The sequence below is a fragment of the Streptomyces sp. UG1 genome (assembly GCF_049974585.1).
Lineage (GTDB): Bacteria > Actinomycetota > Actinomycetes > Streptomycetales > Streptomycetaceae > Streptomyces.
This window is the reverse complement of sequence record NZ_JBNGGG010000034.1, coordinates 53409-108992: the sequence shown is the minus strand read 5'-3', so window position 1 is coordinate 108992 and position 55584 is coordinate 53409. Positions and strand designations below refer to the sequence as shown.

The following is a 55584-nucleotide window of genomic DNA, read 5'->3' as shown; positions in this document are numbered from 1 at the left end:
GAAGGGCGCGACGGTCGGGTCCGTCATCGCGATGCGGGGGGCCGTGTGTCCGGCGGCGGTGGGGGTGGACATCGGGTGCGGGATGTCGGCGGTGAAGACGTCGCTGACGGCGAATGATCTGCCGGGGGATCTGTCGCGGCTGCGGTCGAGGATCGAGCAGGCGATTCCGGTGGGGCGGGGGATGCATGACAGTCCTGTGGATCCGGGGCGGTTGCATGGGTTGGCCACTGGGGGGTGGGATGACTTTTGGGGGCGGTTTGATCGAGTCGCTGAGGCTGTGCGGTTCCGCAAGGAGCGGGCGGCTACACAGATGGGAACCCTTGGCCAAGGGAATCACTTTTGTGAACTTTGTATAGATATGTCTGGTTCGGTGTGGCTCATGCTCCACTCCGGCTCCCGGAATATCGGCAAGGAACTGGCTGAGCATCACATCGGCGTCGCCCAGAAGCTCCCGCACAACCAGGGATTGGTGGACCGCGATCTCGCCGTGTTCGTGGCGGACACTCCACAGATGGCTGCGTACCGGAACGACCTTTTCTGGGCGCAGGAGTACGCCAAGTACAACCGCACGATCATGATGGCGCTCCTCAAGGACGTCATCCGCAAGGAGTTCAAGAAGGCGAAGCCGACCTTCGAGCCGGAGATTTCCTGTCACCACAACTACGTGGCGCAGGAGCGGTACGACGGTATGGACCTGCTCGTCACACGTAAGGGGGCGATCCGCGCGGGCTCCGGTGAGTACGGGATCATCCCTGGCTCGATGGGCACAGGTTCGTACATCGTGAAGGGGCTCGGCAACGAGAAGGCGTTCAACTCAGCCTCGCACGGAGCCGGTCGGCGCATGAGCCGTAAGGCCGCGAAGCGTCGCTTCACGACGAAGGACCTGGAAGAGCAGACGCGGGGCGTGGAGTGCCGTAAGGACTCCGGCGTCGTGGATGAGATTCCGGGTGCCTACAAGCCGATCGAGCAGGTCATCGATCAGCAGCGGGACCTTGTGCAAGTCGTGGCGAAGCTGAAGCAGGTCGTGTGTGTCAAGGGCTAACGCGTGAGGCCCCCGGTCGATACCGGGGGCCTCACGCGCCTAGTCACTGGTCACTGGGCAAGGCCGCTTGGCCCGTGCGCAAGCGCCAGAGGCGGAGATTGCAGCTCTGAACGGTCCTGCCGAGTTCCTCGGAGGCTGCCGTTGGGCTGTTGAGCTCCAGCAGGACGCGGTCTTCCGCTTCGGTCCAGCGGCGCCGTGTATACGTGGCTCGCATGTCGGCAGGGCGTACCCAGTCGGCGATGGAGTCGGCGGTGGTGCGCTTGCGCGCCAGGGACAGGCAACCTGGGTAGTACAGGTTGCCTGCCAAGCGCTGGGCCGCGTCCATTGTGTAGAAGAGGTTGTAGATGCCGTCCCGGGCGTTGCGCTTGATGATGCGCTCGGCTCCCGCCACATCCCGTGCGTAGTCGCGCAGATGACACGCGATGGCAGTGCTGGCTGTGGTGAGGGAGACGAATGGGATCCCCTTGCTCGTGAAACCGACTGAGCCGTCTGCGTCGACAAGCCCCCGCAGATAGTCGCCGGTCGAGACCTCGACGCGTGGTGGCGCGATCGTTTGCGACTTGCGGCCGTAGGGCAGGCCGAGTTCGTTGAGTCTGGTCCTGGCCTCCAGGGAAAACAGGGACCAGACCACCGAGGTGTGAATCTTTGCGAAGTTCGTGGACCGGGTGCGCTCGGTGATGCTGCTGTAGTACGGCGTGAGCTTCTGAAACATGCGCAGGAGTTCGATGTCGCGGGCGCTGATCTCGACGGACAACCTGCCCTTTTGCCCGACCCCCTTTTGCAGGTGCCCGTCCGCCTGCAAGAAGCCGAACATGTACGCGTACTCGGGGACCGTGAGGTCCATGAACTGGTGGACGCTAGGCTCGCAGTCAGCCATGAGGAAGCGTAGTCCTTCCTTGCTGGTCAGGCCCTCGGTTCGGGACCGGCATCCCGGCCGGGGGCCGTCGATTTGATGTTGTGGCTGCGAGCCTAGATCGACAGTTCAGCGTCCGTTTGGGTGATCGATGGGGTTCACCCCTGTGGGTTACCTGCTACTTCGGCGCGTGCGTCACCGCGTAGATCATCACGAACGCCACGATGTGGATGCCGAAGAGGAAGTAGCCGAGCCACCACCACATCTGGCGTTCGTTGTGCGGGTCCTTGCCGTCCTTTGTCACTGCTCCCTGTGGACCTTCGTGTTGGACGCCTGGGCGCGCGGGCGGACGACCAGGAGGTCGATGTTGACGTGGCTGGGGCGGGTGACCGCCCAGGTGATGGTGTCGGCCACGTCGTCGGCCGTCAGGGGGTCGGCCACGCCCTCGTAGACCTTCGCCGCCTTGTCGGTGTCGCCGCCGAAGCGGGTCAGCGCGAACTCGTCCGTGCGGACCATGCCGGGCGCGACCTCGATGACGCGGACCGGGCGGCCGACGATCTCCAGGCGGAGGGTCTCGGCGAGGACGTGGGCGCCGTGCTTGGCGGCGACGTAGCCAGCGCCGCCCTCGTACGTGGCGTGGCCGGCCGTCGAGGAGACCACGACCACCGTGCCGTCGCCGCTCGCCTCCAGCTTGGGCAGCAGGGCCTGGGTGAGGTTCAGGGTGCCGATGACGTTCGTCTCGTACATCGTGCGCCAGTCGGCCGGGTCGCCGGTCGCGACCGGGTCGGCGCCCAGCGCGCCGCCCGCGTTGTTGACCAGGACGCCGATCGTCCTGAAGGCCGTCGCGAACTCGTCGACCGCGGCGCGGTCGGTGACGTCGAGCTGGTACGCCGTCGCCGATCCACCGGCCGTGGTGATCTCCTCCGCCAGCGCCTCGATGCGGTCCTTGCGGCGGGCGGTCAGGACGACCCGGTAGCAGGCCGCGGCGAGCTGACGTGCCGTGGCGGCGCCGATGCCGCTGCTCGCACCCGTGACGACGGCGATGCGGGAGGCGGCGGACGGTGCGGCGGTGGGCATGGCTGCTCCTCGTGCGGTCGGGTCCGGAAGGTCCGGCCAGGACAGGATAGGCGCGCGATGCGATGGGCCGATGAGATGGGCTCGGCCGCCGTCAGTCTCCGCGCGGCGCGTACATGATCACCGCCATGCCCGCGAGGCAGATCAGCGCTCCCGTGACGTCCCAGCGGTCCGGGCGGTAGCCGTCGGCGACCATGCCCCAGGCCAGCGAACCGGCGACGAAGACACCGCCGTACGCGGCGAGGATCCGGCCGAAGTGGGGGTCGGGCTGGAGCGTGGCGACGAAGCCGTAGGCGCCGAGGGCCATGACGCCCGCGCCGATCCACAGCCAGCCGCGGTGTTCGCGCACGCCCTGCCAGACCAGCCAGGCGCCGCCGATCTCGAACAGGGCGGCGACGACGAACAGGGCGGCGGAGCGCAGGATCAGCATGGCGTCAGCCTCGCACGCCCGCGTGAGGGCCCCGTACGCCCTCGTGTCACCTGTTGGACGGCGCCTGCCGGCCGCCGCGCGTGGGATACATCGCTCTACGACCACGTGGAGTGAGGAGTTGCGGTATGCGGCGGATGCGGGTTGCTGCGGTGTGCGGGGCGGCCGTGGTGACGGTGGTCGCTGGGATGGCTCCGGCCGCCGGTGCGATGGGCGCTCCCGATGCGGATCTCGCCTATCACGGCACCGCCGACATGGTCGCCGGCCGCGTCGACGTACGGTTCACGCCGCACAATCACGGGCCCGGCGCTGCGCCCGAGTCGGCGGTGCGGATCCGCTGGTCGCAGCCGCTGGCGGACCGGCAGACGCTGCCGGCGGGGTGTGCCCGGGCGGCGGAGCGGGTGGTGCTGTGCCGGGTCGGGGCGCTGGAGGCGGACGGGGTGGGCGAGCGGGTCGGGCTCCGGGTACGGCTGCGGGGCGCGCCCACGGAGGTGCTGCTGGAGTTCGACACGGTGTGGAGCGACGGGGCGGTGGACGAGAACCAGGTGGACAAGAACCAGGTGGACGAGAACCGGGTGGACGCGAACCGGGGGAACGCTCAGGGGCGGGTGCTGGTGCTGGACACGGGGGACACGTATCACTTCTGACCCCGGGCTGCTTCTGACGCCGGCGCCGCTGCCTGGTGCTACTCGTCCGGGGTCTCGGCGTCGTAGCGCTCGCGTGCCCGGTGCACCTCGTCGAAGTGGGTCTCCGCCCAGTTCTTCACCGCGGTCAGCAACTGGGCCAGATTCCGGCCCAGCGCGGTCAGCTCGTAGTCGACGCGGAGGGGGACGGACGGGGTGACGGTGCGGGTGAGGAGGCCGTCCCGCTCGAGGGAGCGCAGGGTCTGGGTCAGCATCTTGGGGCTGACGCCGGCGATCTTGCGGCCGAGGTCGCTGTAGCGCATGGGCCCCGGGGCCAGGGCGGCGACGACGAGGCTGACCCACTTGTCGCTGATGCGGTCCAGGAGCTGGTTGGTGGGGCAGCTCTTGAGGAAGGCGTCGTACTCGATGCGGGCCTGCTCGCGTCGCTGGGCCGCCGTCATGGTCGCCATTGCTCACCTCTGGGGAACGTACGCACTCTGAGGTAACTACTTACTACTGGATAGTAACTCTTCCTAGGGTTGTTCGCAGTGGACGGGAGATACGTCCCGCACTCTGACGAACCAGGGAGAACGCTGTGCGTGCTGTTGTTGTGGACTCGTTCGGTGGGCCGGAGGTCGTGGAGGTCGTGGAGACCGACGTACCGGAGCCCGGCGCGCGAGAGATACGGATCAAGGTCTCGGCGGCCGCGCTGAACCCCGTGGACGCGGGGGTGCGGGCCGGGGTCTTCGGAGGCGCCGGGAAGCGGATCGGGCTCGGCTGGGATGTCGCCGGGACCGTGGACGCGGTGGGTGTGGCCAGTTCCTGGAGTGTGGGCGACACGGTGGTGGCGCTCGACCACGGCGTGGCCAAGCCGCTGGGCACACACGCCGAGTACGTCGTCGTGGACACGGACGCGGCGGCCCTGGCGCCCGCCACGGTGGACGCCGTGTACGCCGCGACATTGCCGCTCAACGCGCTGACCGCCGTACAGGCCCTGGACCGGCTGGAGTTGACGCCGGGGCAGGTGCTGCTGGTGACGGGTGCCGCGGGCGCGGTCGGCGGATACGCCGTGCAGCTCGCCGCGCACCGGGGAATCGAGGTGACCGCGCTGGCCCGGGAGACGGACGAGGAGTTCGTACGGTCGCTGGGGGCCACCGGTTTCACGGCGGGCGCCGTCGAGCCCGGGCGCTTCGACGCCGTGCTGGACGCCGCGGTCCTCGGGGCGCCGGCCCTGGAGTGGGTGCGCGACGGGGGCGCCTACATCGGCCTCATTCCGCACGCGGAGCCCGGGTCGGTGCGCGGGGTGCGGACCGGGGCGGTGGAGGTGAGCGCCGATGGGGCGCGGCTCGCCGAGCTGGTCCGGCTGGTGGACGAGGGTGTGCTGACGCTCCGGGTGGCTGAGACGTTCCGCCTGGACGAGGTCGCCAAGGCGCATGCGCGGTTGGACGAGGGCGGGGCGCGGGGGCGGTTGGTACTGGTTCCCTGAGGCCCCGGCTGCTACTGGCCCTCTGAGGCCCCGGCTCCGGCCTCCGCTACGTCCCGGCTCCGGCCTCCGCCGTGTACGCCGTCGGCGGCACCCCCACCGTCGCCGTGAAGTCCCGTACCAGATGGGCCTGGTCGGCGTAGCCGAGTTCGGTGGCGAGGGTGGCCCAGTCGACGTCGGTGCGGGTGCCGGCGGTTTCCAGGGCCTCGTGGATGCGGTAGCGCAGGACGCACCATTTGGGGCTGACGCCGACGTAGGCCGAGAAGAGGCGTTGCAGCGCCCGTACCGACAGGCCGTGCGCCGAGGCGAAGTCGCCGACGCGGCGGACCGTGCGGTCGGCGCGGATGTGCCGGACGAGGGTCATGGCGAGGTCGGCCTGGGGGTCGGGGGTGTGGGGGAGGGCCAGGAGGAAGGTGTCCAGGGCGGCCACCCGGGCGTGGTCGTCGGCGGGGGTGACGATCGCGCGGGCGGCGTCGCCGGTGGCCGCCGGGAACACCTCCTCGGCGGGCAGCGCGCGGCCCGTCCACCGGGAGACCGGCGCCTCGGGGGCGTACGGCCGGAACCCGCCGGGCCGGAACTTCACCCCGCAGACCCGGCCGGGGCCGGTCAGCTTCCTGGCGAAGAGGCCCTGTGCCACGCCGGTGACCTCGGCATACGGGGGTCCCTCGGCCTCGTCCCACTGGAAGGTGAGGTTGACGGACGGATGCGGGACGACATGGGAGACGTAGGGCTCGGGCAGGTCCCAGTCGATCAGCCAGTACCACTCGACGTACCGGCGCAGCGGCTCGGCGGGCTCGTGGCGGCGGAACCGGACGCGGCTCAGCAGCCCGGACGGGTTGACGATCCCGCGGGTGTCGGGGCGCGGTGCCGGTGCCTCCATGGCGGGATCGTATGTCGCGTTTCTTCAAGAGGGGCGGCCGGTGCGGTCCCTACGGTCGGGGTATGGACGCAAACGCGGTGAAGACGTACGGCATCGGTGAGCTGCTGGGCCTGGCGCGGGAGCGGGCGCTGCCGGTGGTGCGGGGTATCCGGGACGAGGCCCTCGCCGGTCCCACGCCCTGTGCCGAGTACGACGTGAAGGCCCTGGTCAACCATGTCTTCCAGGTGATCGTGCAGTTCCAGCGGCTGGCGGTGAAGGAGTCGTCGGACTTCGGCGGGACGCCCGACGAGGTCGGTGCGGGGCCGGGCTGGCGGGAGCGGTTCGCCGAGGAGACGGACCGGCTCGTGGCGGTCTGGTCCGCGCCCGGTGCCGAGGAGGGCACGACGGGCGGGATGGGCATGCCGGCGCGGCTGGTCGGCTCGATGGCGCTGCTCGATCTGACCGTGCATGTGTGGGACCTGGCGCGGGCCACGGGGCAGGACTACCCCGGCGCCGAGGAGGCGGTCGTGACGGAGCTGACCGGCGCGGTGGCGGAGCTGGCGCCGACGGCCCGGAAGATGGGGGTGTTCGGGGAGCCGGTGCCGGAGCCGGAGGGCGCGTCGCGGTTCGAGCGGCTGCTCGCGCGGACCGGCAGGGATCCTCACTGGCGGCGGTCGTAGCCCCGGCGGCGGTCGTAGCTCCAGCGGACGTCGTAGCCCGGCGGACTGGGAATAGCCGCCGGCGTCCTCACCTTCCAGGTATAGTTTAACCGTCAACAATCTGGAAGGTGAGCGACCATGCAGTTCGGGATCTTCAGCGTCGGCGACGTCACGCCGGATCCGACGACCGGCCGTACGCCGACCGAGCGCGAGCGCATCAAGGCCATGGTCGCCATCGCGCTGAAGGCCGAGGAGGTCGGCCTGGACGTCTTCGCGACCGGCGAGCACCACAACCCGCCCTTCGTGCCGTCGTCCCCCACGACCATGCTCGGCTACATCGCGGCGCGCACGGAGAAGCTCGTCCTCTCCACGGCCACCACCCTCATCACCACCAACGACCCGGTGAAGATCGCCGAGGACTTCGCGATGCTGCAACACCTGGCCGACGGCCGGGTCGACCTGATGATGGGCCGCGGCAACACCGGCCCGGTGTATCCGTGGTTCGGGCAGGACATCCGGCAGGGCATCAACCTCGCCGTCGAGAACTACGCCCTTCTCCACCGGCTGTGGCGCGAGGACGTCGTGAACTGGGAGGGCAAGTTCCGTACGCCGCTGCAGGGCTTCACCGCCACGCCGCGCCCGCTGGACGGCGTACCGCCCTTCGTCTGGCACGGCTCCATCCGCTCGCCGGAGATCGCCGAGCAGGCCGCGTACTACGGCGACGGCTTCTTCCACAACAACATCTTCTGGCCGGCCGACCACACCAAGCGGATGGTCGAGCTGTACCGGTCCAGGTACGCCCACTACGGCCACGGCACGCCCGAGCAGGCGATCGTGGGGCTCGGCGGTCAGGTCTTCATGCGGCGCAACTCCCAGGACGCCATCCGCGAGTTCCGGCCCTACTTCGACGTCGCGCCGGTGTACGGGCACGGGCCGTCGCTGGAGGACTTCATGGACCAGACCCCGCTGACCGTGGGCTCCCCGCAGCAGGTCATCGAGAAGACCCTGTCCTTCCGCGAGTACGCCGGTGACTACCAGCGCCAGCTCTTCCTGATGGACCACGCCGGACTGCCGCTGAAGACCGTCCTGGAGCAGATCGACATGCTCGGCGAGGAGGTCGTGCCGGTGCTGCGCAAGGAGTTCGCGAACGGCCGTCCGGCCGATGTCCCCCAGGCGCCCACGCACGCTTCCCTGCTCGCCGGGAAGGAGGCGACCGTCGCCTGAGGCGAGGCCGACTCGGAGGGCGAGGCCGGGAGCCGCAGCATCCGGGGCGGGCCGCCCTGTGACGGTGAGAGCCCAGTAAGAAGGGTGATCGCAGGCTCGCTCGCCCGGCCGAAGCGCCGGAGGCCTTGGCAGACTGAACCCGTGCCCCAGACTGTGCTCCTCGCCGAAGACGACCGCGCCATCCGCCACGCCCTGGAGCGCGCGCTGACCCTGGAGGGCTACCGGGTCACCGCGGTCGCCGACGGGGTCGAGGCGCTCGCGCAGGCCCACCGCACGCCGCCGGACGTGCTCGTGCTGGACGTGATGATGCCCGGCATCGACGGGCTCCAGGTCTGCCGGGTGCTGCGCGCCGAGGGCGACCGCACCCCGATCCTGATGCTCACGGCGCTGGTGGAGACCCAGGACCGCATCGCCGGCCTGGACGCGGGCGCCGACGACTACGTCGTGAAGCCCTTCGACGTGGAGGAGGTCTTCGCCCGGCTGCGCGCCCTGCTGCGCCGCACCAGTGACACGAACGGCGCCCCCGTCGACGTACCGAAGCAGCCCGCCCCCGAGCCCACCGCCCGGCTGATCGAGGCGGCCGGGCTGCGGATGGACCCGCAGGCGCGCCGGGCGTGGCGGGGCGCGCGGGAGCTGGAGCTGACGCGGACCGAGTTCGAGCTGCTGGAACTGCTGGTGCGCAACGCCGGCATCGTCCTCGACCACTCCACCATCTACGACCGCATCTGGGGCTACGACTTCGGCCCCGGCTCCAAGAACCTCGCCGTCTACGTCGGCTATCTGCGCCGCAAGCTCGACGAGCCGGACGCCCCGCAGCTCATCCACACGGTGCGCGGCGTGGGATACGTGCTGCGGGAGGACTGAGTGGGCGGCCCGGCCCGGGGCCGGCTCGCCCGGTTGTTCACCGGACGGCGGCGGACCGGACTCGCCTCTCTGCGCGGCACCTTCGCGGTCTCCTTCGCGGCCGTGACCGCCGTGGTCACCGTCCTGGTCGGGCTGCTGTCGTACACCGCCGCCGCCCGGCTGGTGCGGGTCGACCAGGAGTCCGTGTTCGACGAGGTCGTGCAGGATCTGCGCGGCGAGGTGCGGCGGCGGCCGATGACGACCGAGGACTTCTCGTCCTCCGCGCCCGGCCACGATCTCGTACGGCCCGCCCGTACCGATGTGCAGGTGCTCGGCCCGGATGGTGCGGTCGTCGACCCGGGCCGTCCAGGACTGCCGGTCACGGCGGCTGACCGGCGGATCGCGGCCGACCGGACGGCCGGGCGGATGGTCCAGCACAAGGACGTCGACGTCGGCAGCGACGTCTACCGCGTCGCGACCGTCGCGCTCGGCAACGGGCGGGGTGCGGTGCAGGTGGCCCAGGAGTTCAGCAACACGGAGGACCTGCTGCGGGCGCTGCAGCAGCGGACCCTGCTGCTGATGGCGGCCGTGGTGACGCTCGCGGGGCTCTTCGGCTGGTGGCTGGCCCGGCGTATCACGCGCCGGCTTGTCGTCCTCACCGACGCGGCCGAGAACGTCGCCCGCACCCGCCGGCTGGGCATCCAGGTGCCGGTCACGGGCTACGACGAGGTGGGCCGCCTGGGCCGGGCCTTCGACCGCATGCTGGGCCGGCTGGCGCAGTCGGAGGAGGACCAGCGGCGCCTGGTGCAGGACGCGGGCCACGAACTGCGCACCCCGCTGACCTCGCTGCGCACGAACATCTCCCTGCTGCGCCGCATCGACGAGCTGCCGCCCGACACCCGGGAGGAGCTGGTGGCCGACCTGGGCCAGGAGGCGCGCGAACTGACCGATCTGGTCAACGAGTTGGTGGACCTCGCGGCCGGGCAGTCCGACACCGAGCCGGCCCGGCGGGTGGACCTCGCCGAGATCGCCGAGGACGTCGCGGTCATCGCCCGGCGGCGTACCGGGCGGCGGATCCTGGTCCGCGCGAGCGGCGACACGACGATGGACGGGCGGCCGGGGATGCTCCAGCGGGCGGTGACCAACCTCGTGGAGAACGCGGCGAAGTTCGACCGCGACGGCGCCGCGCCGATCGAGATCAACGTCGCCGGGCCCGCGCGCCCCGGGGCGGTGCGCGTCGAGGTGCTCGACCGGGGGCCGGGCATCGCCGAGGACGACCTCATGCGGGTCTTCGACCGCTTCTACCGCGCCGCCGACGCACGCTCCCTGCCCGGGTCCGGACTCGGGCTGTCCATCGTGCGGGAGGTCGCGCTGGCACACGGCGGGGCACCGTTCGCGTTCCGGAGGGAGGGGGGCGGGACGGCGATCGGGTTTACGGCGGGTGACTCGGGGTGAGAACCCGGGGCGGCTGCCCGAGGTTCCCGGCGTCCCGAGGCGCTCTCTCGGATCTGCCCGGCGTAGGCCACTATCGGTTCGGGCGGGGCGTGCGTCGTGTCCGGTGGGCGAGGGGAGGGGCGTCAGGATGCTGAACGACGTGGAGAGCGCCGTACTGGCCGAGATCGACGAGGCCGGGATCGGGCGGACGCTGCTGGAGCTGATCGCCGTGCCGAGCGTGACCGGCAGCGCGGCCGAGTCGGAACTGCAGCATCTGCTGGCGGGGCGGCTGGAGCGGCTGGGGCTGGACGTCGACCTGTGGTCCATGGACCTGGACGCGCTGCGCGCCGACCCCGCCTTCCCGGGGACGGAGGCCGAGCGCGAGGAGGCCTGGGGGCTGGTCGGCGTGACGGAGGACGGCGGGGACGGGCCGACCTTCGTCCTGCAGGGCCATGTGGACGTCGTACCGCCGGGCGACCCGGACGCGTGGGCCGGCGATCCGTTCGTGCCGCGGGTGGCCGGGGACGTCGTCCACGGGCGCGGCGCCTGCGACATGAAGGCCGGCCTGGTGGCCCACCTCGCCGCGCTCACCGCGATACGGGCCGCCGGGGTGAAGCTGCGCGGGCGGGTCGGCGTGCACTTCGTGGTGGGCGAGGAGGACGGCGGACTCGGCGCCTTCGGCACGCTGCGGCGCGGCCACCGCGGGGACCTCTGCGTCATCACCGAGCCGACCGGCGGCGCCCTCGTCACCGCCAACGCCGGCGCGCTGACCTTCCGCCTCACCGTGCCAGGCAAGGCGGCGCACGGCAGCGCGCGGGACCAGGGCGTCAGCGCGATCGACGCGTATGTGCCGCTGCACCGGGCGCTGGCCCGACTGGAGACCGAGCGCAACCGGGACCCGCACCCCCTGATGGCCGGGCACCCCATCCCGTACGCCCTGTCGGTGGGCACCGTGCGCGCCGGGGACTGGGCGAGCAGCGTGCCCGATCTGCTGGTCGCCGAAGGACGGCTGGGGGTACGGCTCGGGGAGGACCCGGCCGAGGCGCGGGCCGCCCTCGAGCGCGTCGTCGCCGAGGCCTGCGCCGGCGACCCCTGGCTGCGGGCGCATCCGGCGACGGTGACCTGGCCGGGCGGGCAGTTCGCCAGCGGGCGGCTGCCGGAGGGGCATCCGCTGCCGGGGGTGATCCGGGGTGCCCGGGCCGACGCCGGGGGCGCCGCGGACCTGGGGGAGTGCGGGGCGCCGTACGGGAGCGATCTGCGGCTGTACGCCGGGGCGGGGATCCCGACCCTGCAGTACGGGCCGGGGGACATCCGGGTGGCGCACAGCGCTCGTGAGCGGGTGGCGGTCGGCGAGGTGGTGGAGGTGGCGCGGACGCTGGCGGTGACGGTGCTGCGGACGGTCGGCACGAAGTGAGCCGGCCCGGCTGCGAGGGTCCTGTGCTCGTCCGTATGGAGTCCGGTGAACGCGGTCACTGCCCCAGCAGTGCTGCGTACAGTCCGTGACCGTGTTGACGCTGAGGGCCGGGCAGGAGATCGCCGGCCGCTACCTCCCGAAGGACCCCGTCGGCCGGGGCGGGATGGGTGTCGTGTGGCAGGCCTGGGACGAGACGCTGAAGCGGATCGTCGCGGTCAAGTGCGCGCGACCCGACGACGGGCAGGCCGCCAGGAGACTCAAGAAGGAGGCGCAGTACGCCGCGCGGCTGCACCATCCGGACATCGTGCCGCTCCTCGACTTCGTCGAGGAGCGGGACGACCACGCCGGCGGCGAGCCGACCTGCTGGATCCTGGTCACCGAGGACGGCGTCGCCCGGCTGACCGACTTCGGCATCGCACGGGCCCTGCGCAGCGGCGTCACCCTGACGCACACGGTCACGGCGGGCATGGTGCGGGGCAAGCCCGAGTACCTCGCGCCCGAGCTGGCCGAGGGGCTGCCCGTCAGTTCTCATGGGGGCGCGGGGGTCCGTGAGACGGGAGCCGAGGGCCGGTACTCCCGATCCGGGTCAGGACTCCGCCGGCCGCTGCCCGACCCCGAGGACGTCGAGCATCGCCCGGGTCGCCGGGCTGGGGTTGAACCGGCTCCACACCAGGTACTCCATGCGATGCGGACCGTCGAGCACGCGGACCAGCGCCAGTTCGGGGTCGTCGGCGGCCAGCGGACGGACGTACGCCGACGGCAGCAGCGCGATGCCGAGACCGCGCGCGACCAGCCGGGAGATCAGCTCGACGACCCCCGCCTCGTAGGCGACGTCCCGGACCAGGCCCGCGGCGGCGAAGGCCCGGTCGGACTGGGCACGGGCGGGTGTCCCGGCCGCGAAGTCCACGAAGGTCTCCTCGGCGATCTCCCGCAGCGTCACCCGGGAGGCGCCCGCGAGCCGATGCCCGGCCGGCACGACCAGGGCGTGCTCGTCGTGATCGAGGACGAGGGCCTCCACGCCGGACGGCCGCTCACCCTCCGGCAACCCCAGGAAGGCGATGTCCAGCTCACCGTCCCGGACCGCCCGGGTCAGTTCGTCGCTGCGCCCGGAACGCAGCACGACCTGCACGTCCGGGTACCGGGCGCGATACCGCTGCAGCAGCTCCGGTACGTCCACGGCGGCCGTGGTCACGATCACGCCCACGGCGAGCCGGCCCCGTACCACCCCGGTCGCGGCGGCGGCGTCGGCGACCGCGCGGTCGGCCGCGGCCAGGCACTCGCGCGCGGCGGCCACGAACGCCACTCCGGCGCTGGTCGGTTCGACGCGGCGGCTGGAGCGGGCGAACAGCTTGACGCCGAGCTCCCGTTCCAGCGCGGCGATCCGGTGACTGAGGGACGACTGCACCACGAAGCAGCGCTCCGCCGCGCGCGTGAAGTTACGGGTTTCGGCCACGGCGACGACGTATCGCATCTGCTGGAGATCCACATAGGCATGGTCCTGATTCATGGCTGCTATGCCAACCATGCGTTGGAATCATCTGCCCTGGCTGCGGAGACTGCTGCACATGCCTTCCTCGACCGGACGGTCACCAGTCCTGACCGTCGCGCTGACCGCGTTCGCCCCCGCCGCGTGGGGCACCACATACGCCGTGACCACGGAACTCCTCCCACCTGGGCATCCGTTGTTCGCCGCGCTGATGCGCGCCCTGCCCGCCGGGCTGCTGGCGCTGGCGATCAGCCGTGTGCTGCCGCGCGGCGCGTGGTGGTGGAAGGCCGGAGTCCTCGGCGCGCTCAACATCGGCACGCTGTTCCCGCTGCTGTTCGTGGCGGCCGAACGCCTCCCCGGCGGCGTCGCCGCCACCCTCGGCGCGACCCAGCCACTGCTGGTCGCCGGGCTGGCCGTCGCGGTGCTCCACGTCAGGCCGACGGTCTGGCGGTTGACCTGGGGCGTGCTGGGCGTGGCCGGCGTCGGACTCGTCGTGCTCGGGCCCGAGGCCCGACTGGACGCGGTCGGGGTGCTCGCCGGTCTCGGCGGTACGACCGCCATGGCCTGCGGCACCGTCCTCACCAAGCGCTGGGGCCGGCCCGCGGGGGTCGGCCCCCTGACCCTGGCCGGCTGGCAACTGGCCGCCGGTGGAGTGCTGTTGCTCCCCCTCGCCCTCGCCGTCGAGGGACTGCCTCCGAGGATCGACGCCGGGGCGGCCGCCGGATACCTGTGGCTCGGCAGCGTGGGCGGGCTGATCGCGTACACGCTGTGGCTGCGCGGCATCGGAAAGCTGTCGGTGGGCGCGGCCGCACCGCTGGTGCTGCTGTCGCCACTGGTCGCGGCGGTCATCGGCCTGGCGTTGGGGGAGTCCCTGAGCCTGCCGCAGTCGTTCGGGTTCGTCCTCGCGCTGGCGGCGTTGCTGGCGGCGCAGTTCGCATCGCCGAGGTGGTCGTCTCGGGTGCTGGCGCGCGGGGGGCCGCCGGGTGGGGATGGCGGAGTCCGAGAGGGGCGGGCTGGAGAAGGACGGGTTCGAGAGGGGCAGGCTCGGTGACGGGGGTTTCGAGGAAGGCTGTGTCGACGGCGACGGCGACGGCGACGGCGACGGCGACGGCGGTGTCCGCGCCCTCGGTTGCGGCCAGGCCGCGCATGACGGTCGCCGTGCTGGGCGCCACCGGCATGGTCGGCAGCCGGGTCGTCGCCGAGGCGGCCGCGCGGGGACACCGGGTGCTCGCCCTGTCCCGGAAGCCGGGGGAAGGGGACCCGAACGTGACGCCGGTCGTGGCCGACGCGAGTGACCCCGAAGCCGTACGCCAGGCCCTCGCGGGCCCCGCCCCGACCGGCGCCGCGGACGCCGTCGTCCTGTCCGTGCGGACCTTCCCGGCCGATCGGGAGTTCCTGGTCCGCGCCACCCGCACGGTGCTGGACGCCGCCGCCCGGCTCGGCACGCGGGTGCTCGTGGTCGGCGGCGCCGGCGCCCTGCGCAGCCCGGACGACCCCGACCTGCCGGTGGCCGACAACCCCGCGTATGTGCCCGCCGAGTACCGGCCCGTGGCGCTCGCCGGAACCGCGCAGTTGCGGGCCTGCCGGGCGCACGCCGACGCCGACTGGGTCTATCTGAGCCCGCCGGCGCTGCTCGAACCGGGTGAGCGGACCGGCGGCTACCGGCGCGGCACCGACACCCTGCTCACGGCCATGGACGGCCGGTCGTGGATCAGCGCCGAGGACCTGGCGGTCGCGGTGGTCGACGAGGTCGAGATACCGGGCGCCGAGCGCCACATCACGGTCGTTCATCGGTCGTCGACGACGTGACCGTCGATATGACGATCGTTGTAGAGCGGCGGCAGTCTGGGGCTCGTCGTGCTCTATGACGACTTTCATGGGGGCTTGCCCTGGCGATCACCACCGTGCACACCCCGAGGGGCCGCCTGAGCCTCGAGCAGCGCCGCGAGCCGGCCGAGGCGCTCACGGACGCCGTGCTGGTGTCCGAGTGGGCCGGTTCGCGCCGGACGCCCGGGTCGGATTCCAGGTGCACTTCGTCCAGCGCGAGCCCGACATGATGGCCATCGGCGGGCGGCTCCGTCATCCGCCAGGCGCCCGACCCGAAGCTCCAGTCCGACCGCGAGGCGATCGTCGCTCCGGTGGCAGCGACCCCTGCGACGTCGACTCCTCGACCCTGGCCGGTCATGCCACGCGGCGGCAGCCGCATATCGAAGGGCCACACCAGGCGGTACGGCTGATGCCCCGCCTCAGGGCTCTCCGCGAAGAATGCGTTGACCTGCGAAAGCACCTCTCCGCAGTTCTCACGGTCAACGTCGCCTCCCAGGCCCATGTGCCCTGGACGTGCCCTCGAAAAGGGACCAGAGCCTGTCCGAGCGGCGGGGCGTACCTGCCGGACAGGCCCTGGTGGACTGGGACGATCAACGATGACCGGTCGTCAGACCGCCAGCCAGGCAGCCTGGTCCGGTGCCAGCAAGCCGCCCTCCACAGGTCCGCTGGTCAGCAGGACGGCCCTGTGGTCGGGCAGCGGATACGGCTCGGTCGAGAGGTTGACCACGCACACGAAGCCGGGCTCGAGGCCGAAGGCGAGCACCCCGTCGGGGGCGTCCAGCCAGGTCAGGGCGGAGTCGCCGAGGGCCGGGGTTTCGCGGCGCAGGCGCAGGGCCGTGCGGTAGAGCTCCAGCATCGAGGTCGTGTCGCCGGTCTGGGCGGCCACGCTGCGCTCGGCCCAGTGGGGCGGCTGGGGCAGCCAGGGTGCGGCGGTCGCGTCGTCGGGGCTGAAGCCGTACGGCGCGCTCTGCCCGGACCACGGGATCGGGACCCGGCAGCCGTCACGGCCGCGCTCGGTGTGGCCCGAGCGTTCCCAGACGGGGTCCTGGAGGACGGACTCCGGCAGGTCCTCGACCTCGGGCAGACCGAGCTCCTCGCCCTGGTAGACGTAGGCGCCGCCCGGCAGGGCGAGCATGAGCAGGGCTGCGGCACGGGCGCGGCGGGTGCCCAGGCCGAAGTCCAGGGGGCCTTCGGCGCGGTAGGTCTCGTTGACCACCCAGCGCCGGGTGGGGCTCGGGCGGCCGTAGCGGCTGGGATGGCGTACGACGTCGTGGTTGGACAGGACCCAGGTGGCCAGCGCGCCGACTGCGCCGAGCATGGTGAGCGAGTCGTCGATGACCGTGCGCAGCTCCTTCGGGTCCCAAGTGGACATCAGGAAGTCGAAGTTGAACGCGGTGTGCAGGCCGTCCCGGCGGACGTAGGCGGCGAGCCGCTCGGGCGTGTCCGCCCACGCCTCTGCGACGAAGCACCGGTCGCCGGGGAACTCGTCGGCCACCTTGCGCCAGGAGCGGTAGATGTCGTGGACCTCGTCGCGGTCCCAGTGCGGGTGGTCGACGTGCTGCCAGGGCTGCCCGTCGTCCGGGTCGCGTCGGGGCGGCAGGTCCGGCAGCTCCGGGTGCTTGATCAGCCCGTGCGCGACGTCGATACGGAAGCCGTCCACGCCCCGGCTGAACCAGAACCGCAGGATCGACTCGAACTCCGCGCGCACCTCCGGGTGTTGCCAGTTGAGGTCGGGCTGCTCGGGGGCGAACAGGTGCAGGTACCACTCGCCGTCGGGCAGTCGGGTCCAGGCGGGCCCGCCGAAGCTGGAGACCCAGTCGTTGGGGGGCTCGGAGCCGTCAGGGCCCCGACCGGGCCGGAAGATGTAGCGGTCGCGCTCCGGGCTGCCGGGGCCGGCGGCCAGCGCCGCCCGGAACCAGGCGTGCTGGTCGGAGGTGTGGTTGGGCACGATGTCGGGGATGACGCGGATCCCGTGCTCGTGCGCCTCGGCGATGAGCTGCTCCGCCTCGGCCACGGTGCCGAAGAGCGGGTCGATGTCGCGGAAGTCGGCCACGTCGTAACCGTGGTCGGCCATCGGCGACTTGTACCACGGATTGATCCAGATGGCGTCCACGCCGAGGGACTTGAGATACGGCAGCCGGGATCGCAGACCGGCGATGTCGCCGACGCCGTCGCCGTTGCCGTCGGCGAAACTGCGGATGTAGACCTGGTAGATGACGGCGCTGCGCCACCACGGTGCGGTGGGGGACACGGGTGCGTTGCTCCTTGGGAGTCGAGAGGGTGGGGGTGTCTACTTCGCCGCGCCGGCCGTGAGCCCGGCGACGATGCGGCGCTGGAAGATGAGCACCATGACCACCAGCGGGACCGTGACGAGGACGCCCGCTGCCATCTGGCTGCCGAACGGGGTCTCGTACGTCGTCGCGCCGGTGAACTTCGAGATGGCGACCGGTGCGGTCTGCATGCCGGGCTTGTTGGTCATCGACAGGGCGATGAGGAACTCGTTCCACGCCGCGATGAACGTGATGATCGCGGTGGTGAAGATGCCCGGCGCCGCGAGCGGGACGATGACCTTGCGGAACGCCTGGCCGCGCGTACAGCCGTCGACCATGGCGGCGTGCTCCAGCTCGTCCGGCATCTGCCGGAAGAACGTGGTCAGGTTCCACACCGCCAGCGGCAGCGCGAAGGACATGCTCGGCACGATCATGGCCTGGTACGTGTTGATCCAGCCGATGTCCGTGAAGAGCTTCAGCAGCGGGACCACGATCGACACCACCGGGAACATCGAGGTGGCGATGATCAGGGTCAGGATCAGCCGCTTGAAACGGAACTCCAGCCGGGCCATCGCATACGCCGTGAAGGTCGCGAGCAGCAGTGCCAGGACGGTCGTGATCCCCGCCACGACCAGGCTGTTGAGCAGCGCGCGGCCGAAGCCCTGCGCGGGGTCGAACACCGCACGGTAGTTCTCGAACGACACCACGGAGGGGAAGAGCGAGGTGTCGAAGATGTCCGGGGTGCGGCGCAGGCTGGAGACCAGCATCCAGTAGAACGGGGCCAGGCAGTAGGCCACGACCGCGATGACCCCCGCGTACAGCAGGCCGCTGCGCCACTTCGCCGTGAGGGTCGTCATGTCGCCACCTCCGTACGGCGGCGCAGTGCCGGGATCCGCATGCGGCTGCCCTTCCGCTTACGGCCGCCTGCGCCGGCGTCTCCGATCAGATCGGCGCCGAGCAGCCGTACGAAGGCCAGCGCGACGAGGAAGACGTAGAGGAAGAGGAGCACCGAGTACGCGGACGCAGGTCCGAAGCGGACGTTGGACGCCTCGTTCTGCGCGAGCATCGACAGGGTCTCCACCGAGTGCTTCTGGGCGCCGATCAGGATGTACGGCAGGTCGAACATCCGCAGGGCGTCCATACAGCGGAACAGCATCGCCACCAGCAGCGCGGGCTTCACCAACGGCAGGGTGATGTGCCAGAACTGGCGCGGCGGACTCGCCCCGTCGATGCGGGCGGCCTCGTACACCTCCTTGCCGATGACCTGGAGCCCGGCCAGGACCAGCAGCCCGATGAAGGGCGCCGTCTTCCACACCTCGGCGACGATGACCGCGACCTTGGCGTGGAAGCCCTCGGTGGTCCACAGGACCTGATGGCCGATCAGCGTGTTGGCGATGCCGTCGCTGTTGAAGATCCACCGCCACAGCAGGCCGGAGATGGCCGTGGGAACCGCCCAGGGGATGAGGATGCCCGCCCGGACCAGCCCGCGGCCCCGGAACGCCTTGTGCATGATCAGGGCCATCGCCACTCCGATCACCGTCTCCAGGGCGACCGTCACGACGGTGAAGAAGGTCGTGTTCCAGAAGGCGTTCCAGAACCGCTCCCCGGCCTCGCCGAAGATGTCGGCGTAGTTCCGCAGCCCGACGAACGGCTCGGTGGCGCTGATGAACCCGGTCTCCGGGTCCAGGCCCTTCGCCCCGTACAGCGACTCGTTCAGCGCCATGAGCGTCGGGTAGAGCACGACGATCGTCAGCACCAGCAGCGTCGGGGAGACCAGCAGCGCGGCCATCCGTGCCGAGCCGGCGGTCGCGCGCGACTGCTTGCGCGTGCGTTTCACCGTCCCGGAGGGGAGGGAGACCGCGCGGTCGACGGCGGTCTCGGGCGGGACTTCGGGCGGGATCTTGGTGTCGGCCATGGCCCGCTCCTCACTGCCCCGTGGACTTCTGCAGCGCTTCCTGCAGGTCCTTCAGCGCCTGCGCGCTGCTCTTGCTCCCGGTCAGGGCGGCGTACGCCTCCTGCTGGATCGCCGAGGTGACGTCGCCGTACTGCACGACGCGCGGGCGCGGAACGGCGCGCAGGATGGACTCCTTGAGCACCGGCAGGTACGGGTACTGCTCGACCAGCGCCTCGTCGTCGTACAGGGAGGCATACGGCGGGGCGAGGGAGGCCTCCTTGAGGAAGGTGGCCGTGTTCTCCTCGCTGCTGAAGAACCTCATGAAGTCCAACGCCGTGGCCTTGTTCTTGGCGAAGGACGACAGGGCCAGGTTGTGGCCGCCCAAGCTGGAGGAGCCGGGGCCGTTCAGGCCGGGCAGCGGCGCGACGGCGTACTTGCCCTTGATGTCGCTCTTGCCGGCCAGGGAGTACACGTACGGCCAGTTGCGCAGGAAGATCAGCTTGCCGGACTGGAACGCCTGGCGGCCGTCCTCCTCCAGGTAAGTGATGCCCTCCTTGGGGATCGTCCCGTCCTTGACGGAGTCGACCAGGAAGTCCAGGCCCTTCCTCGCCTGAGCCGTGTCGACGTCGGGCTTGCCGTTCGCGTCGGTGACGACGCCGCCCGCGGAGTTCACGGCCTCGGAGAAGTTGACGGTCAGGCCCTCGTACTTCTGGAACTGCCCGGCGTAGCACGACATGCCCTTGGCCTCGGGCAGCTTCTTCACCTTGGCGCAGGCGTCCTTCAACTCGGCCCAGGTGGCCGGGGGTCGGGTGATGCCGGCCTTCTTCAGCAGGTCGGTGCGGTAGTACAGCATGCCGCCGTCGGAGCTTTCCGGGACCGCGTACAGGCCGTCGCGGTACTTGGCCGTCTCCACGACCGGCTTCAGCATCTTGTCCAGCGGGAACTGCTTCTCGGGCAGCCGGTCGATCCACTGGTGGGCGGCGAACTCCGACGTCCACACGACGTCGAGGGAGAGCACCGTATAGGCGTCGGACTTCGTCTCCGCGTTCTGGATCATCTGCTGGCGCTGCGCGTCCGCGTCCGTCGGCAGCTGGATGAAGGTGACCTTCTCCTTCGGGTGCAGCTTGTTCCAGCGGTCGAGCATCGGCTGGATCGAGCCGGTGGTGTCCTTGCCCGCCACGTACGTGATGGGGCCGCGGCCCTCGAACGTCGTAGTCCCGGCTGCCTGCCCGGAGCCGCCGCCGTCGGACGAGCCGCAGGCGGTGAGGAGGAGGGCGCCGGCGGCGAGTATGCCCACGGACTGAAACGCTCTGGTGGTTGTGGTCTTCACGGTGTCTCCTGGTCGTACGTGGTCGTACGTAGTCGTCTGTCCTTGTTGCGAGACCGCGTTGTCACGCCCCTTTGTGGATCAAAGTCGCAGGTCAGATCACTTTCAACGGCTCAGCGGTGCGGACGTGTGACTCTGTCGTGACAACGCTTGCAAGCTAGGGGTCATATTTGCCGGAAGTCAATGCGTTACTGTGCGGTAATGCCCCGTGCTGGATGATTTACGATGCATGAAAGCGCTGTCACGAATTGCCCCGCGGGCCGTGCCGCCTGTGCTACCGTCCGCTCATGCCACCAGCTCAGCGGCACCCCACGATGGCTGACGTAGCCGAACGGGCCGGGGTCTCCACATCCACCGTCTCGCGCACTCTGCGCGGCATGTCCACCGTCTCTCCGGAGGTCCGCACGCGCGTCGAGCAGGCCGCGCGGGAGCTGAACTTCGCCGTGTCGCGGCAGGCCGCAAGCCTTGTCACGGGCAAGACCGGGAACGTGGCCGTGATGGTGCCCACGCTCACCTCATGGTTCATGGGCTCGGCTCTGACCAGCCTGGGCCCGCTGCTGCGAGCGGCCGGCATGGAGATGAACATCTACGTGATCCCCGACATGGCCGAGCGCACGGCGTTCTTCGAGCGCCTCCCGGCCCGGCGGAACGCAGACGCGCTGCTGGTCTTCTGCTTCGACCTCACCGAGACGGAAACCGCGCGGCTGGACGACCTCGGCATGCCGGTCATCTATGTCAGTCAGCACGTCGACGGCCGCCCCAGCGTCTACGTCGACGACGTGGCAGGCGCCCAAAAGGCCACCCACCACCTGCTGAACCTCGGCCACCGCCGGATCGCCTTCGCCCACACGGTGGGGGCCAAAGGCTTCAGCTTCAGCTCGCAGGAACGGCTCCTCGGCTACCGCCAGGCGCTCACCGAAGCAGGCATCCCCCTGGACGACGACCTGGTGGTCGGCGCGCCACCCCATGACAGGCGCGGCGCGATGGAGGCGGTGGGACAACTCCTCGGCCTGCATGAGCCCCCCACGGCCATCTTCGCCGAACAGGACGAACTGGCCGCCTCCCTCATCGGCGTCCTGCGCCGGACAGGGATCGACGTGCCCGAGCGGATGTCCGTCCTCGGCTTCGACGACCAGCCACTGGCCGAGTGGTTCGACCTGTCCACCGTGGCCCAGTCACCCTCGGACATCGGCCGCGAGGCCGGCGAACTCGCCCTCACGCTCATCAACGACTCCGAGGCGGACCCCGTCCGGCACGTCGTCCTGCCCACACACCTGATCCCCCGGGAGACCACGGCCCCACCGCCGTCCGCCCTGCAGGGCGATGATGTGCGCGATGTCTGAGATGCGCCGGATGTTCGACGCCGGCCCGTAGGAGCGAGGGCTACACCTGTTGTGCGACATCGCTCGGGTGGCCGGGCTGGGGTTGAAGCGGCTCCACGCCGGATACCCCGTGCGGCGCGGTCCGTTCGCGACCGGGATCAGCGCCAGTTCGGGGCCGTCGGCGGCCGGATGCACGCCGACGGCAGGAGCGCTGTGCCGAGGCCGCGCGACGAGGCGGGAGATCAGCTCGACGACGCCAGCCTCGTACGCGACTCAGGGCCAAACAAGGCAATAAGGCTGATGCCCCGCCTCATGAAGCCGATGGCTGAAGTCCTGCCACTCATGCAGCAGTTGGTACACATTGAACGCGTCCCGAGGCCCGCCCCGGTCCGGCACCGTCGACCAGATGAACGCGGCCGCGCCGACCGCTTCCTCTCCTATGCCCCGCAGCGGGTCCACGACCGTCATCGGCAGCTTGACCACGGCGTAGTCGGGGTGCAGGACCACCAGTTCCAGCGGCGGCACCTTGTGCAGCGGGACGCCCTCGATGCCGGTCAGGACCATCGCGGCCATCGTCTCCGGCTTGATCTTGGTGAACATGCCGTTCATGCCGAGTTCGTCGCCGCCGAGTTCCTCGGGGCGCATCGAGATCGGGACGCGGGCCGCGGTCGCGCCGTCGGGCGCGCCGAAGTACTTGTACGTCACCCCCACCCGACCACCATTCCTGCTTGCCCTAAGCCGATCACGATCGATACGTCGGTCGGCCCGCTCTGACTCGTTAGGTGTACCCGGCATACCCGGTACTACGTGTCCCTGGCGTGCTTCGTTCGAATCCTCCGCGTCGCGCCGGTGCCTTCCCCGCCGGGCACGTCGAGGACCCAGGTCATCAGTCCCCTCGCCCAGTCCGCCACCGCGATGCATATCTCCACCCGACTGCTTTTCTAGGACGCGTGGCCCCCGCCGCGCAACCCGATCATCGTGTCAGTGACCTCCCCCACGGCCGCCCGCCGAAACGTGCGTCGAAACACCTGTCCGCAGGATCTTTTCAGTCCCTGACCATCACACCCCGCATGAGCTGTGTGTATCACGACCAGTCTCGCAGATCGCGGGGGAGCGGAGACCGGCTACCGGGTCGGAACCGGCCCCGCTGCCGTCACCTCCCGCTGGCCTACCCTGAGGAGGTCACTGGCAATCGGAGTCCGAGAAGTCGAAGAAGGTCGGAGAAGTCGCAGGCATGAGCGAATCGCCCTATCCGTACGAAGCACCGGCCTCGCAGGCCCTGTTCGACCGTGCCGCCGCCGTCACACCCGGCGGCGTGAACTCCCCGGTGCGCGCCTTCCGTGCCGTCGGCGGTACGCCCCGGTTCATGGTGTCCGGCACCGGTCCGTACCTGACCGACGCCGACGGGCGTGAGTACGTCGACCTCGTCTGCTCCTGGGGGCCCATGATCCTCGGGCACTCGCACCCGGAGGTCATCGCCGCCGTCCAGGACGCCGTCTCCCGCGGCACCTCCTTCGGCACGCCCGGGGAGGGCGAGGTCGCGCTCGCCGAGGAGATGGTCGGCCGGATCGAGCCGCTCGAGCAGGTGCGGCTGGTCTCCAGTGGCACCGAGGCCACCATGTCCGCGATCCGGCTCGCCCGCGGATTCACCGGGCGCACCAAGGTGATCAAGTTCGCCGGCTGCTACCACGGGCACGTCGACGCCCTCCTCGCCGCGGCCGGGTCGGGTGTCGCCACGTTCGCCCTGCCCGACACCCCGGGCGTCACCGGCGCCCAGGCCGGCGACACCCTCGTGCTCGCCTACAACGACCTCGAGTCCGTGCATGAGGCCTTCCACCGTTACCCCGGCGAGATCGCCTGTGTGATCACCGAGGCCTCGCCCGGCAACATGGGCGTCGTCCCGCCGCGGCCCGGCTTCAACGAGGGGCTGAAGGACGCCTGCCGCAAGAACGGCGCCCTCTACATCTCCGACGAGGTCATGACCGGGTTCCGGACCAGCCGTGCCGGGTGGTACGGCATCGACGGGGTCGAGCCCGACCTCATGACCTTCGGCAAGGTGATGGGGGGCGGCTTCCCCGCCGCCGCCTTCGGTGGCCGTGCCGACGTGATGGCGCACCTCGCTCCCGCCGGCCCCGTCTACCAGGCCGGCACCCTCTCCGGGAACCCCGTCGCCACCGCGGCCGGCCTCGCCCAGCTGCGGCTCCTCGACGAGGCCGCGTACGACAAGGTCAACGCCGTGTCGGAGACCGTCCAGTCCCTCGTCACCGAGGCCCTCACCAAGGAGGGCGTCGTGCACCGGCTGCAGAACGCCTCCAACATGTTCTCCGTGTTCTTCACGGACCGTGAGGTGCGCAACTACGAGGACGCCAAGCGGCAGGAGTCCTTCCGCTTCACCGCCTTCTTCCACTCGATGCTGGAGCAGGGTGTCTATCTGCCGCCCTCGTCCTTCGAGTCCTGGTTCGTCTCCACGGCCCACGACGAGCAGGCGGTCCAGCGCATCGCCGACGCCCTCCCGGCGGCGGCCCGAGCGGCGGCGGAGGCCACGGCGGCATGAGCGACAACCCCATCACCGACAACCCCATGACCAGCAACAGCGACATCACCGTCGTCCATCTCATGCGGCACGGCGAGGTCGCCAATCCGGACGGGATCCTCTACGGCCGTCTCGCCGGCTACCACCTCTCCGAGCTCGGCCGGCGGATGGCCGACCGGGTCGCCGAGCATCTCGCCTCCCGAGACGTCACGTACGTCTGCGCCTCCCCGCTGGAGCGGGCGCAGGAGACCGCGACGCCGATCGCCAAGGCGCACGGCCTCGACCTCGCCACCGACGAGCGGCTCATCGAGGCCGACAACGTCTTCCAGGGCAAGACCTTCGGGGTGGGCGACGGGGCGCTGAAGAAGCCGGAGAACTGGAAGCATCTCGTCAACCCGTTCAAGCCGTCCTGGGGCGAGCCGTACGTCGACCAGGTCATCCGCATGATGGGCGCGCTGAACGCGGCCAAGGACGCGGCGCGTGGGCACGAGGCCGTGCTGGTCAGCCATCAGTTGCCGATCTGGATCGTGCGCTCCTACGTCGAGAAGCGCCGGCTGTGGCACGACCCGCGCAAGCGGCAGTGCACGCTCGCGTCCCTGACGACCTTCACCTACCAGGGCGACAAGATCGTGTCCGTCGGCTACACCGAGCCCGCCATCGATCTCGTGCCCGCCCATCTCCGTGCCGGTGCCAAGCCGGTGCAGGGGAAGGACAAGGCCTTCGGCGCCTAGGGTCTCCCTAAGACACCTTTGTGACATTTGTTGCGAATCCTCCGAGATCAGGAGGAACCTCCTCGTTCGTCGTGCCCTCTGACTGGGTGACCACTTCAGAAGCACGACGGACGGGGCAGCAATGCGCAACTTCAGCCGAAGGGGAGCCATCGGACTCGGTGCCGGGGCGGCTGCCGCGCTGGGACTCGCGGGGTGCGGCACCTTCACGTCGTCAGACGGGCCGAAGCCCTCCGGAGGTTCCAGTGACGGCGCGGACAACAAGCCCGGCGCCCAGGCCGACCGCGCCCGCCCCATAGGCGACGGCTCCACCTCGTACACCGGCAAGCAGCCGAACCAGCCGGGCAAGCCCGAGCCGCTGGAGCCCAGCCAGGAGCCGCCGCAGTTCGTCGTCTTCTCCTGGGACGGCGCCGGCGAGGTCGGCAACGGCCTCTTCCCGCGCTTCCTCGAACTCGCCAAGGAGCACCAGGCGCACATGACCTTCTTCCTCTCGGGGCTGTATCTGCTGCCCGAGAGCAAGAAGCGGCTCTACGAACCGCCGAACAACCCGCGCGGCGCCTCCGACATCGGCTACCTCACCGACGAGCACATCAAGGACACGCTGAAGAACGTCCGCCAGGCCTGGCTCGACGGCCACGAGATAGGCACCCACTTCAACGGCCACTTCTGCGCCGGCACCGGCACCGTCGGCAACTGGACCCCGCAGCAGTGGCGCAGCGAGATCGAGCAGGCGAAGTCCTTCGTGAAGGAGTGGCGGACCAACTCCGGGTGGACCGATCTGCCGTCCCTGCCCTTCGACTACGACAAGGAACTCGTCGGCGGCCGCACACCCTGCCTCCTCGGCCAGGACAACCTGCTGCCCACCGCCCGCGAACTGAGGTGGCGCTATGACGCGTCGTCGCCGGGCGGGCGCCAGGTGTGGCCGACGAAGAAGGGGGGACTGTGGGATCTGCCGTTGCAGCAGATACCTTTCCCCGGCCGTTCGTTCGAGGTCCTCTCCATGGACTACAACATGCTCGCCAACCAGTCGGTCAACTCGACGAACGCACCCAGCCACAACTACCCGGGCTGGCGCGAGCAGTCGGCACAGGCGTACATCCAGGGCTTCAAGCGGGCATACGAGACAAATCGGGCCCCCTTCTTCGTCGGCAACCACTTCGAGCAGTGGAACGGCGGCATATACATGGACGCCGTCGAGGAGGCCCTCAAGCACATCGCCCGGGAGAAGGAGAAGGGCGCCGACATCCGGCTCGTCTCCTTCCGCCAGTTCGTGGACTGGATGGATGTGCAGAAGCCGGATGTTCTGGACAAGTTGCGCACTCTGGATGTCGGGCAGCGGCCGGTCGGCGGCTGGAAGGCGCTCCAAAAGGCCGCCTGAAATGCGGGTTTACGTCCGACAGGGGGGTGCGCAAGATCCCCGGAACGGGCATGCGAAACTTTTCACATGAGTGCCGCCAGCCGTGCCCCCCTGCGCCCGACCTCCTGGACCAGCTCGCGTCGCACCGCCCTGACAGCCGCCGGTGCCGCCGTCACCGCGCTGCTCGTCTCCGCATGCAGTTCGGGAGGCGTGTCCGGCGGGGGCGGTGACACCAACTTCATCATGGGCAAGGACGGCATCTCCACCGTCGCGAAGGGCGAGCGCCATCCGGCCCCGGACCTGTCCGGCAAGACCATCGAGGACAAGCAGCTCGCGGTCTCCTCCTTCAAGGGCAAGGTCGTCGTCCTGAACGTATGGGGATCCTGGTGTGCGCCCTGCCGCGCCGAGGCCCCCAACTTTCAGAAGGTCTACACGGACCTCAAGCCGAAGGGCGTGCAGTTCGTCGGCATCAACGTCGCAGACCCCCAGGTCAAGAGCGCTCTCGCCTTCGAGAAGGAGTACGGCGTCACCTATCCCAGCCTGTACGACCCGAGCAGCAAGCTGATGCTCCGCTTCGAGAAGGGCACGCTCAACCCGCAGGCGATCCCCTCCACGCTCGTCCTCGACCGGGAGGGGAAGATCGCGGCCCGCTCCCTTGCCGCGCTCAGCGAGGAGAAGCTGCGCTCCATGATCGCCCCGGTCCTCGCGGAGAAGTGACGTGAGCGCAGTCACGACCCTCGCCGCACTCACCGGCCAGAACCAGACGGTGCTCAACGGCGCCCTGTTGGTCGCCCTGCCCATCGCCCTGCTCGGCGGCCTCGTCTCCTTCTTCTCCCCGTGCGTCCTGCCGCTGGTCCCCGGCTACCTGTCCTACGTCACCGGCGTCACCGGCACCGACCTGGCCGAGGCCCGGCGCGGCCGGATGGTCGCGGGCGCCTCCCTGTTCGTGGCCGGCTTCACCGCCGTGTTCGTCTCCAGCGGGGCCCTGTTCGGCTACTTCGGGTCGACGCTCCAGGAGCAGCAGGGCGTCCTGTCCAAGGTGCTGGGGGTGCTCATGATCGTCATGGGCGTGTTCTTCATGGGGCTGATGCCCTGGATGACCCAGCGCGAGTTCCGCTTCCACACCAAGCCCACGGCCGGACTGGTCGGCGCCCCGGTGCTCGGCGCGCTCTTCGGCATCGGCTGGACACCCTGCATCGGCCCGACCCTCGCCTCCGTGCTCGCCCTGTCCTCGCAGCAGTCGAGCGCGGGCCGCGGTGCCATACTGACCGTCGCCTACTGCCTCGGCCTCGGTGTGCCGTTCGTGCTCGCCGCGGTCGCCTTCCGCAAAGCGCTCGGCGCCTTCGGCTGGATCAAGCGCCACTACGTCTGGGTGATGCGGATCGGCGGGACGATGATGATCGTCACCGGTCTGCTGCTGCTGACCGGCATCTGGGCCAGCCTCGTCCAGGACATGCAGTCCTGGTCCGCCGGATTCACCGTGGGGATCTGATCAATGAGCAAGAGCACAGTCGGCACGGGACTGGGTGAGCCCCCGGCCGCCGCTCCCGACGACCAGGACCTCGGTGCCGCGGGCTCCCAGCTCTCCACGGCGCCCGTGGACGCTCCGCCCACCCTGCCCACGCTGGGCGTCATCGGCTGGGCCCGTTGGTTCTGGCGGCAACTGACCTCCATGCGTGTGGCCCTGCTGCTCCTGCTGCTCCTGGCGCTCGGCGCCATCCCCGGCTCCCTGATCCCGCAGTCGGGCCAGGACGTCACCAAGGTCGCCGACTTCCACAAGAGCCACCCCACCCTCGCGCCGATCTACGACAAGCTGGGCCTCTTCAACGTCTACGGCTCGGTGTGGTTCGCCGCGATCTACATCCTGCTGTTCATCTCTCTCATCGGCTGCATCGTGCCCCGCACCTGGCAGTTCGTGGGCCAGTTGCGCGGGCGTCCGCCGGGCGCGCCCAAGCGACTGACCCGGCTGCCCGCGTACACGACGTGGCGCACCGAGGCCGAGCCGGAGCAGGTGCGCGAGGCGGCGCTGGCCCTGCTGAAGAAGCGCCGCTTCCGCGCCCACCTCGCCGGTGACGCCGTCGCGGCCGAGAAGGGCTATCTGCGCGAGGTCGGCAATCTGGCCTTCCACATCGCCCTCATCGTGATGCTGGTCGCCTTCGCCTGGGGGCAGCTCTTCAAGTCCGAGGGCAACAAGCTCCTCGTCGAGGGCAACGGTTTCTCCAACACGCTGATCGCCTACGACGACTTCAAGTCCGGCAATCTCTTCACCGCCGACGACCTGACGCCGTACAGCTTCCGTCTGAACGACTTCACCGGCACCTACGAGGCCTCCGGCCCCAACAAGGGCACGCCGCGCACCTACCAGGCCGCCCTCACCTACGCCGAGGGTGCCTACGGCAAGGACAAGAAGACACTCGTCAAGGTCAACCACCCACTGGAGATCGGCGACTCGAAGGTCTACCTGACGGCCCACGGTTACGCCCCTCTCATCACCGTCCGGGACGGCAAGGGCAACGTCGTGTTCCGTGACGCCGTGCCGCTGCTGCCGCTCGACGCCAACGTCACGTCAACCGGTGTCGTCAAGGTCCTGGACGGCTACAAGAACGCCAAGGGTGTCAGCGAGCAACTCGGCATCTCGGCCTTCCTGCTGCCGACCTACACTCCGGGCAGCGAGACGGTCTCGACCTTCCCGGCGTTGCTGAACCCCGTGCTGAACCTGGCGCCGTACTACGGCGACCTCGGCGTCAATTCGGGCATTCCGCAGAGCGTGTACCAGCTCGACAAGTCGCACATGAAGGGGTTCAAGGACTCCAAGGGCCAACAGCTCCGGGAGAACCTGAAGCCCGGCGAGACCATGAAGCTTCCGGGCGGTGCCGGCTCGATCACCTACGAGGGCACCAAGGAGTGGGCGAACTTCCAGATCACGCAGCAGCCCGGCAGCGGATGGGCGCTCGCCGGCTCCCTTGTCGCGATCTTCGGCCTCGCCGCCTCCCTGTTCATCCAGCGTCGCCGCGTGTGGGTGCGGGCCACCACCGGCGCCGACGGCGTCACGGTCGTCGAGATGGCCGGCCTCGGCCGCAGCGAGTCCGCGAAGGTGCCCGAGGAGCTCGGCGACCTCGCCGGGGTCCTGTACGACCAGGCGCCGGGCGCGCCCGACCCGGACTCCCCGGACTCCCCGGACGACGACTCCACCGACGACACCCCCACCCCCGACCCCCAAGCCGCACCCGCCGAAGGGGCTGAGACCAAGTGACTCTCGCCGCCGCGACCGAGCTGGCCGCCGCCACCAACGAAGACCTCGCCAACATCAGCAACACGCTGATCTACTCGTCGATGGCCGTCTACACCCTGGCCTTCTTCGCATACATCGCCGAATGGCTCCTCGGCAGCCGCAGCAAGGTCGGCCGCACGGCCGCCGCGCTCACCCCGGCGAAGGCCACGAACGCCACGAAGGCCGCCGCGCCCGCCGTCACCGTGAGGAAGGGCGGCTCCACCGCCGTACTGGAGCGGCCGAAGGTCGTCGTGCGGGCCACGGCCGGGCAGCGGGACGTGCCGGACGGGCCCGGTGCGCACGGTGGTGACGAGCAGGGCGACCTCTACGGGCGTATCGCCATCTCCCTCACCGTCCTCGCCTTCTTCATCGAGTTCGGTGGTGTGCTCACTCGGGCCCTGTCGGTGCAGCGGGCGCCGTGGGGCAACATGTACGAGTTCAACATCACCTTCTCCACGGTCGCCGTCGGTGTGTACCTCACGCTGCTCGCCCTGAAGAAGAACGTGCGCTGGCTGGGGCTGTTCCTGACCACCACGGTCCTCCTCGATCTCGGCCTCGCCGTCACTGTCTTGTACACCGCCAGCGACCAGTTGGTTCCCGCCCTCCACTCGTACTGGCTGTACATCCACGTCTCCACCGCGATCTTCTGCGGCGCGGTCTTCTACGTCGGCGCCGTCTCCACGCTGCTGTACCTCTTCAAGGACAGCTACGAGAACAAGCTGGCGAACGGCGGCACCCCGGGCCGCTTCGCGAACTCCGTCCTGGACCGGCTGCCCGCCGCGGCGTCCCTCGACAAGTTCTCCTACCGCGTCAACGCCGCCGTCTTCCCGCTGTGGACGTTCACGATCATCGCGGGCGCCATCTGGGCGGGCGACGCCTGGGGCCGCTACTGGGGCTGGGACCCCAAGGAGACCTGGTCCTTCATCACCTGGGTCGCCTACGCCTGCTACCTGCACGCCCGCGCCACGGCCGGCTGGAAGGGCCGCAAGGCCGCCTACCTGGCCCTGATCGCCTTCGGCTGCTGGCTGTTCAACTACTACGGCGTCAACATCTTCGTCTCCGGCAAGCACTCGTACGCCGGCGTGTAAGACCGAACACACAGGTCAGCGGCCGTAAGGGGTGCAATTCGCCCCTCGCGGGGTCAGGCTGGTGTCATGACCGGTTCCATAGAACAGGGCATCAGCCAGACCCACGGTGACACGCACACCCTGCACTTCAGGGTGCGGCTCCCGGCACCCATGGAGGCGGTCTGGCCCGCGTTCTCCAGCGCCCACGGGCTCGGGGCCTGGTGGATCCCCGTCGACGTCCTCGAACCGCGGCTGGGCGGCCTGGTCGCCCTGCGCGGTGTGGGCAGCGGGAGGGTCACCGCCTGGGATGTGGACCGGGTCGCCGAGTACACCGTGGAGGGCGTGGGCCGCATCCGCTTCCATTTGGAGCGGGACGGGGAGACGGGTGCCGTTCTGCGGTTCACCCATGAATTCCAGGGCCGCGGGGAGTCGGAATCGCGCTGGCGGTCTCGGTTCGAGAGCCTTGTCGAGATGCTGGAAAAGTGAAATGGGCATGGCGGATCTCCCGGTGGCGCATGGGGCGCTTACGGAACGGTCGAGGCGATGACGTCCCGCAGTCGCTCCACGTACAGCCGCATGTTCTTCTGCGCGACGTCGGTGTCCGGGTAGCGGCCGGCGAACCACAGGCCCTCGTGCAGCCGGGTGACCCAGGCGCACACCTGGTCGCCGTACGACACCCTGATCAGGCCGTACGCCTTCTGCGCGGCCCAGCGTCCGGATCCGGCGACGCCACGGGTGTCGACGTAGGAGACGATCGAGTACAGGTCGGGGGAGGTGGGGCGGAAGTCCGAGCCGAGCAGGTGCAGGACGCGGGCGAGCGGCATGCGGGCCAGATGCCGGCCGGCGTGCAGCGCGGCGCGCACCGTGCGCAGGGCGCTGGGGAGGTCGTACGCCTCCTCCACGGGGATCTCGATGGGCGCGCCGCCGACGTACCAGCCCACCGAGTCGGACCAGCGGGACTTCACACGGGTGTGGAACGGCACGACGGTGCGGTAGACGGGCCGGCCGCCGATCTCGTGAACGATCAGCGCGGTGGCCGCCAGCACGCCTACCGAGCTGCCGCCGTAGGGACGGCAGTACGCCTCGAACGCGGCGGCGGCGTCCGGGCCGGTGAGCTCCTCGCGCAGGAGTTTCTGGGCGGGCAGCCCGGCCCCCGGGTCGAGGCCGAGGTCGACGGGGAAGTTCGGCAGCCTGCCGTCGCAGCGGCGGATGAACTCCCGCCAGCGGGCCACGATCTCGTGGCGGTCGTCGATCTGGTCGGCGTCCGTGCGCTCGATCTCGCAGAAGTCGACGTAGCTGCTGGCCGGCACCGGCTCCAGGGCCCCGCCCGCGAGGTGCGCCGCGTACAGCTCGTGGATCTCGGCGGGGATGCGGTGGATGGAGTGGGCGTCGACGTTGCTGTGGTCGAAGGCCATGTACACGCTGGTGGAGTCGTCCCGGACGACGGCCGTGTAGATGAGGTTGGGCCAGCGCAGCGCGTCCGCCGTGACGTCGAAGCGCTCCTGGAGGTGGCGGACCAGCTCCGCCGGGTCGGTGAAGTCGCCGACCTCGGTGCGCTCCAGGGACACCGCGTCGGCGTCGAGCGTGAACCGGCGCATCTCGTCGCCGCCCGCGCCGCAGAAGCGGAAGCCGCTGCGCAGCGTCTCGTGCCGGAGCGTCCAGCCGCGCAGCGCCTCCTGCAGCGCGTCGAGGTCGGCCCGGCCCGGGAGGTCGAAGGCGGTGCCGAGCCAGGTCGGCACGAACAGGCCGTCCTCGCGCACGGACCTCGCGGTCCTGATGTGCGACTCCTGGATGTACGCCGGCGGCCGTGAGTCCTCCGGCAGGCCGTTCGCCGTCGCGACGGTCGCCGGGCTGAACGTCCACTCGACGAGTCGTCCGGGCCGGACCTCGCAGCGCTGGATATCAGTCATTCGCACGGGCGGCTCCATTCGCGGCGGGGGACACACCCGAAAGGGTGGTATCCCGCCCAACGAGGCAACCCTTTCCTGGAAACGGCTCGCCGCGATCAGCCGACGGTGATCGAGTCGAGTTGTCCGCGCAGATAAACATGCGAGTCGACCGGTTCGTACGCCACCCGTCCCACCGGCGCGGGCACCGACTCCACGACCGTGCCGGGTGTGCACTCCCCGAAGTAGACGAGCGACATCAGCTCCTCGGCGGGCGCGTCCGCGGGCGGCGGCAGCACTCGGTGCCGCCCCGACCGCCACCGGTCGCCGGTCCAACGGGCCATCAGATCCCCGATATTGATGGTGAACGCCGCCGGGTCGTACGGCGCGTCCTCCCAGCCGCCGGCGTCCGTGAAGACCTGCAACCCGCCCTTGCCCGCCTGCCGGTCGAGGATCGTCACCGTGCCGAAGTCGGTGTGCGGCCCGATGCGGAACTGGCCCGGCTCCGGCTCGCCGACCGTCTCCCGCCCCGGATACCAGTTGATGTTGAAGCCGTACGTCGGGTGGTCCATGTGCCGGGTGAAGAAGTCGGGTTCCAGGCCGAGGGCCTCGCCGAGCAGGGACAGCAGCCGGTTCTCCAGCTCGGCCATCCGCGCGAGGTACTCCTCGCACAGGGACCGGAGTTCGGGTACCTCCGCCGGCCACACGTTGGGCGCGTACCACTCGGCGTTGACGACGGGGTCCTCGAAGGGCTCGTGCGTCGCGAAGGTCAGCGACTCCTTCAGGTCCGGCGGGGTCTCGGTGCCCTCCGCGTAGCCGTTGGCCTCGGCGCCCGGCCCGAGCCAGCCGCGTCCGCCGACCTTCACGGCGTACGCCTGCTTGGCCTCCGCGGGGAGCGTGAAGAAGGTGCGGGCGGCGGCGCGGATGCGGGCGCGCAGGGACGGGTCCACGCCGTGCCCGGTCACGAGGAGGAAGCCGGCGTTCTGCAGGGCCTCGTCGACCGTGTGGGCGATGGCGCCACGGGTCCCGGCGTCGCCGTGCAGCCACGGCCCGAGGTCGATCGTGGGGATGCGGGGCTGGTCACTCACCGATGTCCTCGTTCCACAGGTCGGGGTGGTGCTTGATGAAGGTGTCCATCAGGTGGACGCACTCGGGATCGTCGAGCAGCACGATCTCCACACCGTGCTCGGCCAGCCAGTCGTGCCCGCCCCGGAACGTGACCGCCTCGCCGATCAGCACCCGGGAGATGCCGAACTGCCGGACCAGGCCGGAGCAGTACCAGCACGGCGAGAGCGTGGTCACCATGGTCGTGCCGCGATACGACCGCTGCCGCCCCGCCGCCCGGAACGCGGCCGTCTCCGCGTGCATCGAGGGGTCCCCGTCCTGCACCCGCCGGTTGTGGCCGCGCCCCAGCAGCGCCCCGTCGGCCCCGTAGAGCGCGGCACCGATCGGAATCCCGCCCTCGCCCAGCCCGGCACGGGCCTCCGCGAGGGCCGTACCGAGCCATCTGCGTGCCTCTGACTGATCCATGCCCCTACTTTCCGGTGCGGGGCGGGTGGGGGCAATGGCGGACCGGGGCAGCGGACATGGGCGAGCGGGTTCAGCGGCGGAGTGTGACCCGGCTCTTTCCGTTGAAGGGGGCGAAGCAGGTCACCGTGTCCGGGGTGCGCAGGGTGTCGTCCTCGGCGAACAGCCGCCGCGCCGCCTCGTACGACACCTCGCCGCTGACGACGGGAGCGGCGCGGTCGTACAGCTCACGGTCCGCCTCCGACAGCGGCTGACCCGGCTCGCCGTCCTCCTCTCCCCACACGTCCCACAAGAGCGTCTCCACCTTGTTGAGCGCCGCGAGATCGAGCCGGACGTTGCCCGCGACGAACCGCTCCCCCCAGAACGGCCCCTCCTCGGGCGGATGCAGCCCGAACGCCCTGTGGTCCGCGCCGTCCTCACGGATGGCCCGCCACGCCTCGCCCGCGACCAGGAAACGGTCGCGCGGTACGTCCATCGGGTCGAAGTCGACGTCCCAGCCGCCGGTGATCGAGGGGTCGGCGAGCTGGGCGTCGGCGAGGGCCCAGGCACCCTTGTCCTCGTCCCAGTACTCGGTGACGACGTGGTCGACGTGGAAGTAGTCCGCGCCGTTCTTCCTGAAGTAGTCGGCGAAACCGGACCGGATGCGGGCCGGCACGCCCATGTGACGCAGCAGAGAGCAGTGCAGTAACGCGAAGTCCCGGCACACGCCGACGAACCGGTCCCCGACATCGCGCCGCCCGGTCAGCGGGGCGTCGTCGCGCTCGACGATGATGCGCAGGATGTCGTCGACGTAGCGGGTCTCGGCGTCGTTGTGCAGCCGGTCCGCGGGATGCGTGTGCCGGAACAGCTCGCCCTCTCCGCGATGGATCAGCAAGTCGCGTACGACACGGGCGAGTTCGGCGGGGTCGGCGGGCAGCCCGGCGTACCGGGACGCCAGGTCGCCGGGGGTGGAGAACGGGCTCTGGGCGGCGTAGAAGGCGGCCGCGTCCGGCGAGAGGACGGGGGCAGGGGTGGCAGACATGGCTGTACTCCCATTGGCGTCGACCACGTGTTCGATTACGGGCCGGTGCGATTCACCGTGTCAAAATTCGCGGCGAATTGTCCAGAGCCGGTTCGCGCGCCGACGGCACCCGGTCAGGGCTCGTCGCGCTTCCTCTTGTCGTCGTCCTCGTCACGGGAGCTGTCGTCCTCGCCCAGGGACTTCAGGAAGTCGGGGTTGTCGTCCGGCGCGACCCACTGCTGACGCCGGCGCTCGCGCACGCCGGACCAGCCGTCGGCGGCGGGGCTGCGCTTCTTGCCCGCGATCAGCCAGGAGATCGAGCCGACCAGGGGGAACACCAGCACGAGGATCGCCCACAGCGGCTTGGGCATGTGGCGGATGTCCTCCTCCTTCGTGCTGATGCAGTCGATGAACGCGTACACGCTCAGCGCCAGTGGCACGAGAAACATCAACACCCGGAGCATGGGCCTTCTCCAGCGAAACGGTCGGCGGGCCGGGGGCACGGCCCCCGGGTTCAGGGCCAGGGTAGCCGCTCGGGGATACTTGACCCCATGGCTTACGACGATCTTCGTTCCCTGCTCAGGGCACTGGAACGCGAAGGCGACCTCAAGCGCGTCAAGGCCGAGGTCGATCCGTATCTGGAGGTCGGGGAGATCGTCGACCGGGTGCAGAAGTCCGGCGGTCCCGCGCTGCTGTTCGAGAACGTGAAGGGGTCCTCGATGCCCCTCGCGATGAACGTCTTCGGGACCGACCGGCGGCTGCTCAAGGCCCTGGGGCTGAAGTCGTACGGCGACATCTCCGACCGGATCGGCGGGCTGCTCAAGCCCGAGCTGCCGCACGGGTTCGTCGGGGTGCGCGAGGCGTTCGGCAAGCTCGGCGCCATGACGCACGTACCGCCGAAGAAGGTCAAGGACGGCCCGGTCCAGGAGGTCGTGCTCACCGGCGACGACGTCGACCTCGAGCAGTTGCCCGCCCTGTTCACCTGGCCCAAGGACGGCGGCTCCTTCTTCAACCTCGGGCTCACGCACACCAAGGACCCTCAGAGCGGCGTACGGAATCTGGGCCTGTACCGCCTCCAGCGCCACGACAAGCGCACCATCGGCATGCACTGGCAGATCCACAAGGACAGCCGCAACCACTACCAGGTGGCGGCCAGAAGGGGTGAACGGCTGCCGGTGGCCATCGCCTTCGGGTGTCCGCCCGCCGTGACCTACGCCTCGACCGCCCCGCTGCCCGGCGACATCGACGAGTACCTGTTCGCGGGCTTCCTCGCGGGCAAGCGGATCGAGATGGTCGACTGCAAGACCGTCCCGCTCCAGGTCCCGGCGCAGGCCGAGGTCGTGCTGGAGGGATGGCTGGAACCCGGGGAGATGCTGCCGGAGGGGCCCTTCGGCGACCACACCGGCTTCTACACCCCGCAGGAGCCCTTCCCGGCCCTGACGATCGACTGTGTGACGATGCGCCGCCGCCCCCTGCTCCAGTCGATCGTCGTAGGCCGGCCTCCGACGGAGGACGGACCCCTGGGCCGTGCGACGGAACGCTTCTTCCTCCCCCTGCTGAAGATCATCGTCCCGGACATCGTGGACTACCACCTGCCGGAGGCCGGCGGCTTCCACAACTGCGCGATCGTCTCGATCGACAAGAAGTACCCCAAGCACGCCCAGAAGGTGATGCACGCGATCTGGGGCGCGCACATGATGTCCCTGACCAAGCTGATCGTGGTCGTCGACTCCGACTGCGATGTGCACGATCTGCACGAGGTCGCCTGGCGGGCGCTCGGCAACACGGACTACGCCCGCGACCTGTCGGTGGTCGAGGGCCCGGTGGACCATCTCGACCACGCCTCCTACCAGCAGTTCTGGGGCGGCAAGGCGGGCATCGACGCGACGAAGAAGTGGCCCGAGGAGGGCTACACGCGCGACGGCGGCTGGCCGGACATGGTCCTCTCGGACCCGGATACGGCCGAACGGGTGACGCGACGCTGGAAGGAATACGGACTGTGACGCAGCGAGGGAGCATGGAGAGCGGTCGCCCTGGCGTGGATCGTCCCCGCCGACGCGGGGGTTGTCCGGTCGAGCGCCGGTGGACGGAGTACGGCCTGTGAGCAGTGCATCCGCCGCAATTCCTCAGCCAGGGCGCACCAAAGCCTTCCTGCGCCTGGTCATGATCGAGCACTCGGTGTTCGCGCTGCCCTTCGCGTACATCGCCGCGCTGACGGCGATGTTCCAGTTGGACCGGAACATCCACTGGGGCCGGCTCCTCCTGGTGACCATCTGCATGGTCGGCCTGCGCACCTTCGCGATGGCGGTCAACCGGATCATCGACCGCGAGATCGACGCGCGGAACCCGCGCACCGCCCACCGCGAGCTGGTGACCGGCGCGATGTCGGTCCGCCACGCCTGGACCGGCGCCCTGATCGCCCTGGTGATCTTCCTGGGCGCGGCGGCCCTGCTGAACCCCCTGTGCCTGGCCCTCGCCCCCATCGCGGTGATCCCGATGGTGGTCTACCCCTACGGCAAACGCTTCACGAACTTCCCCCAGGCCATCCTGGGCCTGGCCCAGGCCATGGGCCCGGTCGGCGGCTGGCTGGCGATCACCGGGTCCTGGTCCTGGGACGCGGTGATCCTCGGCCTGGCCGTCGGCATCTGGATCGGCGGCTTCGACCTGATCTACGCCTGCCAGGACGTCGAGGCCGACCGCGAGATCGGCGTCATGTCGGTGCCGGCCCGCTTCGGCATCCCGGCGGCGATCTGGGGCGCCCGGGCCTGCCACGCGATCACCACGGCCCTGTTCGCCTGGTACGCCGTCGTCACGGACGCGGGCACGTTCTTCTGGCTGGGCCTGCTGATCGTGGCCGGCGCGTTCGGGTACGAGCACTCGATCGTCCGCCCGCATGACCTGTCCCGCCTGAACAGGGCGTTCTTCAGCGTCAACGGGTTCATCGGGATCGCCCTGTTCGTGTGCGCGCTGCTGGATCTGCTGGTTCGGGGTCTGACGGTCTGACGGAGATCGGTCTGACGCAGATCGCCGAAGGCAGCGACGTGATGGCTCGTCATCATCCGCTACGGCCCCGACCCGACCGTCGGCCCTAAAGTTCGCCCCCTGCCCTGAGCGCGGCCCGGCGGCGGAAGACGAACGCCGCCGCCACGCCCGCCACCAGGCCCACCAGATGCCCCTGCCAGCTCACGCCGGACTGGGTCGGGGCGAGGCCCGCCAGGATCGCGCTGCCCCAGATCGCGCCCACCAGCAGGCCGACCAGGACGCCCAGCGGGCGGCGCTCCACGAAGCCGGTGACCAGGAGGAAGCCGAAGAGGCCGAAGATCAGGCCGGAGGCGCCCGCGGTGTTGGTGCCGGACGGGGATATGAGCCACACCCCTATGCCGTCCGCCACGATGACCAGGGCACAGACGGCCAGGAACCGGCGTATGCCGCCGAGCGCGGCCAGGAACCCGAGGACCAGCAGCGGCACGCTGTTCGCGGCGACATGGGCGAAGCCGAAGTGGATGAAGGAGGCCGGGACGACGTCCACCAGCTCGGACGGCTCGCGCGGCACGATGCCGAACCGGTCCAGCGCATGCCCGCTGACCACGTCCGCCACTTCCAGCAGCCACAGCAGCGCCACCCAGCCCAGCATCAGCTTGGCCGCTGTCAACGCCCGCTCACCGCGCGACCACTCGCGCCCCGTGTCCCATGGACCCGATGTACCCGGCATGGCAACCCCCGCCCGACTTCGTCCCCCCTGGGAACGCCTGGCCCCCCTTGGTCGGTTCCCACCCCGCGACGCCGGATAGGCTCGGTGTCGTGAACCCAGTCAAGCCAGGAGAGACGCCGCGTGCGCCTTGGATCGTAGGGGTGTCCGGCGCCTCCGGCACCCCATACGCCGCCGCCGTGCTGCGCGCGCTCCTCGCCGCCGGGGAGCGCGTCGACCTGGTCGTCAGCCGGGCGTCGCGGCTCACCCTGCTCGACGAGACGGGGATCGCCTTCCGGGACGCCCACTGGGAGGACGACCTGCGGGAGTGGCTCGCGCGGGGCGCCGACGGCAAGCCCGGCACCTTCGAGGCGGACATCGAGGGCGTGCGGTACTGGAACGCCGGGGACCTCGCCGCCGGGCCGTCCTCGGGGTCGTATCCCACCAAGGGGATGCTGATCGTGCCCGCTTCCACGGCCTGCGTCGCCGGAGTCGCGCTCGGGCTGTCCAAGGACCTGTTGCAGCGGGCGGCGAGCGTGACCCTGAAGGAGGGGCGCGCGCTCGTGGTCGCCGTACGGGAGACGCCCCTGAACGGGCAGACGCTTCGGCACCTGGTGACGCTGGACGACGCGGGCGCGAGCGTCGTCCCGGCCTCGCCCGCGTTCTACGCCGGGGCCACGCACATCCAGGACCTGGTGGACTTCGTCGCGGGGCGGGTGCTCGACGCGGCGGGCGTCGAACACCGGCTCTACCGCCGCTGGAAGGGCGAACTGGGCGGGGGCGCCCGGACCGACTGAGCGGCACTCATCACTTCAGGCAGCAGTACTTCAGGCATCAGTTCAGGAACTACGTCAGACCTCTTCAGCGGAAGGCTTTCAATCGCATGGACGCGGTGGACAGGCAGCTCATCCAGGCCCTGAGGGAGAACGGCCGGGCCTCCTACGCGGAGCTGGGGCGCCTCGTCGGCCTGTCGGGCCCCAGCGTCACCGACCGCATCAACCGGCTGGAGGCGGCCGGCGTCATCACCGGCTACCGCGCCACCGTCGACGCCGCCTCGCTCGGCCTCGGCGTCACCGCGCTGATCGGCATCTCGCTCTCCGACGCCACCGACCACGAGGACGTGGCGAGCCGGCTGCGGGACCTGAGCGAGATCGAGGACTGCTGGTTCATCGCCGGCGACGACTCGTACATGCTCAAGGTGCGCGCGGCGGACGTGGACGGCCTGGAGAAGATCATCCGGCGGCTCAGCGGGACGAAGGGCGTCTCCCGGACCCGTACGACGATCGTGCTCTCCACCAAGTGGGAGAACCGGGTCGGGGAATTGCCCGAGGAAGTGTAGGCGTACGGTTTACGGAGTCTGTCTGAGAGAGGTGCACGCATGGACGTCGGGCTCAAGCGCGAGCTGGAGGACAAGGTCAGGGCGGGTGTCCGCCTGACCCGTGAGGACGGCATCGCGCTGTACGAGTCGGACGACCTGGCGTGGCTCGGCGGTCTCGCCCACGAGGTGCGCACCCGCAAGAACGGTGACGTCGTGCACTTCAACGTCAACCGGCACCTCAACATGACCAACGTCTGTACGGCCTCCTGCGCCTACTGCTCCTTCCAGCGCAAGCCGGGGGAGAAGGACGCGTACACGATGCGCATCGAGGAGGCCGTGGGGCTGGCCAAGGCGATGGAGTCGGAGAACCTCACCGAGCTGCACATCGTCAACGGGCTGCACCCGAACCTCCCGTGGCGGTACTACCCGCGTTCCCTGCGGGAGCTCAAGGCCGCCCTCCCGAACGTCTCCCTGAAGGCCTTCACGGCCACCGAGATCCATCACTTCGAGACGATCAGCGGCCTGTCCGCGTCCGAGATCCTCGACGAGCTCATCGACGCCGGTCTGGAGTCGCTGACCGGCGGCGGCGCGGAGATCTTCGACTGGGAGGTCCGACAGCACATCGTGGACCACCGCACCCACTGGGAGGACTGGTCCCGTATCCACCGCCTGGCGCACGAGAAGGGTCTGAAGACCCCGTGCACCATGCTCTACGGCCACATCGAGGAGCCGCGGCACCGGGTGGACCACGTGCTCAGGCTCCGTGAGCTCCAGGACGAGACCGGCGGCTTCCAGGTCTTCATCCCGCTGCGCTACCAGCACGACTTCGTGGACATGAAGGACGGCAAGATCCGCAACCGCCTTCAGGAGCGCACCCAGATGGCGACCGGCGCGGAGGCCCTGAAGACCTTCGCCGTCTCCCGTCTCCTCTTCGACAACGTCCCGCACGTCAAGGTCTTCTGGGTCATGCACGGCGTCCAGACCGCGCAGCTCGCGCTGCAGCACGGCGCGGACGACATGGACGGCTCGGTCGTCGAGTACAAGATCACCCACGACGCGGACAACTACGGCACGCCGAACAAGCTGACCCGCGAGGACCTGCTGGACCTGATCCGGGACGCCGGGTTCCGCCCGGTGGAGCGCAACACGCGCTACGAGGTCATCCGCGAGTACGACGGCCCGGACCCGGCGCGCAGGGAGTCCCCGCAGCCCATGCGCGTCTGACCGTCCGACCCGGTCGGCACGGGTCCGATGCGCCACGGCGGGTACTCGGGCGCCATGGTGAGCACAAAGGCACCCGAGGACGCCTACACCGCCGAACCCTTCCTCCCCGATCGCGGCGGCCTCCCGGCGCTGCGCCGGGCCGCCGCCGGCTGCCGTGGCTGCCCCCTGCACCGCGACGCGACCCAGACCGTGTTCGGCGCCGGGACGGCGGACGCGCGCGTCATGCTCGTCGGTGAGCAGCCCGGCGACCAGGAGGACCGCCAGGGCAAGCCGTTCGTCGGCCCCGCCGGCAGACTGCTCGACCGGGCCCTGGCGGAGGCCGGTATCGATCCGGGCGACGCGTATGTCACGAACGCCGTCAAGCACTTCAAGTTCACGCGCGCGGAGCCCCGCAAGCGCCGTATCCACAAGGCGCCGTCCCTGCGTGAGATGACGGCGTGCGGCCCTTGGCTGGCCGCCGAACTGGCCGTGGTGGAGCCGGAGCTGATCGTGGTGCTGGGCGCGAGCGCGGGCAAGGCGCTGCTGGGGTCGTCGTTCCGGGTCGGGCAGGCGCGCGGGGCGCTGCTGGAGCGCGAGATCCACGGGCGGCCGGAGAGACTGGTGGCGACGGTGCATCCGTCGTCGGTGCTGCGGGCGCAGGATGACGAGGACCGCAAGGCCGCGTACGACGGGCTGGTCTCCGATCTGAAAGTGGCGGCGCGAGCGCTGACGTAGTAAGCGCGGGATTGGTGTTGCGGGAGGGGGACGCCCCTCCCGCATCCTTCACCTTTGCGTTGGCTGATGACCTGCGGTCACCGTGTACAGCCACACCGTTCCTCGCAAAGCCCGGCCAGTGGCTGAGCTCCGCAACCGGGATGTCCCGGACGCCCCGCGAACGGTCTTCGGGGTCGGAAGGCGCGCTGTTCCGCCTCGGCGATCCGCGTCTTACGACCCCGATGGGCTTGCGCGAAGTCCTCAGTGGGGCTGGTCCACCTTCCCTGCGGTCCTCGGCTGCAAGCGCCCCGACGGGTAGCTCTCTCGGCCAGCCTATCACCCAGAGGGAGCATTCGCTGACTAAACGTGACTCGGCCGGTTGGCCGACGCCATCCGGGTCGCCCCGGGCGAGGACCGGGACGACGTGATCATGCTGCTGCCGCTCGACTGAGCCGCAGCGACCCCCCTGCAAGATCGGTGGCCCGCCGTGCTTCACTGGACGGTGGCCCTGTTTGGAATCGAAAGAGTGGATTGAGATGCTCCGCTACACACTGATGCGCCTCGGGATCTTCGTGGGCTGCCTCGTGGTCGTCTGGGGCCTCGTCTACTCCGGTGTCGCCCCGCGCGGCCTCGGCGACTCCAACGGCATGTGGATCGTCCTGCTCGCGCTGGTGATCTCGGCCCCGATCAGCTTCGTCGTGCTGCGCAAGGAGCGGGACCGCGCGTCTGCCGGGATCGTCCAGCGCGTCGACCGGATGAAGGCCAACCTGGAGGCGAACCGCAGCCAGGAGGACACGGCCGACGACACGGCTCGCGCGCAGGGGCAGGCTTCCCAGACCTCGTAGGGTCGCCGTACGGTCTCTGCCGGGTTCCGGCAGTGATACCGACAGGTAACTGTGCCGGGCCCCTCCCTTACCCTTGTCCGGATCATGTTGTGGGATGGCTGGAACCACATCGGGCCGACCGGTGTATGACCAGTAGGACCCGCATCCAACGGGCATCGGAACCACAAGGGGGAACCGTGGCACAAGCGCGAGCCCGCGCGAAGCAGGGCGCACAACGCCTCGCCCAAGCCGTCGCTTCCGGCACCGATCCGCGGGCGGCCGCGCAGCAGGAACTGCGGCGGCAGACCGGCGGACGAGGGACGGGGACGGACGGCGGCGAGCAGTACGACGTCCAGGGCCAGGGCATCGACCCGGCCGACTTCCCGGCCGCCCGGGAACAGGGCTCCACCGCCACCGTCATGCGGCAGAAGACCGTGCCGCTGGACGAGGCCGGGGAGGCGCTCGGCAGAAGCGAGCAGGTGCGCGAGGGCGGCGAGATGGTGCATGCCATCTGCCCGATGGTGATCCCCAAGGGCCGCTCGATCGTCTCCATGCTGCCGGTGCTGATGCTGCTCGTGCTGGGCGCGGTCGGCGCGTCGATCGTCGGGGCCGCGGGTGCCGACGTCCTGACCAACCCGCTGTTCGGCGTGCACTACTGGGTCGTGTCGGTCCTCGCCGTCGGCTTCGTGTGGTGGCGGCAGGGCATGGTCATGGTGCCGGACGGCTGCCAGGCGCTGATCACCCGGTTCGGCAAGCTGGAGAAGGTCGTGGGGCCGGGCCGGGTCGTGCTGCTGAGCCCGTGGAAGCGGGTGTCGTACATCGTCAACACCACGCGCGAGTACCCGTTCAACGCGCCGGTGCGCGAGGCGCCGACCCGGGGCGGTGTGAAGGCGTCGATCGACCTGTTCATCCAGTTCCGCATCAGCGACCCCACCGAGTTCGTCTACACCCTCGGCGCGGTGCGCGGCTTCGAGGAGAAGCTGAGCAACGCCGTCAGCGAGACCATCCGCAGCCTCATCTACGAGCAGGAGGCCGCCGGCATCTACGACATGGTCGGCGAGGACACCGGCCGTCTGCTGGAGCAGCTCAACCAGCAGTTCCGCCCGGCCGTCGAGCTGACCAACGCCAACATCACCCATGCCGAGCCCTCCGACCAGCGCTACCGCATGGACCTCGCGGCGCCCGAGATGGTGCGGGTGGCCAAGGAGGCCTACACCCACGAGTACGCGCTTCAACTGCGCAAGGAGCAGGACGAGGGCGACCTCACCCGGGAACTCGCCTCCAGCCAGGAGACGCTCTCCGCGATCCAGGCCGACATCGCCCAGTACCAGGCGCAGATGGACACGGCCGTCGAGCGCGAGACCAACCGCGCCGAGGCACTCGCCCGGCAGCGCTACGTCCAGGCCGAGTCGGAGGCGAAGGCGAACGCGGCCCTCCTGGAGGCACAGGCCCTCGACATCCGCGCCGTGACCGCGGCCGAGGCGCCCGAGATCCTCGAATACCGCTACCAGCAGCAGGTGCTGGACACGCTGGAGCAGGTCGCCGACCACCTGCCGCGGCTCGTGCGCATCGGCGGCACCGCGGACGCCGGGATCGACTTCCTGGAGCTGGCCCGCGAACTGGTCGGCGAGCGCGGCACGGAACTGTTCTCCGACGAGGACATGGCCGCCGTACGGGCGCGCCTGGCCGAGGTGTCCGAGCGGATCGCCGCGCGCGAGGGCGAGATCGGCGCGCTGCTCGCCGCTGAGCGGCCGACGGTGCCGCAGGTGCCCGACCAGTCCGCATCGGCCGACAGCTCCGACGCATCCGAGGAGGCCGCCCAGTGAGCAGCGCCCGTACCAACCGCAGGTCGGTCATCTCCGAGGCCGTCGCCCCCTGGAGCGACATCGCGCGCCTGCTGCGCGGCGGCGAGGCCGACACCCTGATCCCGGTCATCATCCCGCGCCACCGGCGCCGCCTGTGGTGGATGCTGCCGCTGTGGCTCGGCGTCTACGCCCTGCTCATGGGCGTGATGCTGTCCGTGGGCGAGGCGGAGTCCGACTCCACCGCCGGGGACCTCGCCTACGGCGCCCTGGCCTCCCTCTCCTACATCGGCGGCGCCGTGCTGCTGCTGATCGGCGCGCTGTGGTGGTGGCGCTCCTCGATCGTCGAGATCGAGCAGGGCACCAACGGCGTGCTGACCCGCTACGGCGCCGTCACCCGCACCCTGGACGCCGGCCGCCACTACCTGTGGCACCCGTGGTCCCGGGTGGACTTCGTCGTCGACACGGCCACCGAGATCCCGTACTCGGCACCGGTGATGGCCTGCCCGACGCAGGAGAACGTGCCGCTGCGCTCGATCGAGTTCTTCCTGAAGTTCCGCATCACCGACGCCGTGCTGTTCGTCCGCACCATCGGCGCGGGCAACTTCGACCTGGTGCTCTCCAGCGCCGTACAGGACGCGATCCGGCAGCGGGCGCGGAAGATGCGCACCGAGCGCGCCTACGACCTGCGCGGCTCGGACGTGGCCGACATGCAGGAGCTGCTCAACCGCCAGCTCTCCGTCTACGGCGTGCGCATCACCGGCTCCAACATCCCGGATGTGCAGCTTCCGGCGCAGTACCAGCAGCACCTGGCCACCCGGGAGCGGGTCGCCAAGGAGCGCACCGCCTACGAGCAGGAGTGGGGCCTGATCCGCAAGCGCCGGATCGACCAGCTCGGCATGGACATCGAGCGGGCCAAGAAGGTGCGCGACGCCCGGATCGTCGAGGTCAAGGCCGCGCTGAACCGGGCCCGCGAAGAGGTCGCGCAGTTGCTGGAGCAGCAGGAGACCAACGCCCAGCGCGTGCGGTTCGAGATCGAGACGCGCGGTCGCAGCGGCCTGATCGCCGCCGAGAACGAGGCCCGCGCCCAGCGCGCCCTCGCCAAGGCCTACCGCGACAACCGCGCCGTCCTGCAGTACGAACTGGCCCGGCGCCGCCTGGAGGTGGGCGCGAAGCTCGCCGGGAAGGCCCCGCAGCCGGTGGTCGTGCGCACCGACGGCACGAGCGCCGACACCTCGGCCCTGTCGACCCTCCTCACGGCGCAGTTGCTGCCCCGGATGACGGCCCTGCCGTCCGGCGACGGGCAGCCGTGGGGCGAGCGGACGGAGCGGCTCGGGCGGCTCGTGGACGAGATGAACGGCGACAAGTAGGGCAGCGGTTCGCAGCGGGCCGGGTGGGATCGACCCTCCCGGCCCGTACGCTAATCGGCATGGGTGCCGTGAAGACCAAGCGGATGCCGCGGGCCGTCCGTGAGCAGCAGATGCTGGACGCCGCCGTGCGGACGTTCGGGCAGCGCGGGTACATGGCCGCGTCGATGGACGAGATCGCCGAACTCGCGGGCGTTTCCAAGCCGTTGGTGTACCTGTACCTGAATTCGAAGGAAGATCTGTTCACTGCCTGCATACGCCGCGAGGCCGCAGCACTCACCGCGGCCGTGCGGGCCGGCGTGCGGCGCGAACTGCCGGCCGACCGCCAACTCTGGGAAGGCCTCGGCGCGTTCTTCGCGCACACCTCCCAGAACCCGGACGGCTGGTCCGTCCTGCACCTCCAGGCCCGCACCCACGGCGAGCCGTTCGCCTCCGAGGTCGACGAGATGCGCGCCGAGATCGTGGCGTTCGTGACCCAGTTGATCGTCGCGGCCGCCCGGGAGGCGCACCGCGACCCCGACTTCCCCGAGAGTGAGGTCGCCGGTCTCGCCGAGGCTCTCGTGGGGGCCGCCGAGTCGCTCGCCGACTGGGCCAACGCCGCGCCGGGGGTGACGGCGCGACAGGCGGCGGCCACGTTGATGAACTTCGCCTGGTCCGGATTGGGCAACCTGATGGACGGCAAGCCCTGGACGCCGCCGGACGCCGCTCACGAGGCGAGCGGACAGACCTCCCCGGCCAGATGAACGCGCTCGCCGCCGCCCCGTAGCTCGAACCGCCCGCCCTCGGCGGCGTACGTCACCGTCCCCGGCAGCAGCACCGGCGCCCGGAACTTCGCATCCACCCGGACCCGTTCAGGCACCCCGTGCGCGGCGAGGCAGCGGGCCACCGTCCACATGCCGTGCGCGATGGCACGCGGGAAGCCGAACAGGCGGGCGGTGAGGGGGTGCAGATGGATGGGGTTGCGGTCACCCGAGGCGGCGCCGTAGCGACGGCCGACGTCACCGGCGATGCGCCACCCGGCGACGGCGGGCAGCGGCCCGCGCGCCTCCTTCACAGGGTCGCGCACCTCCTTCGCGGGCTCGCGCACCTCCTTCGCGGGCTCGCGCGCCTCCTTCGCGGGCTCGCGCGCCCCCGTCGCCGGTTCGGGGGCCCGGTGCGGGGTGCGATGCCGGGCCAGATATGTGCTCCGCGACTCCCATACGACCTCCTCGCCCGCGCGGACCACGGTGAGCACGGCGGCCTCCGTGCCGCGCCGGTGCGGCGCCAGCCCGTCGACGCGCACGGAGAGTTCGTACTCCTCGGTGGCCGCCAGAGCCCGGTACTGGGTGATCGTGATCGAGGTGTGGACGAGCCCGAGCAGGGGCAGCGGGAAGTCCCGGCCGCTCATCAGCCGCATCGCCAGCGGGAAGCCGAGCACGTGCGGATAGGTCACCGGCAGGGCGTCCTCCCCGGTGGGAAAGCCGCACACCCTCTCGTACGCGGCCAGCCGGGCGAGGTCGACCCGAAGTCCCGGCAGCACGAGGCGGGTGCGCGGGAACTCCGCGTCGGGTCCGGGTCGTTTGAAGGGTGACAGCAGGGCGCCCTGGGTGAGCAGGGGCGGAAGGGAAGGAGCACTGGTGAGCACGAGATCCATCAGACGCCCCCAGCTAAAGGCATGGTCGGATTAGCGGAACGTAGCCGTTGTGTGGCAGACTGTGACCCGCACGCCCAGCGCCCAGGCGACGTCGGGCACCCTCCTCGGTGAGGTCGCGAGACCTGATCGACCAGCGTCCGGAGGGATGTGCCACGCGGGCTGACAGCTCCTGTTGTTCAGTACCAGGGCACGAAGGCGACGGGTTCTTGCTCCGAGCAGCGCTTTGGCTCGCCGAGCCCGTCAGAGACGCTCTGGCCGCATACGCGTTCGACCTGGCCGCGATGCCAGGTCGACGGCTGGTAGTAGACGCCGTCGCCACGATCCGGCCGCCCCGCCGCAGGGTCCCGCTCGCCAGCAGCGCGTCCGTCGTGCGCAGCACGCTCGCGAGATTGACGTCGAGCACCGAACTCCAGCGCTCGGCGGGCATGTTGACCAGCCGACGGTCACGGGTGATCCCGGCGTTGTGCACCAGCACGTCCAGCCCGTCCGGCAGCGCCTGTGCGATGCGCTCGCCCGCGTCGGGGGCGGTGATGTCGAGCGCGAGGGCGGTGCCGCCGAGCCGGTCGGCCACCCGCCGGGCGTCCCGCTCGGCCTGCGGCACATCGAGGACGACGACCCGGGCGCCGTCCCTGGCCAGCGTCTCGGCGACCGCCTCACCGATGCCGCGCGCGGCGCCGGTGACCAGGGCGGTGCGGCCGGTCAGGGGGCGGTCGGGGACGTCGGGCGCGGCCTGAGTGTCATCCGTAGTGCCGTCCGTCCAGTCCGCCGGCCCCACCTCGACGACCTGGCCGCTGACGTAGGCCGACTTGGGGGAGAGGAGGAAGCGCAGGGTTGATCCGGCGGCACGCGCGTCGGTGAGCCGTACGAGATTGACCGTGCGGCCGCGTCCGATCTCCTTGCCGAGCGAGCGGGTGAAGCCCTCCAGGGCCTGCTGGACGGCCGCCTGGTGGTGGTCGGCGGGGTCGAGGGGTGCGCCGAGGACGACGACCCGGCCGCTGTCCGCGACCGACCGCAGGACCGGGTGGAGGGCGGCGTGCACCTCGGCGAGCGTCTCGACGTCCCGGACCCCGGTGGCGTCCAGGAGGACGGCGGCCGGCCTCTCGGAGGAGGGCGTCAGGTCCAGGCCCGCGTCGGCCAGGTCGAGGTCCGACTTTCCGGCGGTGAGCAGGAGCCGGTCCCCCTTCAGCGCGGGGTGCTCCGGCGACCAGCGTCTGAGGGCCGCCGGCTGGGGCAGTCCCAGGCGGCGGTTGAGGAAGCGGCCGGGGGCCGTACCGGTGAAGCTCAGATAGCGGTCGGCCATGTCCCACTCCCAGTGCGCTCCGGTGCTGACTCCGGAGTAAGGTTACCCGAGGTAAGGCCATGCTGGACGTGAGGAGTGAGTGGAGATGAGCTCCCTTTCGGCGCCGGCGGTGCGGCGCGTGGCGGTCATCGGCGGCACCCGTGTCCCGTTCGCCCGCTCGGACGGCCCGTACGCCACCGCCTCCAACCAGGACATGCTCACGGCCGTACTCGACGGACTGGTCGAGCGGTACAGGCTGGGCGATCCGGGCGCGGTCGGCGAGTTCGTCGCCGGGGCCGTCCTCAAGCACGCCCGCGACTTCAACCTCGCCCGCGAGACCGTCCTCGGCTCGAAGCTGGACGCGCGCACGCCCGCGTACGACATCCAGCAGGCCTGCGGCACCGGCCTGCAGGCCGTGATCGCCGCCGCCAACAAGATCGCGCTCGGCCAGAGCGAGTCGGCGATCGCGGGCGGCGCGGACACGGCGAGCGACGCGCCCCTCGGCGTCAACGACGAGCTGCGCCGGATCCTGCTGGCGGCGAGGCGGGCCAAGTCCCTGGGCGGGCGGGTCAAGGCGCTGGCGCGCGTCCGGCCGTCCCACCTCGTCCCCGACATCCCGCGCAACGCCGAGCCCCGCACCAGGCTCTCCATGGGTGAGCACGCCGCCGTCACCGCCCGCGCCTGGGGTATCACCCGCGAGGCGCAGGACGAGCTGGCGGCCACGAGTCATCAGCGGCTGGCGGCGGCGTACGATCGCGGCTTCTTCCAGGACCTGGTGGTGCCCTTCCGCGGCCTGGAGCGGGACCAGAACCTGCGCCCCGGGTCGACGCCGGAGAAACTCGCCGCGCTGAAGCCGGTGTTCGGCCTGGACCGGCCCGACCCCACCATGACGGCGGGCAATTCGACGCCGCTGACGGATGGGGCGGCGGTCGTGCTGCTGGCGAGCGAGGAGTGGGCCGAGCGCCGGGGACTGGAACCGCTGGCCTACCTCACCGCCCACGAGACGGCGGCCGTGGACTTCGTCCGGGGCGATGTCGCGGACGGCGAGGACGGGCTGCTGATGGCACCGGCGTACGCTGTGCCGCGCATGCTGGAGCGCGCCGGACTCGCCCTCGCCGACTTCGACTTCGTCGAGATCCACGAGGCCTTCGCCTCCCAGGTGCTGGCCACGCTGGCGGCGTGGGAGAAGCGGGGACTCGGCACCCTGGACCGCACCCGGCTGAACGTCACCGGCTCCTCGCTGGCGACCGGTCACCCCTTCGCGGCGACCGGCGCCCGGATCGTGGCGACGCTGGCCAAGTCGCTGGCGGACAAGGGCGGTTCGGGACGCGGCCTGATCTCCGTGTGCGCGGCGGGCGGCCAGGGCGTCACGGCGGTTCTGGAGCGAAGGTAAGAAGAAGGTGAGGCGAAGCTGAGTGTCCCTCACATAACCCCCGACGTTGCACATACCCGGCCCCGGACCACCCCCGAACCCGCACAACCCCCACACGCGGGCACCGTACGATCGCCTGCCTAACCAGCGGTAACCCGTTTCCGCAGGCCTCGGCAGGTGAACGCCACGGTGCGCGAGGCACGTACGTCATGCAGCAAGCAGTTTTCCCGCTGCACGCCCGTCGCAGGAGCCGCCCGTGTCCACCCCGCTTCCGTCCTTCGCCCCCTCGGCCGCCTACGACGACACCCCCGGACCGAACCTGGTGCGGCCCGAGACGCGGCGACTGGACGGTGCCGTAAGGGAGGCGTACGTACCCCCGTTCGCGCCGCCGGTGACCCATGGGTCGCTCGCGGACCTGCCCTTCGACAACGCGGCGGCGGCCCCCGACGCCGTGATCCTCAGCCGCAAGGGCGAGGACGGGCGGTGGACGGAGGTGACGGCGGCTCAGTTCGCCGAGCAGGTGCAGGAGGTGGCGAAGGGGCTGATCGCCGAGGGGCTGACGCCCGGCGACCGGATCGCCGTCATGGCGCGCACCGTCTACGAGTGGACCCTCCTCGACTTCGCCGCCTGGGCGGCCGGCCTGGTGACGGTCCCCGTCTACCCCACCTCCTCCGTCTTCCAGACCCGCTGGATCCTCCAGGACTCCGGCGCGGTGGCCCTGGTCACCGAGACCAGCGCCCAGGCGGCCGCCCTCGGCCCCGAGCTCGACCGGGTGCCCGACCTGCGCCACATGTGGGTGATGGAGAAGGGCCACGTGCAGCGGCTCGGGGAGCTGGGCGCACAGCAGCCGGACGGGGAGGTCGGCGTACGGCGCGGCATGCTGGTGCCGGACACGCTGGCGACGCTCATCTACACCTCGGGCACGACGGGCCGCCCCAAGGGCTGCGCGCTGACCCACGGCAACTTCTTCGCCGAGGTGGACAACGCCATCGAGCTGCTCTACCCGATCTTCAAGGCGAGGACCAGCGAAGAGGCGTCGGTGCTGCTCTTCCTGCCCATGTCGCACGTCTTCGGCCGCATGGTGGCGGTGGCCTGCGTACGGGCCAGGGTGCGCCTGGGCCACGCGCCGAGCCTGAAGGCGGAGGACCTGCTGCCGGACCTCGCGGCCTTCCGCCCGACCTGTCTGCTGACCATCCCCTACATGCTGGAGAAGGTCTTCAACAGCGCCCGCGCCAAGGCCGAGACGGGCGGCCGCGTCTCGTCCTTCGACCGCGCGGCGTCGGTGGCCGAGCGCTACGGAGAGGCGCTGGAGGCCAAGGCGGGCGGGACGGGGTCGGGCCCCGGCACGGCGCTGAAGACGGCCCGCGCCTTCTACGACCCCCTGGTCTACCGCCGTATCCGCAACGCGATGGGCGGCCGGGTGAAGTACGCGATCTGCGGCGGCTCACCCCTAGGCCGGCGCCTGGCCGCCTTCTACACCGGGGCGGGCATCGAGATCTACGAGGGCTACGGCCTGACCGAGACCACGGGCGCGGCCACGGTGACACCGCCGCTCAAGCCCCGCCTGGGCACGGTCGGCTGGCCACTGCCCGGCACCCGGGTCCGCATCGCCGCCGACGGCGAGATCCTCATCGCCGGCGACCAGGTGCTGCGCGGCTACTGGGACCCGGCCGCGGGCGGCGTCGTCCCGGCGGCGGCGGACGGCTGGCTGCCGACGGGGGACATCGGTGCCCTCGACGACGAGGGCTATCTGACGATCACCGGCCGCAAGAAAGAACTCCTGATCACGGCCGGCGGCAAGAGCGTGGCCCCGGCGCCCCTGGAGAACTGGCTGCGCTCGCACCCCCTGATCTCCCAGTGCATCGTCCTGGGCGACCGAAAACCGTACGTCTCCGCGCTGATCACCCTGGACATGGACGGCGTCACCCACTGGCGCCGGATGAACGGCAAGCACTCCGTGCCCGCCGAACTCCTCGTCACCGACGACGAGCTGCGGGCGGTCCTGCAGCGCGCCGTGGACGAGGCGAACAAGCTGGTGTCCAGACCGGAGTCGATCCGCCGCTTCGCGATCCTGCCGACGGACTTCACCGAGATGGACGGCCATCTGACCCCGTCGATGAAGCTGCGCCGGGAGGCGATCATGCGGGACTTCGCGGCGGAGGTGGAGGGGCTGTACGAGGGGTGAGGCCATAGGTCGCAGTCGCCAGGTCGCGGTCGCCCTCGCGGCGATCTCCACCCGGATGCGTCCCTGCCATGTCACAGACGGCCGGGCCATCTCGTCCAAGGTTTCGACAAGACACGGTCCGAAATCGGGAAGGTGATGGTCATGCGGGTGTTCGTGGCAGGCGGAGCCGGGGCCCTGGGGCGGCGTCTGGTGCCGCAGCTCGTGGCCCGGGGGCATCAGGTGACGGCTACGACGACGAGCGCGGCCAAGCTGGGCCTGCTGGCGAAGCTGGGCGCCGAGGGCGTCGTGATGGACGGGCTGGACGCGATGTCGGTCGGCGAGGCGGTGGCCCAGGCGCGGCCGGACGCGATCGTGCACGAGATGACCGGGCTCGGCGGCGGCAAGCCCGACATGCGCCACCCCGACCGGTTCTTCGCCCCCACCAACCGGCTGCGCATCGAGGGTACGGACCATCTGCTGGCCGCCGCCGAGGCGACCGGCGTGCCCCACGTCGTCGTACAGAGCTTCGCGCAGAGCTACGGGCCCGGCACGGGGCTGGTGACCGAGGAGGACCCGATCGATCCGGGCCCGGTGCCGGTGGTGCGCAGGCTCTCCGCAGGGGTCCTGCACATCCAGGACGTGGTGCCCAAGGCCGGCGGCACGGTCCTGCGATACGGCGGGTTCTACGGCCCGGGCGCCAGCGACGACGTGGTCGAGATGATCCGCAAGCGGAAGTTCCCGCTCGTCGGCGAGGGCACCGGCTGGAACTCGTGGATCCACCTCGACGACGCGGCGAGCGCCACCGTCCTGGCCGTGGAGAAGCAGGCGCGGGGCGTGTTCAACGTCGTCGACGACGAGCCGGCGCAGGTCCGCGACTGGCTGCCGTATCTGGCGGCGTGCGCCGGGGCGAAGCGGCCGATGCGGGTTCCCAGGTGGCTGGCCAAGCTGCTGGCCGGGGATTTCGCGGTGTCCCTGATGACGGAGGGCCACGGCTTCTCCAACGCCAGGACCAAGCGGGAGCTCGGCTGGGAGCTGCGGTACCCCTCGTGGCGGCAGGGCTTCAAGGAGGAGCTGATCTGATCCCCGATCGGCGGGAGATCGGCGGGAGTTCGCCTGGTCACCGCCCTGCTGGGCCCTTCCGGGAAAACGGTTGCCATGTCGTTACGACAACCTCTTGACGTGACATGACATCCACGCGTTGGCTACCGCCATCCCGGGTAGCAACACCGATCCCCCCGCTCGGAAGGCCCAGTAGTGAACGCTCGCACCCCCCACGTCTCCGCCATACGCCGCGTCGGCATGGCCCTCGCCGCCTCCGCCTCCGCGATGTCGCTCACCGCGTGCGGCGCCATCGAAGGCATCGGGGGCGGTGACAGCTCGGCGGCGCCGGAGAAGGGGGACGACATCACGGTGGGGCTGCTGCTGCCCGACACGGACACGGCGCGGTTCGAGAAGTTCGACTACCCCCTCATCAAGAAGGAGGTCGCGACGCTCACCGACGACAAGGGCAAGGTCGTCTACTCCAATGCCGAGGCGAGCCCGAAGCGGCAGAGCGAGCAGTTCCAGCGGATGATCGATGACGAGGTGGACGTCATCCTGTTGGACGCGCTGGACTCCAAGGCCATCGCGCCGGACGTGCAGAAGGCCAAGGACGCGGGCATCCCGGTCATCGCCTACGACCGCCTCGCCGAGGGGCCCGTCGACGCGTACGTCTCCCACGACAACGAGCTGGTCGGCGAGGTCCAGGGCCGCGCGATCGTCGAGGACCTCGGCTCGAAGGCCGCGACCGGCAAGGTCGTCATGATGAACGGCGACCCCGCCGACCCGAACACTGCGCTGGTCAAGAAGGGCGCCCTCAGCGAGCTCGAGGGCGCGGTGAACATCGTCAAGAAGTACGACACCGACAAGTGGTCTCCGGCGGTCGCCAAGGCCAACATGGAGAAGGCGATCGCCTCGGTCGGGGTCGGCGACATCGCCGCCGTCTATTCGGCGAGCGACGGCTTGGCGGACGGCGTCATCGACGCCTTCAAGGAGGCGGGCGCGACCAAGATCCCGCCGGTGACCGGGCAGGACGCGAACCTGGACGCGGTGCAGCGGGTCGTCTCGGGCGAGCAGTTCATGACCGTGTACAAGTCCTTCCTGCTGGAGGCGACCAACGCCGCGAGGATGGCCGTGTACAAGGTCCAGGGCCGCGACATCGAGTTCGACGCCCTCACTCAGGACTCGGTCGACAGCCCGACCCAGGACGACATTCCGGCCCAGCTCGTGTCAGTGGTCGCCCTGACGCAGAAGAACATCAAGGACACGGTGGTACGGGACGGCGTCTACAGCGTCGACCAGATCTGCACCCCCGAGTACGCGGCGGACTGCGCGAAGATCGGCCTGAAGTAGCCGCCGGGGCAGCTCACTTCCGATAGCTCTCCACCAGGTCCGCGAACGCCCGGGCCGGCGGACCGAGCGCCTCCCAGCGGCGCACGGCCCAGCCGACCGGCAGCGGCCGCAGCGCGGGGACGGGGATCAGGCGCAGGTCACCGTCGCCCGGAACCGCCAGCCCGGGCAACGCGGGCACCACCGCCCGCCCCACCCCCAGCTCGGCCAGCAGCAGCGCCGTGTCCCAGTCGGCGACGCTGGTGTCGTGCGCGAACCGGACGCCCAGCTCCGCGCAGGCGGCGTCCAGATGAGCCGCCGACGCGGAGTTCGGCGGCAGCCGGATCAGCCGTACGTCAGCCATGTCGGCACCGGCGTCGACGTACGGCCGCTCGGCCAGCGGATCGTCGGACCGCACCGCCA

55 protein-coding genes and 2 pseudogenes (2 of these 57 running past the window's edge) are annotated in these 55584 nt (G+C 70.5%); 34 read left to right on the top strand and 23 right to left on the bottom strand.

What is annotated here, in order from left to right:
- A protein-coding gene (locus ACP4J3_RS33620) for an RtcB family protein (RefSeq protein ID WP_426539989.1) crosses the window boundary here: on the top strand, nucleotides 1-1042 show its 3' portion. It extends 152 nt beyond the left edge of the window; the window shows 1042 of its 1194 coding nt (coding positions 153-1194); its start codon lies beyond the left edge, outside the window; the stop codon is at nucleotides 1040-1042.
- Nucleotides 1043-1085: 43 nt separating this feature from the next.
- Here the strand turns inward: ACP4J3_RS33620 and ACP4J3_RS33615 are convergent, their stop codons facing one another.
- The 4 genes from ACP4J3_RS33615 to ACP4J3_RS33600 form a co-directional block, all read right to left on the bottom strand.
- Nucleotides 1086-1886 (bottom strand): LAGLIDADG family homing endonuclease, encoded by an 801-nt coding sequence (locus tag ACP4J3_RS33615; RefSeq protein WP_426539988.1) that lies wholly within the window; start codon nucleotides 1884-1886, stop codon nucleotides 1086-1088.
- Between the two features lie 187 nt (nucleotides 1887-2073).
- Nucleotides 2074-2199 carry a hypothetical protein gene (locus ACP4J3_RS33610; RefSeq protein WP_426539987.1) on the bottom strand — a complete coding sequence of 42 codons (126 nt, stop codon included), beginning with the start codon at nucleotides 2197-2199 and terminating at the stop codon, nucleotides 2074-2076.
- Nucleotides 2196-2972 carry an SDR family NAD(P)-dependent oxidoreductase gene (locus ACP4J3_RS33605; protein ID WP_426539986.1) on the bottom strand — a complete coding sequence of 259 codons (777 nt, stop codon included), beginning with the start codon at nucleotides 2970-2972 and terminating at the stop codon, nucleotides 2196-2198. Before ACP4J3_RS33605 ends, ACP4J3_RS33610 begins: the two co-directional genes overlap by 4 nt.
- 91 nt (nucleotides 2973-3063) lie before the next feature.
- Complete coding sequence (locus tag ACP4J3_RS33600) at nucleotides 3064-3399, bottom strand: YnfA family protein (RefSeq protein ID WP_426539985.1); 336 nt, start codon at nucleotides 3397-3399, stop codon at nucleotides 3064-3066.
- 134 nt (nucleotides 3400-3533) lie between these two features.
- Between ACP4J3_RS33600 and ACP4J3_RS33595 the strand changes: the two genes are divergently transcribed.
- Nucleotides 3534-4043, top strand: coding sequence for a hypothetical protein (locus tag ACP4J3_RS33595; protein WP_426540029.1), 510 nt, complete (start codon nucleotides 3534-3536; stop codon nucleotides 4041-4043).
- A 38-nt stretch (nucleotides 4044-4081) separates the two neighbouring features.
- Here the strand turns inward: ACP4J3_RS33595 and ACP4J3_RS33590 are convergent, their stop codons facing one another.
- The gene (locus ACP4J3_RS33590; protein WP_426539984.1) at nucleotides 4082-4489 is read right to left on the bottom strand and encodes a winged helix-turn-helix transcriptional regulator; all 408 of its coding nucleotides are present in this window, start codon (nucleotides 4487-4489) and stop codon (nucleotides 4082-4084) included.
- A gap of 125 nt (nucleotides 4490-4614) precedes the next feature.
- Here ACP4J3_RS33590 and ACP4J3_RS33585 point away from each other — a divergent pair, with 125 nt between their 5' ends.
- Entirely contained in the window at nucleotides 4615-5505 is an 891-nt protein-coding gene (locus ACP4J3_RS33585; protein ID WP_426539983.1) for an NADP-dependent oxidoreductase, read from the top strand.
- Between the two features lie 46 nt (nucleotides 5506-5551).
- Here ACP4J3_RS33585 and ACP4J3_RS33580 read toward each other — a convergent pair whose 3' ends face one another.
- Nucleotides 5552-6382: an AraC family transcriptional regulator gene (locus ACP4J3_RS33580; protein ID WP_426539982.1), complete on the bottom strand. Its 831-nt coding sequence runs from the start codon at nucleotides 6380-6382 to the stop codon at nucleotides 5552-5554.
- 62 nt (nucleotides 6383-6444) lie between these two features.
- On the opposite strand from ACP4J3_RS33580, the gene ACP4J3_RS33575 reads away from it, so the two are divergent.
- The 5 genes from ACP4J3_RS33575 (at nucleotide 6445) to ACP4J3_RS33555 (ending at nucleotide 11935) form a co-directional block, all read left to right on the top strand.
- Entirely contained in the window at nucleotides 6445-7041 is a 597-nt protein-coding gene (locus ACP4J3_RS33575) for a TIGR03086 family metal-binding protein (protein WP_426539981.1), read from the top strand.
- A 117-nt stretch (nucleotides 7042-7158) separates the two neighbouring features.
- Nucleotides 7159-8244, top strand: coding sequence for an LLM class flavin-dependent oxidoreductase (locus tag ACP4J3_RS33570; RefSeq protein ID WP_426539980.1), 1086 nt, complete (start codon nucleotides 7159-7161; stop codon nucleotides 8242-8244).
- 153 nt (nucleotides 8245-8397) lie between these two features.
- Nucleotides 8398-9108, top strand: coding sequence for a response regulator transcription factor (locus ACP4J3_RS33565; RefSeq protein WP_426540028.1), 711 nt, complete (start codon nucleotides 8398-8400; stop codon nucleotides 9106-9108).
- The gene (locus tag ACP4J3_RS33560) at nucleotides 9109-10542 is read left to right on the top strand and encodes an ATP-binding protein (protein WP_426539979.1); all 1434 of its coding nucleotides are present in this window, start codon (nucleotides 9109-9111) and stop codon (nucleotides 10540-10542) included.
- Between the two features lie 127 nt (nucleotides 10543-10669).
- Complete coding sequence (locus ACP4J3_RS33555; RefSeq protein WP_426539978.1) at nucleotides 10670-11935, top strand: ArgE/DapE family deacylase; 1266 nt, start codon at nucleotides 10670-10672, stop codon at nucleotides 11933-11935.
- A gap of 55 nt (nucleotides 11936-11990) precedes the next feature.
- Here ACP4J3_RS33555 and ACP4J3_RS33550 read toward each other — a convergent pair whose 3' ends face one another.
- Nucleotides 11991-12386: a hypothetical protein gene (locus tag ACP4J3_RS33550; RefSeq protein ID WP_426539977.1), complete on the bottom strand. Its 396-nt coding sequence runs from the start codon at nucleotides 12384-12386 to the stop codon at nucleotides 11991-11993.
- 135 nt (nucleotides 12387-12521) lie between these two features.
- Nucleotides 12522-13421, bottom strand: a complete 900-nt coding sequence (locus tag ACP4J3_RS33545; RefSeq protein ID WP_426540026.1) for a LysR family transcriptional regulator — start codon at nucleotides 13419-13421, stop codon at nucleotides 12522-12524.
- A gap of 79 nt (nucleotides 13422-13500) precedes the next feature.
- Here ACP4J3_RS33545 and ACP4J3_RS33540 point away from each other — a divergent pair, with 79 nt between their 5' ends.
- Together ACP4J3_RS33540 and ACP4J3_RS33535 are read left to right on the top strand one after the other, a co-directional pair.
- Nucleotides 13501-14472, top strand: coding sequence for an EamA family transporter (locus ACP4J3_RS33540; RefSeq protein WP_426539976.1), 972 nt, complete (start codon nucleotides 13501-13503; stop codon nucleotides 14470-14472).
- Nucleotides 14473-14567: 95 nt separating this feature from the next.
- Entirely contained in the window at nucleotides 14568-15230 is a 663-nt protein-coding gene (locus ACP4J3_RS33535; protein WP_426540025.1) for an NAD(P)-dependent oxidoreductase, read from the top strand.
- A 625-nt stretch (nucleotides 15231-15855) separates the two neighbouring features.
- Here the strand turns inward: ACP4J3_RS33535 and ACP4J3_RS33530 are convergent.
- Genes ACP4J3_RS33530 through ACP4J3_RS33515 form a run of 4 tightly spaced genes read right to left on the bottom strand, consistent with a single transcriptional unit; the run spans nucleotide 15856 to nucleotide 20742 of the window.
- Entirely contained in the window at nucleotides 15856-17499 is a 1644-nt protein-coding gene (locus ACP4J3_RS33530) for a glycoside hydrolase family 13 protein (RefSeq protein ID WP_426539975.1), read from the bottom strand.
- A gap of 39 nt (nucleotides 17500-17538) precedes the next feature.
- On the bottom strand, nucleotides 17539-18375 hold the full coding sequence (locus tag ACP4J3_RS33525) for a carbohydrate ABC transporter permease (protein WP_426539974.1): 837 nt from the start codon (nucleotides 18373-18375) through the stop codon (nucleotides 17539-17541).
- Entirely contained in the window at nucleotides 18372-19433 is a 1062-nt protein-coding gene (locus tag ACP4J3_RS33520) for a carbohydrate ABC transporter permease (protein WP_426539973.1), read from the bottom strand. Before ACP4J3_RS33520 ends, ACP4J3_RS33525 begins: the two co-directional genes overlap by 4 nt.
- 10 nt (nucleotides 19434-19443) lie before the next feature.
- Nucleotides 19444-20742 (bottom strand): ABC transporter substrate-binding protein, encoded by a 1299-nt coding sequence (locus tag ACP4J3_RS33515; RefSeq protein ID WP_426539972.1) that lies wholly within the window; start codon nucleotides 20740-20742, stop codon nucleotides 19444-19446.
- 284 nt (nucleotides 20743-21026) lie between these two features.
- Between ACP4J3_RS33515 and ACP4J3_RS33510 the strand changes: the two genes are divergently transcribed.
- Entirely contained in the window at nucleotides 21027-22082 is a 1056-nt protein-coding gene (locus ACP4J3_RS33510) for a LacI family DNA-binding transcriptional regulator (protein ID WP_426539971.1), read from the top strand.
- Nucleotides 22083-22139: 57 nt separating this feature from the next.
- Here the strand turns inward: ACP4J3_RS33510 and ACP4J3_RS33505 are convergent.
- Nucleotides 22140-22334: pseudogene (locus tag ACP4J3_RS33505) on the bottom strand (LysR family transcriptional regulator); the annotation flags it as partial.
- Nucleotides 22335-22772, bottom strand: a complete 438-nt coding sequence (locus tag ACP4J3_RS33500) for a hypothetical protein (protein ID WP_003974483.1) — start codon at nucleotides 22770-22772, stop codon at nucleotides 22335-22337.
- A gap of 523 nt (nucleotides 22773-23295) precedes the next feature.
- On the opposite strand from ACP4J3_RS33500, the gene hemL reads away from it, so the two are divergent.
- The 8 genes from hemL to ACP4J3_RS33460 all read left to right on the top strand — a co-directional run bounded on the left by hemL (nucleotide 23296) and on the right by ACP4J3_RS33460 (nucleotide 31503).
- Nucleotides 23296-24615, top strand: a complete 1320-nt coding sequence (gene hemL / locus ACP4J3_RS33495) for a glutamate-1-semialdehyde 2,1-aminomutase (RefSeq protein WP_426539969.1) — start codon at nucleotides 23296-23298, stop codon at nucleotides 24613-24615.
- Nucleotides 24612-25325, top strand: a complete 714-nt coding sequence (locus tag ACP4J3_RS33490) for a histidine phosphatase family protein (protein WP_426539967.1) — start codon at nucleotides 24612-24614, stop codon at nucleotides 25323-25325. Before hemL ends, ACP4J3_RS33490 begins: the two co-directional genes overlap by 4 nt.
- A 121-nt stretch (nucleotides 25326-25446) precedes the next feature.
- Nucleotides 25447-26700 (top strand): hypothetical protein, encoded by a 1254-nt coding sequence (locus ACP4J3_RS33485; RefSeq protein ID WP_426539966.1) that lies wholly within the window; start codon nucleotides 25447-25449, stop codon nucleotides 26698-26700.
- Between the two features lie 66 nt (nucleotides 26701-26766).
- On the top strand, nucleotides 26767-27396 hold the full coding sequence (locus ACP4J3_RS33480; RefSeq protein ID WP_426539964.1) for a TlpA family protein disulfide reductase: 630 nt from the start codon (nucleotides 26767-26769) through the stop codon (nucleotides 27394-27396).
- A 1-nt stretch (nucleotide 27397) separates the two neighbouring features.
- On the top strand, nucleotides 27398-28171 hold the full coding sequence (locus tag ACP4J3_RS33475; protein ID WP_426539963.1) for a cytochrome c biogenesis CcdA family protein: 774 nt from the start codon (nucleotides 27398-27400) through the stop codon (nucleotides 28169-28171).
- Between the two features lie 3 nt (nucleotides 28172-28174).
- A complete protein-coding gene (gene resB / locus ACP4J3_RS33470; RefSeq protein WP_426539962.1) occupies nucleotides 28175-29932 on the top strand; it encodes a cytochrome c biogenesis protein ResB in 1758 nt (585 codons plus the stop codon).
- Nucleotides 29929-31038, top strand: a complete 1110-nt coding sequence (gene ccsB, locus ACP4J3_RS33465) for a c-type cytochrome biogenesis protein CcsB (RefSeq protein WP_426539960.1) — start codon at nucleotides 29929-29931, stop codon at nucleotides 31036-31038. The genes resB and ccsB overlap by 4 nt, the downstream gene beginning before the upstream one ends.
- A 66-nt stretch (nucleotides 31039-31104) precedes the next feature.
- Nucleotides 31105-31503: an SRPBCC domain-containing protein gene (locus tag ACP4J3_RS33460; protein WP_426539959.1), complete on the top strand. Its 399-nt coding sequence runs from the start codon at nucleotides 31105-31107 to the stop codon at nucleotides 31501-31503.
- Nucleotides 31504-31541: 38 nt separating this feature from the next.
- On the opposite strand, the gene ACP4J3_RS33455 is transcribed toward ACP4J3_RS33460, so the two are convergent.
- The 5 genes from ACP4J3_RS33455 to ACP4J3_RS33435 form a co-directional block, all read right to left on the bottom strand.
- Nucleotides 31542-32933: a condensation domain-containing protein gene (locus ACP4J3_RS33455; protein WP_426539958.1), complete on the bottom strand. Its 1392-nt coding sequence runs from the start codon at nucleotides 32931-32933 to the stop codon at nucleotides 31542-31544.
- Between the two features lie 89 nt (nucleotides 32934-33022).
- Nucleotides 33023-33991 carry an isopenicillin N synthase family dioxygenase gene (locus tag ACP4J3_RS33450; protein WP_426539957.1) on the bottom strand — a complete coding sequence of 323 codons (969 nt, stop codon included), beginning with the start codon at nucleotides 33989-33991 and terminating at the stop codon, nucleotides 33023-33025.
- Nucleotides 33984-34433 (bottom strand): nucleoside deaminase, encoded by a 450-nt coding sequence (locus ACP4J3_RS33445; protein ID WP_426539956.1) that lies wholly within the window; start codon nucleotides 34431-34433, stop codon nucleotides 33984-33986. Before ACP4J3_RS33445 ends, ACP4J3_RS33450 begins: the two co-directional genes overlap by 8 nt.
- 70 nt (nucleotides 34434-34503) lie before the next feature.
- Nucleotides 34504-35451 carry a transglutaminase-like domain-containing protein gene (locus tag ACP4J3_RS33440; protein ID WP_426539955.1) on the bottom strand — a complete coding sequence of 316 codons (948 nt, stop codon included), beginning with the start codon at nucleotides 35449-35451 and terminating at the stop codon, nucleotides 34504-34506.
- 113 nt (nucleotides 35452-35564) lie between these two features.
- Nucleotides 35565-35894 (bottom strand): PLD nuclease N-terminal domain-containing protein, encoded by a 330-nt coding sequence (locus ACP4J3_RS33435; protein ID WP_426539954.1) that lies wholly within the window; start codon nucleotides 35892-35894, stop codon nucleotides 35565-35567.
- Between the two features lie 87 nt (nucleotides 35895-35981).
- Between ACP4J3_RS33435 and ACP4J3_RS33430 the strand changes: the two genes are divergently transcribed.
- Together ACP4J3_RS33430 and mqnP are read left to right on the top strand one after the other, a co-directional pair.
- A complete protein-coding gene (locus ACP4J3_RS33430; RefSeq protein WP_426539952.1) occupies nucleotides 35982-37433 on the top strand; it encodes a menaquinone biosynthesis decarboxylase in 1452 nt (483 codons plus the stop codon).
- A 97-nt stretch (nucleotides 37434-37530) separates the two neighbouring features.
- The gene (mqnP, locus tag ACP4J3_RS33425; RefSeq protein ID WP_426539950.1) at nucleotides 37531-38433 is read left to right on the top strand and encodes a menaquinone biosynthesis prenyltransferase MqnP; all 903 of its coding nucleotides are present in this window, start codon (nucleotides 37531-37533) and stop codon (nucleotides 38431-38433) included.
- Between the two features lie 85 nt (nucleotides 38434-38518).
- Here the strand turns inward: mqnP and ACP4J3_RS33420 are convergent, their stop codons facing one another.
- Entirely contained in the window at nucleotides 38519-39142 is a 624-nt protein-coding gene (locus ACP4J3_RS33420) for a rhomboid family intramembrane serine protease (protein ID WP_426539949.1), read from the bottom strand.
- An 89-nt stretch (nucleotides 39143-39231) separates the two neighbouring features.
- Here ACP4J3_RS33420 and ACP4J3_RS33415 point away from each other — a divergent pair, with 89 nt between their 5' ends.
- The 9 genes and pseudogenes from ACP4J3_RS33415 (at nucleotide 39232) to ACP4J3_RS33375 (ending at nucleotide 47089) form a co-directional block, all read left to right on the top strand.
- Entirely contained in the window at nucleotides 39232-39915 is a 684-nt protein-coding gene (locus ACP4J3_RS33415; protein ID WP_426539948.1) for a UbiX family flavin prenyltransferase, read from the top strand.
- An 86-nt stretch (nucleotides 39916-40001) separates the two neighbouring features.
- Nucleotides 40002-40457: an Lrp/AsnC family transcriptional regulator gene (locus ACP4J3_RS33410; protein ID WP_194042232.1), complete on the top strand. Its 456-nt coding sequence runs from the start codon at nucleotides 40002-40004 to the stop codon at nucleotides 40455-40457.
- Nucleotides 40458-40496: 39 nt separating this feature from the next.
- Nucleotides 40497-41660: an aminofutalosine synthase MqnE gene (gene mqnE / locus ACP4J3_RS33405; protein WP_194042230.1), complete on the top strand. Its 1164-nt coding sequence runs from the start codon at nucleotides 40497-40499 to the stop codon at nucleotides 41658-41660.
- Between the two features lie 54 nt (nucleotides 41661-41714).
- Complete coding sequence (locus ACP4J3_RS33400; RefSeq protein WP_426539947.1) at nucleotides 41715-42374, top strand: UdgX family uracil-DNA binding protein; 660 nt, start codon at nucleotides 41715-41717, stop codon at nucleotides 42372-42374.
- A gap of 349 nt (nucleotides 42375-42723) precedes the next feature.
- Nucleotides 42724-42804, top strand: a pseudogene (locus tag ACP4J3_RS33395) (GNAT family N-acetyltransferase); the annotation flags it as partial.
- Nucleotides 42805-42889: 85 nt separating this feature from the next.
- The gene (locus ACP4J3_RS33390; RefSeq protein WP_426539946.1) at nucleotides 42890-43198 is read left to right on the top strand and encodes a DUF4229 domain-containing protein; all 309 of its coding nucleotides are present in this window, start codon (nucleotides 42890-42892) and stop codon (nucleotides 43196-43198) included.
- A gap of 398 nt (nucleotides 43199-43596) precedes the next feature.
- Complete coding sequence (locus ACP4J3_RS33385) at nucleotides 43597-45003, top strand: SPFH domain-containing protein (protein ID WP_426540024.1); 1407 nt, start codon at nucleotides 43597-43599, stop codon at nucleotides 45001-45003.
- Nucleotides 45000-46349, top strand: a complete 1350-nt coding sequence (locus tag ACP4J3_RS33380) for an SPFH domain-containing protein (RefSeq protein ID WP_426539945.1) — start codon at nucleotides 45000-45002, stop codon at nucleotides 46347-46349. Before ACP4J3_RS33385 ends, ACP4J3_RS33380 begins: the two co-directional genes overlap by 4 nt.
- A gap of 59 nt (nucleotides 46350-46408) precedes the next feature.
- Nucleotides 46409-47089 carry a TetR/AcrR family transcriptional regulator gene (locus tag ACP4J3_RS33375; protein WP_426539944.1) on the top strand — a complete coding sequence of 227 codons (681 nt, stop codon included), beginning with the start codon at nucleotides 46409-46411 and terminating at the stop codon, nucleotides 47087-47089.
- Here ACP4J3_RS33375 and ACP4J3_RS33370 read toward each other — a convergent pair.
- Entirely contained in the window at nucleotides 47053-47979 is a 927-nt protein-coding gene (locus ACP4J3_RS33370) for a MaoC family dehydratase (RefSeq protein WP_426539943.1), read from the bottom strand. The genes ACP4J3_RS33375 and ACP4J3_RS33370 overlap by 37 nt on opposite strands.
- Before the next feature lie 13 nt (nucleotides 47980-47992).
- A complete protein-coding gene (locus ACP4J3_RS33365) occupies nucleotides 47993-49279 on the bottom strand; it encodes an SDR family oxidoreductase (protein ID WP_426539942.1) in 1287 nt (428 codons plus the stop codon).
- Nucleotides 49280-49364: 85 nt separating this feature from the next.
- On the opposite strand from ACP4J3_RS33365, the gene ACP4J3_RS33360 reads away from it, so the two are divergent.
- The 4 genes from ACP4J3_RS33360 (at nucleotide 49365) to ACP4J3_RS33345 (ending at nucleotide 55185) form a co-directional block, all read left to right on the top strand.
- Nucleotides 49365-50651, top strand: a complete 1287-nt coding sequence (locus tag ACP4J3_RS33360) for an acetyl-CoA C-acetyltransferase (RefSeq protein WP_426539940.1) — start codon at nucleotides 49365-49367, stop codon at nucleotides 50649-50651.
- A 235-nt stretch (nucleotides 50652-50886) separates the two neighbouring features.
- Nucleotides 50887-52815: an AMP-dependent synthetase/ligase gene (locus ACP4J3_RS33355; RefSeq protein ID WP_426539939.1), complete on the top strand. Its 1929-nt coding sequence runs from the start codon at nucleotides 50887-50889 to the stop codon at nucleotides 52813-52815.
- A 141-nt stretch (nucleotides 52816-52956) separates the two neighbouring features.
- The gene (locus ACP4J3_RS33350) at nucleotides 52957-53874 is read left to right on the top strand and encodes an NAD-dependent epimerase/dehydratase family protein (protein ID WP_426539938.1); all 918 of its coding nucleotides are present in this window, start codon (nucleotides 52957-52959) and stop codon (nucleotides 53872-53874) included.
- A gap of 219 nt (nucleotides 53875-54093) precedes the next feature.
- The gene (locus ACP4J3_RS33345) at nucleotides 54094-55185 is read left to right on the top strand and encodes a sugar ABC transporter substrate-binding protein (protein WP_426540023.1); all 1092 of its coding nucleotides are present in this window, start codon (nucleotides 54094-54096) and stop codon (nucleotides 55183-55185) included.
- A gap of 13 nt (nucleotides 55186-55198) precedes the next feature.
- Here ACP4J3_RS33345 and ACP4J3_RS33340 read toward each other — a convergent pair whose 3' ends face one another.
- Nucleotides 55199-55584: the end of a LysR family transcriptional regulator gene (locus ACP4J3_RS33340; RefSeq protein WP_426539937.1), read on the bottom strand. 502 nt of this gene lie beyond the right edge of the window; the window shows 386 of its 888 coding nt (coding positions 503-888); the start codon falls outside the window, past its right edge; its stop codon occupies nucleotides 55199-55201.

Excerpts from the sequence above, each read along its gene's own strand:
- ACP4J3_RS33595 (WP_426540029.1), top strand. The coding sequence starts at position 3,534 with ATGCGGGTTGCTGCGGTGTGCGGGGCGGCCGTGGTGACGGTGGTCGCT.
- ACP4J3_RS33345 (WP_426540023.1), top strand. The coding sequence starts at position 54,094 with ATGGCCCTCGCCGCCTCCGCCTCCGCGATGTCGCTCACCGCGTGCGGC.
- ACP4J3_RS33460 (WP_426539959.1), top strand. The coding sequence starts at position 31,105 with ATGACCGGTTCCATAGAACAGGGCATCAGCCAGACCCACGGTGACACG.
- ACP4J3_RS33410 (WP_194042232.1), top strand. The coding sequence starts at position 40,002 with ATGGACGCGGTGGACAGGCAGCTCATCCAGGCCCTGAGGGAGAACGGC.
- hemL (WP_426539969.1), top strand. The coding sequence starts at position 23,296 with ATGAGCGAATCGCCCTATCCGTACGAAGCACCGGCCTCGCAGGCCCTG.
- ACP4J3_RS33490 (WP_426539967.1), top strand. The coding sequence starts at position 24,612 with ATGAGCGACAACCCCATCACCGACAACCCCATGACCAGCAACAGCGAC.
- resB (WP_426539962.1), top strand. The coding sequence starts at position 28,175 with ATGAGCAAGAGCACAGTCGGCACGGGACTGGGTGAGCCCCCGGCCGCC.
- ACP4J3_RS33615 (WP_426539988.1), bottom strand. The coding sequence starts at position 1,886 with ATGGACCTCACGGTCCCCGAGTACGCGTACATGTTCGGCTTCTTGCAG.
- ACP4J3_RS33445 (WP_426539956.1), bottom strand. The coding sequence starts at position 34,433 with ATGGATCAGTCAGAGGCACGCAGATGGCTCGGTACGGCCCTCGCGGAG.
- ACP4J3_RS33510 (WP_426539971.1), top strand. The coding sequence starts at position 21,027 with ATGCCACCAGCTCAGCGGCACCCCACGATGGCTGACGTAGCCGAACGG.
- ACP4J3_RS33520 (WP_426539973.1), bottom strand. The coding sequence starts at position 19,433 with ATGGCCGACACCAAGATCCCGCCCGAAGTCCCGCCCGAGACCGCCGTC.
- ACP4J3_RS33605 (WP_426539986.1), bottom strand. The coding sequence starts at position 2,972 with ATGCCCACCGCCGCACCGTCCGCCGCCTCCCGCATCGCCGTCGTCACG.
- ACP4J3_RS33360 (WP_426539940.1), top strand. The coding sequence starts at position 49,365 with ATGAGCTCCCTTTCGGCGCCGGCGGTGCGGCGCGTGGCGGTCATCGGC.
- ACP4J3_RS33365 (WP_426539942.1), bottom strand. The coding sequence starts at position 49,279 with ATGGCCGACCGCTATCTGAGCTTCACCGGTACGGCCCCCGGCCGCTTC.
- ACP4J3_RS33370 (WP_426539943.1), bottom strand. The coding sequence starts at position 47,979 with ATGGATCTCGTGCTCACCAGTGCTCCTTCCCTTCCGCCCCTGCTCACC.
- ACP4J3_RS33570 (WP_426539980.1), top strand. The coding sequence starts at position 7,159 with ATGCAGTTCGGGATCTTCAGCGTCGGCGACGTCACGCCGGATCCGACG.
- ACP4J3_RS33430 (WP_426539952.1), top strand. The coding sequence starts at position 35,982 with ATGGCTTACGACGATCTTCGTTCCCTGCTCAGGGCACTGGAACGCGAA.
- ACP4J3_RS33485 (WP_426539966.1), top strand. The coding sequence starts at position 25,447 with ATGCGCAACTTCAGCCGAAGGGGAGCCATCGGACTCGGTGCCGGGGCG.
- ACP4J3_RS33600 (WP_426539985.1), bottom strand. The coding sequence starts at position 3,399 with ATGCTGATCCTGCGCTCCGCCGCCCTGTTCGTCGTCGCCGCCCTGTTC.
- ACP4J3_RS33375 (WP_426539944.1), top strand. The coding sequence starts at position 46,409 with ATGGGTGCCGTGAAGACCAAGCGGATGCCGCGGGCCGTCCGTGAGCAG.
- ACP4J3_RS33535 (WP_426540025.1), top strand. The coding sequence starts at position 14,568 with ATGACGGTCGCCGTGCTGGGCGCCACCGGCATGGTCGGCAGCCGGGTC.
- mqnE (WP_194042230.1), top strand. The coding sequence starts at position 40,497 with ATGGACGTCGGGCTCAAGCGCGAGCTGGAGGACAAGGTCAGGGCGGGT.
- ACP4J3_RS33385 (WP_426540024.1), top strand. The coding sequence starts at position 43,597 with ATGCGGCAGAAGACCGTGCCGCTGGACGAGGCCGGGGAGGCGCTCGGC.
- ACP4J3_RS33420 (WP_426539949.1), bottom strand. The coding sequence starts at position 39,142 with ATGCCGGGTACATCGGGTCCATGGGACACGGGGCGCGAGTGGTCGCGC.
- ACP4J3_RS33525 (WP_426539974.1), bottom strand. The coding sequence starts at position 18,375 with ATGACGACCCTCACGGCGAAGTGGCGCAGCGGCCTGCTGTACGCGGGG.
- ACP4J3_RS33575 (WP_426539981.1), top strand. The coding sequence starts at position 6,445 with ATGGACGCAAACGCGGTGAAGACGTACGGCATCGGTGAGCTGCTGGGC.
- ACP4J3_RS33350 (WP_426539938.1), top strand. The coding sequence starts at position 52,957 with ATGCGGGTGTTCGTGGCAGGCGGAGCCGGGGCCCTGGGGCGGCGTCTG.
- ACP4J3_RS33555 (WP_426539978.1), top strand. The coding sequence starts at position 10,670 with ATGCTGAACGACGTGGAGAGCGCCGTACTGGCCGAGATCGACGAGGCC.
- ACP4J3_RS33390 (WP_426539946.1), top strand. The coding sequence starts at position 42,890 with ATGCTCCGCTACACACTGATGCGCCTCGGGATCTTCGTGGGCTGCCTC.
- ACP4J3_RS33435 (WP_426539954.1), bottom strand. The coding sequence starts at position 35,894 with ATGCTCCGGGTGTTGATGTTTCTCGTGCCACTGGCGCTGAGCGTGTAC.
- ACP4J3_RS33540 (WP_426539976.1), top strand. The coding sequence starts at position 13,501 with ATGCCTTCCTCGACCGGACGGTCACCAGTCCTGACCGTCGCGCTGACC.
- ACP4J3_RS33480 (WP_426539964.1), top strand. The coding sequence starts at position 26,767 with ATGAGTGCCGCCAGCCGTGCCCCCCTGCGCCCGACCTCCTGGACCAGC.
- ACP4J3_RS33400 (WP_426539947.1), top strand. The coding sequence starts at position 41,715 with ATGGTGAGCACAAAGGCACCCGAGGACGCCTACACCGCCGAACCCTTC.
- ACP4J3_RS33590 (WP_426539984.1), bottom strand. The coding sequence starts at position 4,489 with ATGGCGACCATGACGGCGGCCCAGCGACGCGAGCAGGCCCGCATCGAG.
- ACP4J3_RS33440 (WP_426539955.1), bottom strand. The coding sequence starts at position 35,451 with ATGTCTGCCACCCCTGCCCCCGTCCTCTCGCCGGACGCGGCCGCCTTC.
- ACP4J3_RS33580 (WP_426539982.1), bottom strand. The coding sequence starts at position 6,382 with ATGGAGGCACCGGCACCGCGCCCCGACACCCGCGGGATCGTCAACCCG.